At 67.4% G+C, this 50,445-nt stretch carries 67 protein-coding genes and 6 pseudogenes (1 of these 73 only partly in view); 28 read left to right on the top strand and 45 right to left on the bottom strand.

Annotated elements, in window-relative coordinates; translation table 11 throughout:
* Positions 1–395, bottom strand: partial view of a tetratricopeptide repeat protein gene (locus ACFY2X_RS24355; RefSeq protein ID WP_389941343.1) — the beginning only. 2,749 nt of this gene lie to the left of the window's left edge; 395 of the gene's 3,144 nt are visible here — the first part of the coding sequence; its start codon is at positions 393–395; its stop codon lies off the left edge, out of view.
* Between the two features lie 56 nt (positions 396–451).
* On the opposite strand from ACFY2X_RS24355, the gene ACFY2X_RS24350 reads away from it, so the two are divergent.
* Positions 452–1,267 carry a hypothetical protein gene (locus ACFY2X_RS24350; RefSeq protein WP_389941341.1) on the top strand — a complete coding sequence of 272 codons (816 nt, stop codon included), beginning with the start codon at positions 452–454 and terminating at the stop codon, positions 1,265–1,267.
* A gap of 234 nt (positions 1,268–1,501) precedes the next feature.
* Here ACFY2X_RS24350 and ACFY2X_RS24345 read toward each other — a convergent pair whose 3' ends face one another.
* The 3 genes from ACFY2X_RS24345 to ACFY2X_RS24335 form a co-directional block, all read right to left on the bottom strand.
* The gene (locus ACFY2X_RS24345) at positions 1,502–2,410 is read right to left on the bottom strand and encodes a hypothetical protein (RefSeq protein ID WP_389941339.1); all 909 of its coding nucleotides are present in this window, start codon (positions 2,408–2,410) and stop codon (positions 1,502–1,504) included.
* A 513-nt stretch (positions 2,411–2,923) separates the two neighbouring features.
* Positions 2,924–3,115: a hypothetical protein gene (locus ACFY2X_RS24340; RefSeq protein ID WP_389941337.1), complete on the bottom strand. Its 192-nt coding sequence runs from the start codon at positions 3,113–3,115 to the stop codon at positions 2,924–2,926.
* 782 nt (positions 3,116–3,897) lie between these two features.
* Positions 3,898–4,536 carry a hypothetical protein gene (locus ACFY2X_RS24335; RefSeq protein ID WP_389941336.1) on the bottom strand — a complete coding sequence of 213 codons (639 nt, stop codon included), beginning with the start codon at positions 4,534–4,536 and terminating at the stop codon, positions 3,898–3,900.
* 139 nt (positions 4,537–4,675) lie between these two features.
* Between ACFY2X_RS24335 and ACFY2X_RS24330 the strand changes: the two genes are divergently transcribed.
* The 5 genes from ACFY2X_RS24330 (at position 4,676) to ACFY2X_RS24310 (ending at position 8,298) form a co-directional block, all read left to right on the top strand.
* Positions 4,676–5,185: a sigma-70 family RNA polymerase sigma factor gene (locus ACFY2X_RS24330; protein WP_389941334.1), complete on the top strand. Its 510-nt coding sequence runs from the start codon at positions 4,676–4,678 to the stop codon at positions 5,183–5,185.
* Entirely contained in the window at positions 5,178–5,819 is a 642-nt protein-coding gene (locus tag ACFY2X_RS24325) for an anti-sigma factor family protein (protein WP_389941332.1), read from the top strand. Before ACFY2X_RS24330 ends, ACFY2X_RS24325 begins: the two co-directional genes overlap by 8 nt.
* A 371-nt stretch (positions 5,820–6,190) precedes the next feature.
* The gene (locus tag ACFY2X_RS24320) at positions 6,191–6,754 is read left to right on the top strand and encodes a hypothetical protein (RefSeq protein WP_389941330.1); all 564 of its coding nucleotides are present in this window, start codon (positions 6,191–6,193) and stop codon (positions 6,752–6,754) included.
* Positions 6,755–7,534: 780 nt separating this feature from the next.
* Positions 7,535–7,867: an integrase core domain-containing protein gene (locus ACFY2X_RS24315; RefSeq protein WP_389941328.1), complete on the top strand. Its 333-nt coding sequence runs from the start codon at positions 7,535–7,537 to the stop codon at positions 7,865–7,867.
* A 5-nt stretch (positions 7,868–7,872) separates the two neighbouring features.
* Entirely contained in the window at positions 7,873–8,298 is a 426-nt protein-coding gene (locus ACFY2X_RS24310; protein WP_389941326.1) for a hypothetical protein, read from the top strand.
* Between the two features lie 306 nt (positions 8,299–8,604).
* Here the strand turns inward: ACFY2X_RS24310 and ACFY2X_RS24305 are convergent, their stop codons facing one another.
* Both ACFY2X_RS24305 and ACFY2X_RS24300 read right to left on the bottom strand, forming a co-directional pair.
* On the bottom strand, positions 8,605–9,057 hold the full coding sequence (locus ACFY2X_RS24305; RefSeq protein WP_389941324.1) for an FAD-dependent monooxygenase: 453 nt from the start codon (positions 9,055–9,057) through the stop codon (positions 8,605–8,607).
* 256 nt (positions 9,058–9,313) lie between these two features.
* Positions 9,314–9,769: pseudogene (locus ACFY2X_RS24300) on the bottom strand (FAD-dependent oxidoreductase); the annotation flags it as partial.
* A gap of 73 nt (positions 9,770–9,842) precedes the next feature.
* On the opposite strand from ACFY2X_RS24300, the gene ACFY2X_RS24295 reads away from it, so the two are divergent.
* Positions 9,843–10,265 carry a DUF3995 domain-containing protein gene (locus ACFY2X_RS24295; protein ID WP_389941820.1) on the top strand — a complete coding sequence of 141 codons (423 nt, stop codon included), beginning with the start codon at positions 9,843–9,845 and terminating at the stop codon, positions 10,263–10,265.
* Here the strand turns inward: ACFY2X_RS24295 and ACFY2X_RS24290 are convergent.
* Positions 10,258–10,404: a hypothetical protein gene (locus tag ACFY2X_RS24290; protein ID WP_389941322.1), complete on the bottom strand. Its 147-nt coding sequence runs from the start codon at positions 10,402–10,404 to the stop codon at positions 10,258–10,260. The two genes, ACFY2X_RS24295 and ACFY2X_RS24290, sit on opposite strands and share 8 nt — an antisense overlap.
* A 62-nt stretch (positions 10,405–10,466) precedes the next feature.
* On the opposite strand from ACFY2X_RS24290, the gene ACFY2X_RS24285 reads away from it, so the two are divergent.
* On the top strand, positions 10,467–11,438 hold the full coding sequence (locus ACFY2X_RS24285; protein WP_389941320.1) for a GlxA family transcriptional regulator: 972 nt from the start codon (positions 10,467–10,469) through the stop codon (positions 11,436–11,438).
* Entirely contained in the window at positions 11,435–12,187 is a 753-nt protein-coding gene (locus tag ACFY2X_RS24280) for an HD domain-containing protein (RefSeq protein ID WP_389941318.1), read from the top strand. Before ACFY2X_RS24285 ends, ACFY2X_RS24280 begins: the two co-directional genes overlap by 4 nt.
* Positions 12,188–12,224: 37 nt before the next feature.
* Here ACFY2X_RS24280 and ACFY2X_RS24275 read toward each other — a convergent pair whose 3' ends face one another.
* On the bottom strand, positions 12,225–12,827 hold the full coding sequence (locus tag ACFY2X_RS24275; RefSeq protein WP_389941316.1) for a TetR/AcrR family transcriptional regulator: 603 nt from the start codon (positions 12,825–12,827) through the stop codon (positions 12,225–12,227).
* An 81-nt stretch (positions 12,828–12,908) separates the two neighbouring features.
* On the opposite strand from ACFY2X_RS24275, the gene ACFY2X_RS24270 reads away from it, so the two are divergent.
* Positions 12,909–13,355: an MFS transporter gene (locus ACFY2X_RS24270; protein ID WP_389941314.1), complete on the top strand. Its 447-nt coding sequence runs from the start codon at positions 12,909–12,911 to the stop codon at positions 13,353–13,355.
* Positions 13,356–13,494: 139 nt separating this feature from the next.
* Here ACFY2X_RS24270 and ACFY2X_RS24265 read toward each other — a convergent pair whose 3' ends face one another.
* Together ACFY2X_RS24265 and ACFY2X_RS24260 are read right to left on the bottom strand one after the other, a co-directional pair.
* The gene (locus ACFY2X_RS24265) at positions 13,495–14,007 is read right to left on the bottom strand and encodes a YbaK/EbsC family protein (RefSeq protein WP_389941312.1); all 513 of its coding nucleotides are present in this window, start codon (positions 14,005–14,007) and stop codon (positions 13,495–13,497) included.
* A gap of 61 nt (positions 14,008–14,068) precedes the next feature.
* Positions 14,069–14,860 (bottom strand): MBL fold metallo-hydrolase, encoded by a 792-nt coding sequence (locus tag ACFY2X_RS24260; RefSeq protein ID WP_389941310.1) that lies wholly within the window; start codon positions 14,858–14,860, stop codon positions 14,069–14,071.
* Positions 14,861–14,948: 88 nt separating this feature from the next.
* Between ACFY2X_RS24260 and ACFY2X_RS24255 the strand changes: the two genes are divergently transcribed.
* The 4 genes from ACFY2X_RS24255 (at position 14,949) to ACFY2X_RS24240 (ending at position 16,678) form a co-directional block, all read left to right on the top strand.
* The gene (locus ACFY2X_RS24255; protein ID WP_389941308.1) at positions 14,949–15,341 is read left to right on the top strand and encodes a winged helix-turn-helix transcriptional regulator; all 393 of its coding nucleotides are present in this window, start codon (positions 14,949–14,951) and stop codon (positions 15,339–15,341) included.
* A gap of 51 nt (positions 15,342–15,392) precedes the next feature.
* The gene (locus ACFY2X_RS24250) at positions 15,393–15,914 is read left to right on the top strand and encodes a DinB family protein (protein ID WP_389941306.1); all 522 of its coding nucleotides are present in this window, start codon (positions 15,393–15,395) and stop codon (positions 15,912–15,914) included.
* A complete protein-coding gene (locus ACFY2X_RS24245; RefSeq protein WP_389941304.1) occupies positions 15,908–16,147 on the top strand; it encodes a P1 family peptidase in 240 nt (79 codons plus the stop codon). The genes ACFY2X_RS24250 and ACFY2X_RS24245 overlap by 7 nt, the downstream gene beginning before the upstream one ends.
* 309 nt (positions 16,148–16,456) lie before the next feature.
* A complete protein-coding gene (locus ACFY2X_RS24240) occupies positions 16,457–16,678 on the top strand; it encodes a RidA family protein (RefSeq protein ID WP_389941302.1) in 222 nt (73 codons plus the stop codon).
* Between the two features lie 135 nt (positions 16,679–16,813).
* Here the strand turns inward: ACFY2X_RS24240 and ACFY2X_RS24235 are convergent, their stop codons facing one another.
* Genes ACFY2X_RS24235 through ACFY2X_RS24220 form a run of 4 tightly spaced genes read right to left on the bottom strand, consistent with a single transcriptional unit; the run spans position 16,814 to position 20,452 of the window.
* A complete protein-coding gene (locus ACFY2X_RS24235) occupies positions 16,814–17,530 on the bottom strand; it encodes a HisA/HisF-related TIM barrel protein (RefSeq protein ID WP_389941300.1) in 717 nt (238 codons plus the stop codon).
* An 8-nt stretch (positions 17,531–17,538) separates the two neighbouring features.
* The gene (locus ACFY2X_RS24230; protein ID WP_389941298.1) at positions 17,539–18,291 is read right to left on the bottom strand and encodes a cyclase family protein; all 753 of its coding nucleotides are present in this window, start codon (positions 18,289–18,291) and stop codon (positions 17,539–17,541) included.
* A complete protein-coding gene (gene pdxA / locus ACFY2X_RS24225) occupies positions 18,288–19,268 on the bottom strand; it encodes a 4-hydroxythreonine-4-phosphate dehydrogenase PdxA (protein ID WP_389941296.1) in 981 nt (326 codons plus the stop codon). The genes ACFY2X_RS24230 and pdxA overlap by 4 nt, the downstream gene beginning before the upstream one ends.
* Complete coding sequence (locus ACFY2X_RS24220) at positions 19,256–20,452, bottom strand: four-carbon acid sugar kinase family protein (protein ID WP_389941294.1); 1,197 nt, start codon at positions 20,450–20,452, stop codon at positions 19,256–19,258. Before ACFY2X_RS24220 ends, pdxA begins: the two co-directional genes overlap by 13 nt.
* A 103-nt stretch (positions 20,453–20,555) precedes the next feature.
* On the opposite strand from ACFY2X_RS24220, the gene ACFY2X_RS24215 reads away from it, so the two are divergent.
* Positions 20,556–21,446: a LysR family transcriptional regulator gene (locus ACFY2X_RS24215; RefSeq protein WP_389941292.1), complete on the top strand. Its 891-nt coding sequence runs from the start codon at positions 20,556–20,558 to the stop codon at positions 21,444–21,446.
* Positions 21,447–21,482: 36 nt separating this feature from the next.
* Here the strand turns inward: ACFY2X_RS24215 and ACFY2X_RS24210 are convergent, their stop codons facing one another.
* The 3 genes from ACFY2X_RS24210 to ACFY2X_RS24200 all read right to left on the bottom strand — a co-directional run bounded on the left by ACFY2X_RS24210 (position 21,483) and on the right by ACFY2X_RS24200 (position 23,840).
* Positions 21,483–21,866: a cupin domain-containing protein gene (locus ACFY2X_RS24210; RefSeq protein ID WP_389941290.1), complete on the bottom strand. Its 384-nt coding sequence runs from the start codon at positions 21,864–21,866 to the stop codon at positions 21,483–21,485.
* 162 nt (positions 21,867–22,028) lie between these two features.
* Positions 22,029–22,331: an ArsR/SmtB family transcription factor gene (locus ACFY2X_RS24205; protein ID WP_389941288.1), complete on the bottom strand. Its 303-nt coding sequence runs from the start codon at positions 22,329–22,331 to the stop codon at positions 22,029–22,031.
* 129 nt (positions 22,332–22,460) lie between these two features.
* On the bottom strand, positions 22,461–23,840 hold the full coding sequence (locus ACFY2X_RS24200) for an aldehyde dehydrogenase family protein (RefSeq protein ID WP_389941286.1): 1,380 nt from the start codon (positions 23,838–23,840) through the stop codon (positions 22,461–22,463).
* 51 nt (positions 23,841–23,891) lie between these two features.
* Between ACFY2X_RS24200 and ACFY2X_RS24195 the strand changes: the two genes are divergently transcribed.
* Complete coding sequence (locus tag ACFY2X_RS24195) at positions 23,892–24,521, top strand: TetR/AcrR family transcriptional regulator (protein WP_389941284.1); 630 nt, start codon at positions 23,892–23,894, stop codon at positions 24,519–24,521.
* Here ACFY2X_RS24195 and ACFY2X_RS24190 read toward each other — a convergent pair.
* On the bottom strand, positions 24,502–25,050 hold the full coding sequence (locus tag ACFY2X_RS24190) for a hypothetical protein (protein WP_389941283.1): 549 nt from the start codon (positions 25,048–25,050) through the stop codon (positions 24,502–24,504). The two genes, ACFY2X_RS24195 and ACFY2X_RS24190, sit on opposite strands and share 20 nt — an antisense overlap.
* Positions 25,051–25,084: 34 nt before the next feature.
* On the opposite strand from ACFY2X_RS24190, the gene ACFY2X_RS24185 reads away from it, so the two are divergent.
* The gene (locus ACFY2X_RS24185; RefSeq protein WP_389941282.1) at positions 25,085–25,231 is read left to right on the top strand and encodes a TetR family transcriptional regulator; all 147 of its coding nucleotides are present in this window, start codon (positions 25,085–25,087) and stop codon (positions 25,229–25,231) included.
* A 111-nt stretch (positions 25,232–25,342) separates the two neighbouring features.
* Here the strand turns inward: ACFY2X_RS24185 and ACFY2X_RS24180 are convergent, their stop codons facing one another.
* Positions 25,343–25,534, bottom strand: a complete 192-nt coding sequence (locus ACFY2X_RS24180; protein WP_389941281.1) for a hypothetical protein — start codon at positions 25,532–25,534, stop codon at positions 25,343–25,345.
* Between the two features lie 222 nt (positions 25,535–25,756).
* On the opposite strand from ACFY2X_RS24180, the gene ACFY2X_RS24175 reads away from it, so the two are divergent.
* Positions 25,757–26,275, top strand: coding sequence for an SRPBCC family protein (locus ACFY2X_RS24175; RefSeq protein ID WP_389941280.1), 519 nt, complete (start codon positions 25,757–25,759; stop codon positions 26,273–26,275).
* A gap of 40 nt (positions 26,276–26,315) precedes the next feature.
* Here the strand turns inward: ACFY2X_RS24175 and ACFY2X_RS24170 are convergent, their stop codons facing one another.
* The 5 genes from ACFY2X_RS24170 to ACFY2X_RS24150 form a co-directional block, all read right to left on the bottom strand.
* The gene (locus ACFY2X_RS24170; protein ID WP_389941279.1) at positions 26,316–26,957 is read right to left on the bottom strand and encodes an HD domain-containing protein; all 642 of its coding nucleotides are present in this window, start codon (positions 26,955–26,957) and stop codon (positions 26,316–26,318) included.
* Between the two features lie 4 nt (positions 26,958–26,961).
* Positions 26,962–27,213: a hypothetical protein gene (locus ACFY2X_RS24165; RefSeq protein ID WP_389941277.1), complete on the bottom strand. Its 252-nt coding sequence runs from the start codon at positions 27,211–27,213 to the stop codon at positions 26,962–26,964.
* Between the two features lie 5 nt (positions 27,214–27,218).
* Entirely contained in the window at positions 27,219–27,665 is a 447-nt protein-coding gene (locus ACFY2X_RS24160) for a hypothetical protein (protein ID WP_389941817.1), read from the bottom strand.
* An 82-nt stretch (positions 27,666–27,747) separates the two neighbouring features.
* Positions 27,748–28,134, bottom strand: a complete 387-nt coding sequence (locus ACFY2X_RS24155; protein WP_389941814.1) for a MarR family winged helix-turn-helix transcriptional regulator — start codon at positions 28,132–28,134, stop codon at positions 27,748–27,750.
* Between the two features lie 194 nt (positions 28,135–28,328).
* Positions 28,329–29,762 (bottom strand): pyridoxal phosphate-dependent decarboxylase family protein, encoded by a 1,434-nt coding sequence (locus ACFY2X_RS24150; RefSeq protein WP_389941275.1) that lies wholly within the window; start codon positions 29,760–29,762, stop codon positions 28,329–28,331.
* 70 nt (positions 29,763–29,832) lie between these two features.
* Here ACFY2X_RS24150 and ACFY2X_RS24145 point away from each other — a divergent pair, with 70 nt between their 5' ends.
* Positions 29,833–30,795, top strand: a complete 963-nt coding sequence (locus tag ACFY2X_RS24145; protein ID WP_389941273.1) for a GlxA family transcriptional regulator — start codon at positions 29,833–29,835, stop codon at positions 30,793–30,795.
* A 7-nt stretch (positions 30,796–30,802) separates the two neighbouring features.
* Here the strand turns inward: ACFY2X_RS24145 and ACFY2X_RS24140 are convergent, their stop codons facing one another.
* Both ACFY2X_RS24140 and ACFY2X_RS24135 read right to left on the bottom strand, forming a co-directional pair.
* Complete coding sequence (locus ACFY2X_RS24140) at positions 30,803–31,498, bottom strand: DJ-1/PfpI family protein (RefSeq protein WP_389941271.1); 696 nt, start codon at positions 31,496–31,498, stop codon at positions 30,803–30,805.
* Between the two features lies 1 nt (position 31,499).
* The gene (locus ACFY2X_RS24135) at positions 31,500–32,489 is read right to left on the bottom strand and encodes a carbon-nitrogen hydrolase family protein (RefSeq protein WP_389941269.1); all 990 of its coding nucleotides are present in this window, start codon (positions 32,487–32,489) and stop codon (positions 31,500–31,502) included.
* A 102-nt stretch (positions 32,490–32,591) separates the two neighbouring features.
* Between ACFY2X_RS24135 and ACFY2X_RS24130 the strand changes: the two genes are divergently transcribed.
* On the top strand, positions 32,592–33,347 hold the full coding sequence (locus tag ACFY2X_RS24130) for a LuxR C-terminal-related transcriptional regulator (RefSeq protein WP_389941267.1): 756 nt from the start codon (positions 32,592–32,594) through the stop codon (positions 33,345–33,347).
* Between the two features lie 180 nt (positions 33,348–33,527).
* Here the strand turns inward: ACFY2X_RS24130 and ACFY2X_RS24125 are convergent, their stop codons facing one another.
* The 5 genes and pseudogenes from ACFY2X_RS24125 to ACFY2X_RS24105 form a co-directional block, all read right to left on the bottom strand.
* A complete protein-coding gene (locus tag ACFY2X_RS24125) occupies positions 33,528–34,457 on the bottom strand; it encodes an NAD-dependent epimerase/dehydratase family protein (RefSeq protein ID WP_389941266.1) in 930 nt (309 codons plus the stop codon).
* Complete coding sequence (locus ACFY2X_RS24120) at positions 34,454–34,870, bottom strand: hypothetical protein (RefSeq protein ID WP_389941264.1); 417 nt, start codon at positions 34,868–34,870, stop codon at positions 34,454–34,456. The genes ACFY2X_RS24125 and ACFY2X_RS24120 overlap by 4 nt, the downstream gene beginning before the upstream one ends.
* A 42-nt stretch (positions 34,871–34,912) precedes the next feature.
* Positions 34,913–35,131: pseudogene (locus ACFY2X_RS24115) on the bottom strand (DUF6463 family protein); the annotation flags it as partial.
* 36 nt (positions 35,132–35,167) lie between these two features.
* Positions 35,168–35,719: a TetR/AcrR family transcriptional regulator gene (locus ACFY2X_RS24110; protein ID WP_389941262.1), complete on the bottom strand. Its 552-nt coding sequence runs from the start codon at positions 35,717–35,719 to the stop codon at positions 35,168–35,170.
* Between the two features lie 6 nt (positions 35,720–35,725).
* Positions 35,726–37,174: a carboxylesterase/lipase family protein gene (locus ACFY2X_RS24105; RefSeq protein ID WP_389941260.1), complete on the bottom strand. Its 1,449-nt coding sequence runs from the start codon at positions 37,172–37,174 to the stop codon at positions 35,726–35,728.
* Between ACFY2X_RS24105 and ACFY2X_RS24100 the strand changes: the two genes are divergently transcribed.
* Positions 37,119–37,799, top strand: coding sequence for a TetR/AcrR family transcriptional regulator (locus ACFY2X_RS24100; protein WP_389941258.1), 681 nt, complete (start codon positions 37,119–37,121; stop codon positions 37,797–37,799). The two genes, ACFY2X_RS24105 and ACFY2X_RS24100, sit on opposite strands and share 56 nt — an antisense overlap.
* Here ACFY2X_RS24100 and ACFY2X_RS24095 read toward each other — a convergent pair.
* From ACFY2X_RS24095 to ACFY2X_RS24080, 4 genes are all read right to left on the bottom strand, one after another.
* On the bottom strand, positions 37,771–39,174 hold the full coding sequence (locus ACFY2X_RS24095) for a tyrosine-type recombinase/integrase (RefSeq protein WP_389941256.1): 1,404 nt from the start codon (positions 39,172–39,174) through the stop codon (positions 37,771–37,773). The two genes, ACFY2X_RS24100 and ACFY2X_RS24095, sit on opposite strands and share 29 nt — an antisense overlap.
* A 654-nt stretch (positions 39,175–39,828) precedes the next feature.
* Positions 39,829–40,146: a helix-turn-helix domain-containing protein gene (locus ACFY2X_RS24090; RefSeq protein ID WP_389941254.1), complete on the bottom strand. Its 318-nt coding sequence runs from the start codon at positions 40,144–40,146 to the stop codon at positions 39,829–39,831.
* Positions 40,143–40,505 (bottom strand): type II toxin-antitoxin system RelE/ParE family toxin, encoded by a 363-nt coding sequence (locus ACFY2X_RS24085; protein WP_389941252.1) that lies wholly within the window; start codon positions 40,503–40,505, stop codon positions 40,143–40,145. The genes ACFY2X_RS24090 and ACFY2X_RS24085 overlap by 4 nt, the downstream gene beginning before the upstream one ends.
* Before the next feature lie 293 nt (positions 40,506–40,798).
* Positions 40,799–41,110 carry a UBP-type zinc finger domain-containing protein gene (locus ACFY2X_RS24080; RefSeq protein WP_389941250.1) on the bottom strand — a complete coding sequence of 104 codons (312 nt, stop codon included), beginning with the start codon at positions 41,108–41,110 and terminating at the stop codon, positions 40,799–40,801.
* Between the two features lie 497 nt (positions 41,111–41,607).
* Between ACFY2X_RS24080 and ACFY2X_RS24075 the strand changes: the two genes are divergently transcribed.
* A complete protein-coding gene (locus ACFY2X_RS24075; protein WP_389941248.1) occupies positions 41,608–41,868 on the top strand; it encodes a hypothetical protein in 261 nt (86 codons plus the stop codon).
* A 351-nt stretch (positions 41,869–42,219) separates the two neighbouring features.
* Positions 42,220–42,357, top strand: a pseudogene (locus ACFY2X_RS24070) (universal stress protein); the annotation flags it as partial.
* 16 nt (positions 42,358–42,373) lie between these two features.
* Here ACFY2X_RS24070 and ACFY2X_RS24065 read toward each other — a convergent pair.
* Positions 42,374–42,781, bottom strand: coding sequence for a hypothetical protein (locus tag ACFY2X_RS24065; RefSeq protein ID WP_389941246.1), 408 nt, complete (start codon positions 42,779–42,781; stop codon positions 42,374–42,376).
* A gap of 91 nt (positions 42,782–42,872) precedes the next feature.
* Here ACFY2X_RS24065 and ACFY2X_RS24060 point away from each other — a divergent pair, with 91 nt between their 5' ends.
* Entirely contained in the window at positions 42,873–43,025 is a 153-nt protein-coding gene (locus tag ACFY2X_RS24060; protein WP_389941244.1) for a VOC family protein, read from the top strand.
* Here the strand turns inward: ACFY2X_RS24060 and ACFY2X_RS24055 are convergent.
* The 4 genes and pseudogenes from ACFY2X_RS24055 to ACFY2X_RS24040 form a co-directional block, all read right to left on the bottom strand.
* Positions 42,962–43,108 (bottom strand): annotated as a pseudogene (locus tag ACFY2X_RS24055) (fructose 1,6-bisphosphatase); the annotation flags it as partial. The gene ACFY2X_RS24060 and the pseudogene ACFY2X_RS24055 sit on opposite strands and share 64 nt — an antisense overlap.
* Positions 43,089–43,298 carry a fructose 1,6-bisphosphatase gene (locus ACFY2X_RS24050; RefSeq protein WP_389941810.1) on the bottom strand — a complete coding sequence of 70 codons (210 nt, stop codon included), beginning with the start codon at positions 43,296–43,298 and terminating at the stop codon, positions 43,089–43,091. The pseudogene ACFY2X_RS24055 and the gene ACFY2X_RS24050, both read right to left, overlap by 20 nt.
* Positions 43,299–43,323: 25 nt before the next feature.
* A pseudogene (locus ACFY2X_RS24045) lies at positions 43,324–43,566 on the bottom strand (fructose 1,6-bisphosphatase); the annotation flags it as partial.
* Between the two features lie 124 nt (positions 43,567–43,690).
* Positions 43,691–43,963, bottom strand: a complete 273-nt coding sequence (locus tag ACFY2X_RS24040) for a hypothetical protein (protein WP_389941835.1) — start codon at positions 43,961–43,963, stop codon at positions 43,691–43,693.
* Positions 43,964–44,366: 403 nt separating this feature from the next.
* Here ACFY2X_RS24040 and ACFY2X_RS24035 point away from each other — a divergent pair, with 403 nt between their 5' ends.
* Together ACFY2X_RS24035 and ACFY2X_RS24030 are read left to right on the top strand one after the other, a co-directional pair.
* A complete protein-coding gene (locus ACFY2X_RS24035) occupies positions 44,367–45,662 on the top strand; it encodes a phosphoribosyltransferase family protein (protein ID WP_389941242.1) in 1,296 nt (431 codons plus the stop codon).
* Between the two features lie 306 nt (positions 45,663–45,968).
* Positions 45,969–46,832: a universal stress protein gene (locus tag ACFY2X_RS24030; RefSeq protein ID WP_389941240.1), complete on the top strand. Its 864-nt coding sequence runs from the start codon at positions 45,969–45,971 to the stop codon at positions 46,830–46,832.
* Here the strand turns inward: ACFY2X_RS24030 and ACFY2X_RS24025 are convergent.
* The 4 genes and pseudogenes from ACFY2X_RS24025 to ACFY2X_RS24010 form a co-directional block, all read right to left on the bottom strand.
* A pseudogene (locus ACFY2X_RS24025) lies at positions 46,758–47,326 on the bottom strand (hypothetical protein). The gene ACFY2X_RS24030 and the pseudogene ACFY2X_RS24025 overlap by 75 nt on opposite strands.
* A 15-nt stretch (positions 47,327–47,341) precedes the next feature.
* The gene (locus tag ACFY2X_RS24020; protein WP_389941238.1) at positions 47,342–47,539 is read right to left on the bottom strand and encodes a hypothetical protein; all 198 of its coding nucleotides are present in this window, start codon (positions 47,537–47,539) and stop codon (positions 47,342–47,344) included.
* A 35-nt stretch (positions 47,540–47,574) separates the two neighbouring features.
* Entirely contained in the window at positions 47,575–48,084 is a 510-nt protein-coding gene (locus ACFY2X_RS24015; RefSeq protein ID WP_389941236.1) for a DUF6448 family protein, read from the bottom strand.
* A gap of 111 nt (positions 48,085–48,195) precedes the next feature.
* Positions 48,196–48,501 (bottom strand): histidine kinase, encoded by a 306-nt coding sequence (locus tag ACFY2X_RS24010; RefSeq protein WP_389941234.1) that lies wholly within the window; start codon positions 48,499–48,501, stop codon positions 48,196–48,198.
* A 231-nt stretch (positions 48,502–48,732) separates the two neighbouring features.
* Here ACFY2X_RS24010 and ACFY2X_RS24005 point away from each other — a divergent pair, with 231 nt between their 5' ends.
* On the top strand, positions 48,733–48,948 hold the full coding sequence (locus tag ACFY2X_RS24005; protein ID WP_389941232.1) for a hypothetical protein: 216 nt from the start codon (positions 48,733–48,735) through the stop codon (positions 48,946–48,948).
* A 191-nt stretch (positions 48,949–49,139) separates the two neighbouring features.
* Here the strand turns inward: ACFY2X_RS24005 and ACFY2X_RS24000 are convergent, their stop codons facing one another.
* A complete protein-coding gene (locus ACFY2X_RS24000) occupies positions 49,140–49,670 on the bottom strand; it encodes a hypothetical protein (protein WP_389941230.1) in 531 nt (176 codons plus the stop codon).
* A gap of 89 nt (positions 49,671–49,759) precedes the next feature.
* Here ACFY2X_RS24000 and ACFY2X_RS23995 point away from each other — a divergent pair, with 89 nt between their 5' ends.
* Positions 49,760–50,428, top strand: a complete 669-nt coding sequence (locus tag ACFY2X_RS23995; protein WP_389941229.1) for a helix-turn-helix domain-containing protein — start codon at positions 49,760–49,762, stop codon at positions 50,426–50,428.
* The last annotated feature ends 17 nt before the right edge of the window (positions 50,429–50,445 follow it).

Raw genomic sequence — 50,445 nt, 5'->3', positions numbered from 1 at the left:
TGCCGGCACAACCCCTCCAGCAGACGGCTTCCGACCGTGTGCGGGGCGAGCCGCTCCACCTCGTCGATCACGAGAACCGTGGAGTACGGCAGTGCGGCACCGAGTTCAGCGGCGAGCGCAGCCGTACGGGCCGGGTCGTCCGCGGCGGGCCCAAGTGATCGGGCCCATGCCGCGGGTGCCGCCAAGCCCTGGCAGATCTCTTCGATCAGGGTCGCGTCGTCGGCCCGGGCCACCCATGTCACAGGAACATCCGGCCGCATCCGCGCCCATGCGCGGACGGCCGACGTCTTTCCGCCGCCCGGTCCGGCCGTCACCACCGTGAGGCGGTGCCGCACGATCTGGTCCAGGAAACGCATGAGCTGGGGTCGTGGCAGCAGCTGCTCGGTCGCCGTCACAGGCGCAGTATCCGCCGAGCCCACCTTTAAGGCAACTGAAAGATCGGCTCTTACCGTTGTCTCTGGTCCCGCCCTCCAATACGCAAGGAGAAATCATGCGATTCACCTCAGCTCTGATGGCAGGAATTTCGGGCGTCCTGATTCTCGCCCCTTCCGCGGCCATGGCCAGCGATGAAGAGGCCGACGTGGATGTACGGCTGGCTCAGCTCGAATACTCCAACGGCATGACGGTGACCTTCACCGACAGCCGTCCGTCGAACGACATCGGAATGGTTCAGACCGGAATGATCGGCCGCACCCTGCTCATCGCCCGTGATGAGGGCGACACCTTTCTGGAGACCTACCTGGAGATCACCCCAAGAGACGTCGCGGTTCCGCAACGCCTTGTTGATGATCATGGCACCAACACGCCGCCGGAGCTGCAGTTTCGCAGGATCACCACATCGCCGGTCGTCACCGGCGGTCTGACCCCGCCGCGGAGCGCGGTCATCTCGGGCGCGGCCGCATGTAATTTCTCCCACTTCGACTGGGTCGACTGGCACGACTCGGGGTTCCCGGGAATGGCTCCCAAGGCTTACGAAACTTCCCAGTTCGGCGGCAATAAGCGCTATTCCGATAGCTTTGTCGTCAACTGCACTCCGGAAGGCTCGCCGAGCTATCTCTACGCCAGGCACCGGATCTACTACAAGAACATCTTGGGGAACTACGTCAAGCACTTCGACTCCACGGTGCCGCCGTGGCACCAGCAGATGGTCGAGAAAGGATCCATCAAGCGCGGGCGCAAGGTCTATTACAACGACGGCTGGAACTCCAGCCCGAACTGTCTCGGGGGCGACTGCGTCTACACGCGAGAGGGGCGTTTCCACGACTGATGGTGTGGGCGCCGAAAATCGGTCCACCCAGGTTGAGCCGGAGTTACCCGGGTGCGGGTCGCCGTCGCCGTCGCGGATGCGCTGATGACGGCCTGCGACGGCCTGCGACGGGCTACGACGGGCTCAAGAGGCCGCCGCAGGCCGTCGAGCGGGTCTGGCCGCAAGCCGTCGTCCAGACCCGCATGGTTCACGAAGAGCAGCGCGTAGCGCTGCGGGCGTCACATGTTAAGAGACTCAGCCCGTGTAGTCGGTGGCGTAGGTCTTAGATCCGGTCGGCCACAGATATTTGCCGTGATCGGCGGTCGAATAGGCGCGGTTGTCATCTCCTGGACGAGCTTGGATGAGATTGCGGCGCCAGGTGGAGCCGCGGGCCTTCCCACCCCAGAAGTTGCCGTACAGGAAGCCGTACAGCTGCTCGAGTTCCGCCGAGAAGATGTTGTCGGTCACGGTGATGTTTCTGGCGTTGTTGGTGACGCCGATGCTCACGGCATAGCCCCAGCCGGAGACATAGTTGTTCGTGAACTTGATGTTGTTGTACACGCCGTTGCCCTGCAGCGCCAGGGCATTGGTGTTGCCCAACGAGGCCAGGGTGTTGTGGTGGACGGTCATCGGACCGCCATTGCCCTCGCTCTGCGGGCCGATGCCGTCGTGATGGTAGACGTCGCGAGCCGTGTCGGCCATGTCATGGATGTAGTTGTTCGTCCAGGTCGACGGGCGTCCGGGGAAACCCGTCACGATCTGCATGCCCGCGTTGCCCCAGATGTCATTGTGGTCCATGACGGCCACGGCTTCCTTCATCGTCGTGGCGTACTGCCAGGACTTGTTGAAGGGCGTACCGGGCTTGGACCGAGCTGACGAGACGGTGCCGTCATTGCCGGGAGGCCTCGAGTAGGAACTCGGCTTGAACGTCGAGTAGAGGAACTTGATGTTGGTGTCCGAGTAGATCTGGACGAGGTTGTCGTCGGGGTTGGTGCCCTCGAACAAGCAGCCGACGAATGTGAGGTTGTCGCCGTAGATGTAGATCTTCAGGCCCCGGAAGCGCTTGAAGGAGATGACGCTGTTGTCGGGGAACTCGAGCCTCAGCGGCTTGGCCGCGCTCATGTTCTTCGCGTAGTCGGTGAGCTTGCCCGGGTACGCGCCCAAGCCCAGGCCTCCGGCGTTGGCCGGCGTTCTGGTGTAACCGGTGTTCGAGAAGTCCGGCCAGTATCCGGAACCGTCGTTAGGCCTGGCCTTGAGAGCCGCACTGGGCTTCGCCGGGTCAGGCGTAGGGGACGGGCTGCTGGTCTTCGTCGGAGTAGGCGTAGGAGATGCGCTGCCGGTCTTCGCCGGGTCAGGCGTAGGGGATGCGCTGCTGGTCTTCGTCGGAGTAGGCGTAGGGGCTGCGCTCTCGGCGGCGGCGCTCGATGGCAGAGCGGATGCCAAGAATGCGAACGTGACGACGGCGGCGACGCCACTCCGGAAGAGGGGACGGACGAGCGGAAAGCGGAGGCGGTCGTGCATGCCTCGGCGATGTAACGTCTTGATTTTCGTGCTCCGGTGCAGTGGGTTATGAGCTCATGCTGTCCAGCCGACAGAATGAGCCGTTAACTATTGAGGTCGAGGCCCTGCGTGATCCGGGAGGACCACGTGCGGGATGTGCGTGCCAGACCTCAGTCGTCACCTGTACCCCTCAGATGACCAGCTGCGGGCGGTGATGCGGTAGGCGTGGATCACCGTCTGTTCCACGGTGTTGCCCGCGATGTCCGCGGACTCCGTCCTGCCACTCGGTGCGGTGTTGCGCGCGTCCAGCGGGGGAACCGGGTGACCGGGATTCGTCACCGGGGGTGCCGGCCATGTGAGGTTCTCCACCGTCTCTTCCCGCCGCATGCGGGCCCGGCGCGACCATGCACAAGGCGCAGCGCGAGGACAACCGATGACCCGCGCGGCCTCCCACGGCGAGAGCCCGCGCCGCGCGATGACGATGAGGAATCTCCCTCAAGTCGTCCCGTCGACGCCAGGCGGTGGCGAACGTCTTGCTCACCACCTCATCGGCCACCTGCCGGCCGGAGCGGTGGACCGCATAGGTAATAAAGGTCGTAGACATTCGCCTATATGGGTGAGCCATTGCGCATCATCCGACACCACCACACTCCTGCACCTTCACCCCAGAGGCTCCTTTGACACCAGGTAGTGGTCTGAGGCGCCCAAGTGTTACAGGCAATTTGATCTGTGGGCCGTGAATCAGCCGCAGTGCTCCCAAGGGGACTGCCATGAGCTCCCGCCGTACGGCTCACCCCACGAGATGCACTTGCCTGGGGGCCTCACGCTTCGCCGGGCCGGCGTAGTTCTTGTCTCAGGTATCCCGGCTGTCGCCCCATGTGATGATCTTGGCGTCGACAATTGCGAGAGCCGCTCCTCAGCGAAGGCGCGCACTGATTCCTCCTCATTGGGGATGGGGGATGCGCGATGCATGCCTGTTATACATATCGGCTATCTAAGCGTCAAGATCGTTTCGCCGACCCGCCCGGAACGGGCTCTCCGCAGGGAAATGAGACTGGAAGGACGATTGCCTCCCGAGATGGAAAGCCGGCTCCCGTGCGGCGTGTCCTGAGAAGACGCACGGGAGCCGGCGGAGTGTGCCTCTGACCCTCTCAGGCCGCCGAGTCGGCGATGCGGAACGGCACCTCGGCGATGTTCGACGTCACGCCGAGCTTGCGCAGGTCCTTGGCGTCGATGAGGCCGTCGCCGGTGAGATCCTTCACCGTGTCAGGTGCGTCGTCGAGCACGCCGTTGTGGTTCAGGTCGTCCACGACCGCGACGGTGAGCATGCTGCGGACGTCCTTTCCGAACAGCGGCTTGCCGACCAGCCAGGAGTCCCACAGTTTCACCGCATCGCCGGCCTCGTCCCGCTTGGCCACGCCCGTGACGTTGAACAGGTTGGCCAAGTTCGTGCTCGGTCCCGAAAAGCCGGTCGTCGTGGAGAGCAGCACCACCAGGCCGGGCAGCTTGTCGTCCTTACCGGGGCCGAACGACCCTGTCCCGCCCTGGGGGCCGGTGACCTGAGGCCCGCTCCACCCAGCCGCCTTGAGCCCGTCGCGGTAGTCCACGGAGAGCTCCACCATCCAGGCGGCTCCTTCCACGCCGGTCGCCGTGTCGGCCTTCGGCGAGTGAACCTGCACGTGGGCACGCCGCTCGTATCCGTTACCCTGCTGGGCCAGCGCCGGCACCGCGATGGTGGCGGCGGCGGTCACGGCGACTCCGAGCACCGCTGTCCAAACAACTGCTCGCATGACTGATCCCTTCTCTGTTGCTGATGACGAGGAGGTGTACGGAGGCGAGGCGGGCGATGTTCAGTCGGATGTTCAGTCGACAATGGATGAACGCCGCAGAGATTTGTTCCGTATGTCCATCGGAACAGCAGGAGGAGACGTGCGGCTGGATGACGAGACCACCTTGCGGGCGGTCTATGACGACTACGGAGGCGAGTTGTTCGCCTTCGCCAGAAGGTCCCTGGGCGACACGGGTCTGGCCGAGGACGCGGTTCAGGAGACCTTCGTGCGGGCGTGGCGTACCGCGGGGCGGTACGACCACAGGCAGTCGTCTCCCCGGACGTGGTTGTTCGCGATCTGCAGGAACGTGGTGATCGACCTCATGCGGGCGCGGTCCGTGCGGCCGCAGCTCTCGGCCGAGCAGGGGGAGGACCTGCCGGCCGGCAACGATCTGGAGGGACTGCTGCTCGGCATGCAGGTCGAGGAGGCGTTGCGGCGGCTGTCTCCCGAACAGCGGCACATCCTGGTGGAGGTGCACCTGCGAGATCGCGCTCCCGCCGAGGTCGCCGCCGAGTTGCGCATTCCCTCGGGTACGGTGCGCAGCAGGGTGTTCTACGCGCTCAAGGCACTGCGCCTGGTACTGGAGGAGATGGGGTGGGACGGTGACTAGTTGCCGCGACTATCATTCTCTGCTGGGTATGCACGCACTGGGGCGCCTCCCGGAGGCCGAGACGGCAACCCTGCTCGCCCACACCGACGGCTGTCCCGCTTGCAGGGCCGAACTCGAATCCCTCGACCAGGTGGCCGGCGCCCTCGGTCACGCCAACCCCGACCGAGTCGCCTCTCCTCCCGTGCCACCGCCATGGCTGCGTGACAGCGTGGTGAGCGCGGTCGGTGTCCGGCACCTGCGCCAGCGCAGGCGCAGGCGCTTGCTGGCGTGGACCGGCGGGCTCGCGACCGCGGCGGCCTCGGCCGCCATCGTCATGACGGTGCTGCTGTCCGGTGCCGAAGGGCACATGGTGACCTACGGGGCGCAGGGCATGCAGATTTCGGCCGAGTTGGACGCCCGCCAGTGGGGTACGGCCGTGAACCTGAAGGTCAGTGGCCTCGACAACGGTCAACGCTACTTGGTCTGGCTCGAACGAGGTGACGGCAGCCGGGTCCCCGCGGGCAGCTTCACCGCCAGAGGCATGGGATTGACCATGGAGCTTTCTGCGGCCGTTCAGGGTGACGACGCCGTCGCCCTGGGTTTGAGCACCGTGCCCGGCGGCCCGGCCGTCTTGCGCGCCCCGATCAGCCGCTGACGGGCCGGCCGAGCGGCCCGCAGCTCGGGTACGGCGGAGCCGATCGGTCCCGCAGCTTGAGTACGGCGGAGCCGATCGGCCAGAACCCGGGACGGATGAACGGGTCCTTGCTCAGTGGCAGAGGCTTCCGGCTCTGAGCAGGTCCCACAGGGCCATCTGGGCTCCGAGCCGCGCACCGGCCTCGAGTCGCCGTTTTCCCACCGACCCCTTCTGGCCGCCGAAGCCGCTTCACCGCCCCCGTCTTTATAGGCGAGTTCTGTTCAAGAAGATCAGCAGGAGGCGTTCTGGACCGAGCTGGAGGGCTCGGCCACGATGGGGGCATGACGGGGAACGGATCAGCGCAGCCGCCGACGGCGGGCGGAGGAGCAGGCTTGCACCTGAACTGGGCGGCAGTGAGCGCTCTGGCGGGTGCGATTGCCGCCGTGGTCGCGCTGGTCGCCTACCTGATGCCGCCGGCCCCGCCTCCGCAGTCCCGGTCCGACGCGGTAGTCCCCACCCCGGCCCCGCAGTCATCGTCACCAGATCCGGTCACCACCCGGCCCGCACCGCCGACCCCGAGTCCGTCGCCTGAGTCCAGCACGCCCCAGCCACCAATGCCAAGCCCCACGCGAGCGGTCCCGGTTTCCTCCGCACTGCTGTCAGCGGCCCGGCCCGGCGGCTGCGACGAGGCAACGGCGGCGCTGACCGCATACCACCGGAACGCCGGGACCGTCCGCAGCAGCCAGGCAGCCGCGGCTCAGCAGACGTACCTCGACCTGATGGGCGCAGTCCTCGACGCGCAAGGAGTGGTGGGGGCGAAAATCAGTCGGCTGGCCGCCGAATTCCAGGAACTGAACTTCCGCTTGACCGGCATGACCGGCGGCGATCCCAACCAGGTGATCGCGGATATCAATACAGACGTCGCGGAGCTCAATAGGCTGTGCGGATCCATCTGACCTGACGATACGTCGGTAGCTCAGAAGCGTCGCCGCACGGTGATCGACCACATTGCCCGGATGGGGCGGGCGCTGTTCGACGGCTGACGGCGACCGTTGCAACCCCAGATGCAACCCTGGGCAGACTTCCCGATCATGAAATAGGAAGTCTGCCCAGTTCATTGGGGTAGGGCGCCTGGGACTCGAACCCAGAACCTACGGATTAAAAGTCGCCAGCTTTTGTGCCAGCCAATATCTTAATGTATTTCATTGTATCGCTCCGCCCGTAAATGTCTACCTTCAAAATGTCCAAGAATGCCGCCCGATGTTAGGTCGTATCGCGGGCCGAAGAGCACGTTTCGCGCATGCGACCATGGCATTGGCGGGGGCTCGGCCTCGATTGCGTTGCCTTGACCATTCAATTTGTCCCATAGATGCGTCTTTGGGCTCGACCTCAAGTCACCAAGTGGCTCTCCCGGCACTCGAGCTGGTGAAGCGCCGACGTGTGAGGCGAACACTCTTTGCCATGTGCATTCTTTACCTGGGCGGCTCACTGGAGGGCTCGCCTGGCATTGGCATGTACCATGGCGCCTGCCCAGGTCACCCTTTCGCGTGGGTTGGCGAAGGCCACAAACGACATTCGGGATCGTTCAGGGCCGTTCGCCGAGCTGGTTGCCATGGATTCTGTCGTTACCGTCCGTGATCGTCCGGCCAGATGACTCCCAGAGTGCGGCTGGCACTGAGCATGACATGCAAGTATCGCCGCATGACAGAGACCGGGGCGGGAATTTCCCTGCCCTTATGGAGGAGATCCTCGCCGACAGCGGCATCCAGACGGTGCTCACCGGCGTCCGCATGCCGCGCATGAACGCGGTCATGGAGCGGTGGGTGCAGTCCTGTCGCCGCGAGCTCCTGGACCGCTGCCTGCTTTGGAACGAACGCCACCTGCGGCATGCCTTGCGCGAGTACGAACACTTCTACAACGAGCACCGAGCCCATCAAGCCCTGGACCAGGCGGCTCCACTACGCGCCGTCCCGAATCCACTCACCGATCCAGCGAAGATCGTCAACCTCAACGTACGCCGTCGAAGCCGGCTCGGCGGAGTCCTCCACGAATACCAACATGCCGCTTGAACTGCATGGACAGAGTTTTCGGCAGGGGCAAGGCCGCCGACGCGATCGCGGCGCGCCTGGCCGGCGGGAAGCTCCCGAACGCGCCGATCCGCTACTTCAGCCACTGCATCTCACTGGCTGGCAAGGAGGGTTTGATCCAGTACGTCACCGCCGACGACCGCGCCGTGCAGGCGGTCCTGATCGGACGGCTCGCCGCCGTCTACAAGGAGCTGGTCTGCAAGGGCGCCGTCGGGGGCGTCGCCAATCCGATGCTCGGGCTGCCGACGCGGCGCCGCCGCCTCAGCGGGCCGCGGCGGGCTCGCACGTCAAGGCGCTGGCGTAGAGCACGAAGCGAAGCGGGCGCCCTCGATGCGAGGGCGCCCGAGTCGCGTCCGGGATCGTGCGGAAGTACGAGCACGCCGTCTCCTGATGAGCGACGATGGCGTCCTTGATGTTGGGGTCATGGATGCCCGGATAGTCCTCGGTGTGCTGCAGGATGGCGTCGAAGATGTCGGGAATCTGGGCGGCGAAGTCGTCGATGTAGGCGTCCCAGTCGCCGTCGAAGTTCGTGGCGGCTTCTTGACCATGATCGGCTCAGTTGTACCGGGCCCTCGACGTGCAGGACCTCGACCTGGAGGTGCGGCAGGATGCCGGGAACCCCGCCTGGAAAGGTTGAAGGCGGACGGTCGAGGTGGATGGCCGCCCGCAGCCGCCCGCCGGCGGGGCCGAGATACGAGCAGGCCGCCGTGACGGCTTGATCACGCCGCTTTGGGCGGCTGCCAGTCGAAGGTTCTTGTGCTCGCGGTCAGGTAGGTGCTGGAGGGCAGGAGCGAGGCCAGCGTGTCGCGTACGGCGGCGGCCACCGGGTTGCGCAGCTGGATGATGCGCCCAGCCTGGGCGGAGGCCCGCGCCACCTGCTGTGACCGCGGTCGCCGTACTCGGTCGTAGCGAAGGAGCGCCGCGTCGACGTCGCTCGTGGACGTCAGAAACGCGGTCAGGGTGGCGGCGTCCTCCAGCGCTTGGGCCGCGCCCTGGCCGAGGTCGGGCGTGAGCGCATGGGCAGCGTCGCCGAGCAGGGCCACCCGGCCCGAGACGTAGGTGTCGAGCGGTGTGGCCAGGGAGTGGATGTCGTGCCTGATGAGCGCGTCGGGCGAGGTGGCCGCGAGGAGCTCGGGGATGGGCCGGTGCCAATTCGCGTGCCTGGCCGCCACCTGGGACAGTGTCGTCCACGCCGGTGCCTTCCGGGCAGGACTGGGTGGAGTACCAGTAGACGCGGCCGTCGGCGAGCGGGATGACGCCGAAGCGCCGGCCGCGACCCCAGCTCTCGGCAATGGTCATGGGCATCCCGGCGGGTGCGCGATCGGCGGCGACGATAGCTCGCCAGGTGACGTACCCAGCGTAGATCGGCCCTGGGTGAGCGGGGAACAGGGCACTGCGTACGTTGCTGCGTATACCGTCGGCGGCCACGATCACGTCGGCGGTCAGCTCTCCTGGCCCGTCAGGCCCGTCGAAGGCGAGCGTGCCAGGCCCCAGCAGGCCGGTCGCGGTGTGCCCGAGCCGGATATCGGCGCCCTCCAACGCGCCGATCAGCAGGTCGTGCAGCTCGGCGCGGTGCAGCGCGAAGGTCGGCACACCCATACGCCGTTCCAGCTCTTCCACCTTGGCCCGCATCAGCCACCGTCCTGAGGGCACGCGCAGTCCCGCCGCGCCCTGGGCCATGCCTCGGGCCCGGAGCTGCGCACCCAGGCCCAGCGCGTCGAGCGCGCGGACCGCGTTGGGCGCGAGCGTGATGCCGGAGCCCAGCGGCTGGAAGGCGGGCGCCCGTTCCAGCAGAGTGACCCGCCAGCCGGTGCGGCGCAATCCGATCGCGGTGGCCAGGCCGCCAATGCCGCCGCCGACGATGAGCGCATGGGAGGAGTTCATGATGGTCATCCCCTTTCAAGGGCTTCCATACAGCGCTGTATGGTACGCAAAGTCATATCAAAGGGGGTACGTGATGGAGATCGTGGGGTTACTGGCGGCCGTCGGATTGGCCGCCGCGGGCGCTCTGCACGCCGTATGGGCCTTCTCGCCGTGGCCCGCCGTCGACCGCACGACCCTGGCCAAGGTCGTGCTGGGCGATGAGGGCGAAGGATTTCCGTGGGCGCCCGCGTGCGTGGGCATGGCGGCCGTCCTCGCCGCTGCGGGCTATGTGGTCGCGGCCCGGTCGGGGCTGCTTCCCGTGATAGGGCCGCGCCAGCTCTACACGGTAGGGGCGTGGACGATCGCCGCCGGGCTGCTCGCGCGGGGAAGCGTCTTCCCCGCTGTCATTACCTTGCGGGGCCGGAGTGGCCCGGAGTTCAAGACCTGGGACCTGCGGGTCTACACGCCGGTCTGCCTGGTGCTGGGCGGCCTGTCGCTCGCCGTCGCGCTCAGCTGAGCAGCATGTCCACCAGGCCGACGACGTGGCGGGCATTGCCGTACCCCGCGCTTTCCTCCGCGGGCGGGTTCCGCTCGGCGGAGGGTCTGCCGCCGGTCGGCCCCGGTTGGCTGCGCAGCATCCTCGGATAGGCCCGCATGTCCGGATTTGTGGGTTAGTGGTCCTTGTGGACTTCTCGTCCGGGGCGCGAGGCTTGGCGACGTGAAAGATCTTGTGGTGGCCGTCTATGACGGGGTGGTGCTGCTGGACGTGGCGGGGCCGGTGCAGATCCTGCACGGGTCCTGTGGCTACCGCATCCGGCACGCCTCGGTTGATGGGCGGCCCGCGCGCACGGAGGTCGGTGTGCCTTTAGGGGTGGACCTGGCTCTGGGGGAGATCGAGGGCCCGATCGACACGCTGCTGGTGCCGGGGTACGCGCCGCCGGACGGCGACCGCCCCGGTGAGGCGTTCCTGAAGGCGTTGCGTGACCTCGGTGCTCGCGCGCGCAGGGTGGCGTCGGTGTGCACAGGCGCGCTCCTGCTGGCCGAGGCCGGCCTGCTCGACGAGCGGCGGGCCACCACGCACTGGGCCGCCTGCGCCGAACTGGCGTCCCGGTTCCCGCGCATCACCGTGGAACCCGACGCCATCTTCGTACGTGACGGGCCGGTCGTGACCTCGGCCGGGGTCACCGCCGGAATCGATCTGGCGCTGGCCCTCGTGGAGGAGGACCACGGACCGGACATCGCGCGGGCGGTGGCCAAATACATGGTCGTGTTCCTGCAACGCCCAGGCGGCCAGTCGCAGTTCAGCGTTCGCGAGGCCGTCCCCGCGACGCGTCACCCGGCGTTGCGCCGACTCCTGGACGCGGTCGCGGCCGACCCGGCGGGAGACCACACCCTCGCCGCGATGGCGGCCCAGGTCACGCTCAGCGAACGCCATCTGACCCGGCTGTTCCGCCGCGAGGTGGGACTCACCCCCGGCCAGTACGTCGAGAGGATCCGGGTGGAGGCCGCGCAGGCCCTCCTGGAGACCGGTGCCGACCCCGTGGCGTCGATCGCCCGCCGGTGCGGTCTCGGGTCCGACGAGACGATGCGCCGCACGTTCCTGAAGGTTCTGGGCACCACTCCGACCGCCTACCGCCAGCGCTTCCGCACCACCTTCCGTTCGCCGATGATCCCGAAGGAGAACATATGAGCTCATCCCTGAACCGCCGCACACTGCTGGGAGCCAGCCTCGCCGGCGCGGCGAGCCTGGCCGTCGGCACACCTCCCGCCAACGCCAAGACCCTGTACGCCGACCTGTCCTTTCCCGCCACCCGCGTCGCCAAGGCGGCCCGGCGACTGGTGACCGACGCGCAAAAGCCGTACCTACGGAACCACAGCCTGCGCAGCTTCCTGTTCGCCCGGGCGGCCGCCGCCAAGGCCGGACGCCGACCGGGCCGCGACTACGACGCCGAGGTCGTGTTCCTCATCTGTGTACTCCACGACATGGGCCTGACCGAACGCGCCAACACCGGCCAGCGGTTCGAACTCGACGGCGCCGACTTCGCCGCGGGGTTCTTGGAGAGGCACGGCATCACCGACCGCCGCCTCGACACCATCTGGGACGGTATCGCCTTGCACACCTCCTACGGGATCCACGAGTCGCCGGTGTTCGCCCGCCGCCGCCCGCCGGAGATCATGATCGCCCAGAACGGCATGGGCATAGACCTGACCGGTGGCCCCAGCGACCTCCCCGCCGGATATGCCGAACGCGTGCACGCCGCTTATCCCCGCTACCGCTGCGCCCGAGTCTTCACCGACGACCTCATCGCGCTGGGCCTGGCCGACTCGCGCAAGGCGCCGCCCATGACGCTGCCAGGTGAGATCATGCACCAGCAGCGCCCCGATGTTCCCTACACCAAATGGGAGGACTTCCTCGCCGCCAGCGGCTGGAAGGACTGACGGCGCGTCTCAGCCGCGGGCCTGCCGATCCTCTTTCTCACGCAGCTGAGCGGATTCCACGCTCGATGAACGAGATCAGCTCCTCGGTGAGGACCTGGGGCTCGACATTGCCCCGCATGACCTGCTCACGGGCACCGGTGAGCAGGTGCACGACAAGCGCGGCCGTACGGCCGGGGTCGAGATCCTTACGGAACATCCCGGCGGCACGGCCGTCGGCCAGGATGCCCGTCACGATCTCCTCCAGCCGGACGGTGTGCGCGTGCACGCGTTCCCGCACCACCGGACTGAGCCCGGCGGAGCGGAAGTGCAGCGCGCAGAGCCGGCGCTCCGGCTCGGCGAAGTACGACATCTGGGCGCCAAGGTAGGCACGCAGCCGCGCGGCGGGATCGGCCACGCTGTTGAGCACCGTGTCGACGAAGCGCGTGACCTCCGCCTCGACAGCGTGCAGCAGCGCGTGCTCGACGTCTGGGAAGTAGTTGTACGCCGTGGCTCGGGAGACCTCGGCGTGTTCGGCGAGTGCGCCCATGGTGACGCTGGGCAAGCCGTGCTCGACGGCCAGTACCAGCGCGCTGCGCGCGATGCGCTCACGCACCTGCTGTTTGTGCAGGGCTACCGACTCCTGCCATTCGGACCTGGCCACCGGCGACTCCTTGACAATATGTCGAACTAATGACACTGCTACAGCGCCCTGCGGGCCGCGGCCGCGCCGGTCGTGGTGGCGGTGTTCATAGGGGCCGCCGGGCCGGTGGCGGGCCGGCTCACCGACGCTCGCGGCGAGCGCATGCCCGCCACCGTGGGGTTCGCCGTGGCCGGCGTGGCACTCGGCGGCTACGGCCTGACCGGCGCGCCACTGCACGGCCCGGCCGCCCTGCCGCTCGGCGTCCTGCTCGGGCTCGGCCTGGGCCTGCTGTTCGCACCGGTATCCCGGTCCGCCCTCAACGCTGTGCCCCAGCAATTGCACGGCCAGGCGTCGGCGCTGATCTCGTCAGGCAGCCTCGCGGGCGCCGCGCTCGGCGCAGTCCTCGCTGGCGCGGCCGCGCGCGCGGGCACCGGCGCTGACCAGGTGCACACGGCGCTGGTCTGGGCGGCCGGGCTGTGCCTGGTGCTCGGCGTGCCGCTCGCGACCAAACTCCGCGAACCAGCTACCACACCGTCCACAACGGACTGACGAGGGCAGCGACGAGCGCGTCCTTGAGGTCCACGCCGAGCTCGCCGTCGTGCGGCGTGGCCAGTCGCCCAGCTCGGCGTGCACGCGGCCGCCGTCTCCGCCGCGGGGACGCTGGTGCGTGGCGTGCTGGGAACAAGGCCTACGCCGTGGTGGTGATGCGTTCGATCCGAGGGGTGGCCAGGCGCAGGTAGTCGTCTGTGGCCAGGGCGACCGAGCGGTCCAGGCGGGCGGCGTTGAAGAACAGCTCGGGGAAGGCCAGAAGTGACTGGTCGGCGATGAGTTCCAGCCGGGGGTGGTAACTGATCGGTAACACTGTCCCGCTCACGCTGCCGGCCAGCTCCTCGGCCTTGTCCTTGGCGGCGAAGGAGACATAGCTGCCGCCCAGCAACCTTTTGACCGCCTCCAGGTCCAACCGGGCGTCGCCGGGCACCACGGCCAGGACATAGCGGGTCTGCTTCTTGCCGATCTTCACCATGACGACCAGACATTTGGCGGCGTGGGCGACCTCGTGCCCTCGCAGGGCGCTGACCAGCTCGGTGCGTCCTTCCGGCGCGTGGTCGATCAGCCGGTAGCGCGCCCCTGCGGTATCCAGGTCCACGATCAGACGCTCGTAGGCGTCCGGCGCCGGCTCGCTGCTCAGGTCACCAATCACTGCTCAAAGCCTCCTTGGCGGTCGCGATGCGTTCCTCATCGCGCTGATAGAACACCACGGCTCACCTCCGCGGTCCGCGCTGTGGCGCGGTGTGGTCGTGGCCGTGGTAGTGGGGCGAGACGTCGCGCCAGTCGATGCCGGCCCGGCGGGCTCGGTTCAGCGCGTCCGGGAGGCCTTCTGGCCATGGCCGGCCGTGGCCGGGCAGTACGATCCGCGCGTTCAGTCCCTCGAGGTTGCGCAGGCTGGCCAGAGCCTGATCGGGGTCGTCGTTGAGTTTGCCGGGCATGATGCCGGCCCCGCTTCGCCCGGTGACCACGTCGAGGGTGACGAGCGCGTCGCCGGTGAGTGCGACGGTGTCGTTCTGGGCGACGAGCGTGCTGCTTCCAGGGCTGTGCCCGGGCGTGTGGATGACCCGCAGCTTGCCCGGTACGTCGAGCACCTCCCCGTCGCTGAAGGTCGAGGCTTGGAGAATGGGCGGCACTCGCATGATGCCGTCACGCATCCATGCCACGTTTACCGCCAGATTGTGTGGACGCCAGAGGTTGTGGATGATCCGCCGGGGCGGTCGCCGCAACCCGAGGCCCCGGCTGAGCGGCCGGTCCGCTTCGTGTACGTGGACGCGGGCGTCCGCTTCCCTGCGTACCCGTTCGACGATGCCCAGGTGGTCCGCGTGGCCGTGAGTCAGCACCACGGCCTTGATAGCGTCGATCGACAGGGTGCGCCGGGCCAGCCAGTCCAGTAACTGTGCCCAGTGTGTCGGCATGCCGCCGTCGATCACGGTGAGCGCGCCCTTGTCCTCCAGGACGTACCAGTTGACGTGGGAGTCGCCGAAGCGGTACAGCCCAGGCGCCACCTCACGACTGCTTACTTCTCTTTTGGAAGTCACACGGCGAGACGATACACGGGGAACTTCACTTATGGAAGCTGGTACCGTCTGGGCCATGGCAGCACGCCGGAACCTGGCTTATGACAACTGCCCCGCGGCCCGGGCGCTGGACGTGATCGGCGATCGCTGGGCGCTGATCGTCGTACGCGAGATCCTCAAGGGCGCTCGTAGGTTCGACGACCTGCGAGAACGCCTACCCGTGAGCGAGAACACGCTCGCCCGCAGGCTGCGTGAACTGACTGACGCGGGCATCCTCCGCAAGCAGGTCTACGCCGAGCGCCCCCATCGCTTCGAATACGTACCCACCGAGGCCGGCTCCGCGCTCACGGACGTGCTCCTCGCGCTCGGCACCTGGGGAGCGACCTGGACTGTCCCGGACCCGGCGGGTCCCCCACCACCCGAGTTCCCACTGAACCCGTCGGGGTCTGGTACGGGGCCGCATAGCTGAGCTCGGCGTTCCGGCACGACGTCCACGATTTGATCACACAAGGAAGAACACATGGCACATCACGTACCGGTCGCGCCCCGGACCGAGGAACGCCGGATCCCCGGACATCGTCTGGGTGAGAAGGAGATGTTGTGGGCCTGGCTGCGGTTCGCTCGGGCGACCGTGGTGGCCAAGGCATCCGATCTGCCGGAATCGAAACTACGCGCGAAGCTGGTCCCGTCCGAGACGACCTTGGGCGGGATCCTGACGCACCTGGTGACGGTGGAGCAGCACTGGTTCGGCAACGTACTCGGCGGTCTGGAGACCGCGATGCCTTTCCACGCAGGTGATCCGGATGGCGACTGGAAGGTCGCCGAAGACATCCCGTGTGACGCCTTGATCGACGCCTATCGCACCGCCTGCGCCGTGAGTGACCAGGTCATCGCCGCCCTCGACCTCGACGACACGGGCGCGCAGACCGACGACGATTACACGCTGCGATGGGCCCTGGTCCACGTGACGATGGACACCAGTCGACATGCCGGCCATGCCGACCTGCTCAGAGAGCTTCTCGACGGGGAACGCGGATGGTAGCCGCGCGAGCCCGTGACTTCGGCATCGTGATCGGCTCGGGCCGCCCCGGGCCCCACAACGCGATCATCGATGTGCCTGGGGTGTCGGTCGGTCACGTCACCCTCATCTCCGGAGAGGGGAGTCTGCGGGTGGGCCACGGCCCCGTGCGCACCGGGGTGACCGTCATCAGGCTGTTCATGGACACCCAACATGGTGATGAACGCGTCATTCAGGGTGAGCATGGGCTGGCGTGAGGAAACCCCAGCAGTGTGATGCTGTCGGGGTCTTGATGTGCATCCTGCCGCTTGTCATCGGATCGGAGGGTGCCCGACGGGTAGAGGCGTAACCGGTCGGGTATCTGGATTGCCATGGGATCACGAGACTGTGATCATTTCCGCATGGTTACTCCTGGTCCGGTGGTGCCGGATGGTGGCGGGTACGTCCATTCCTACGAGATCATGGCTCCTGCACGCGTGGTGCACATTAGCGGGCAGATTCCGGTGGCTGCGGACGGTACTGTTCCGGACGGGTTCACAGTGCAGTGCCGTCAGGTGTGAGCCAACGTGGAAGCTGTCTTGGCGCATCACGACATGGTGCTGTCTGATTTGGTGAAGGTCACCACCTTCCTGTCCGATCGGGCCTACCGTGCGGAGAACTCCGCTGTCCGACGGGAGATCCTTGGTGATCATGCTCCGGCACTCACGGTCATCATCACGGGTATCTACGACGAGGCATGGCTGTTGGAGATCGAGGCGATCGCCGCACGGGTGGGAACGGGTACTTGAATCGGCGACGGCGTAGTCCGGGGCTGGCGTCGTAATCGCGCAACTGTCGAGAGAGATTTCTCCCTCGCCTGGCCCGGGAGTGCGTCCCGCCGTTGCCGTCCGGTCGGCGGGCCCAGGCCTTGTCGGCCGGTCTATTCAGTGGCGATTCTTCGCGTGTGGGCTGGATGTTCCGCGCCCACCATCGTCACCGTTGGCAGCTGCGATGATCGCCGCAAGCTGACCGTGCAGCGTCCCCCGATGCGGGGCGAAAGTTCCGGTCATGGCGGCCGAACCTACGGTGAACGCATCGACGCCGGCGGAGGCGAGCCGCCGGATCTGGTCCGTGCTGGCGATGCTGCCCGCGACGACAAGGTGGCCGGAGGTTGCCTGGCGGGCGCTGCGCACCAGTTCGATGGGGGATGACTCGCTGGCCCGGTAGGCCAGCAGGTCGACCCCGGCGCAGCCGGCTTCTTCGAAGCGCCGGCACTGCTCGGCGACGAGGACGGGGGTTCCTCCGAGTCGAGTGGGATGGCCGGTCGGGATTCCGGGGAAGGGGAGATAGCGGATTCCGGTACCGCTCAGCAGTGCCAGCGTCTCGTCTACCCAGGTGCCGCCCATGAGCCAGTCCACGCCGAGGTCCATTGCCAGGCGAGCGGAATCCAGCGCTCGCTCCCGGCTGGTGCTGACCACCTCTAGGTAGCTCGTGGCGCCGGCGGCCTTGATAGCGCGGTGCAGTCGCAGGAGAGTCGCGCGGTCGACCCCGACATCCTTGAAACCCAGGTGCGAGAGTTGCAGGTCCGCCACGCTGTCGAGAAGGCGCAGGCAGTCCTGCACGGTCTGGTCGTCGCGGGTGAGCATGAAGATGAAGTCCATGGAATTCCTCAGGGACAGATGGCGAATACACGGGCGGGAAACCCCGAGCCGTTCTTTGCTTTGGGCCAACTGGCCACGATCACAGCGCCGAACCCCGGCACGTGGTCGAGCGCGGTCAGCAGTTCGATCTGATACCGGTTCCGCTCCAGCACATACCGTTCAAGCGGTGCTTGCCCCTTGCTGACCACGATTCCGGGGTCGGTGTCGAGAGTCTCGTGTCCGCAGGCGGTCACCTCTCGCTGTTCGATCAGCGTCGTCAGCACCTCGAGACTCCAGCCCGGGTAGTGGTAGACGCCCTCGTCGCCGGCGTTGAGCATGTGGTCCTGGCTGGGCCAGCGGTGAGACCAGTCGGTGCGCAGGGCGACGAACGATCCTTTCGGCACCGGGCCGTTGCGGTCTTCCCACGCCGCGAGGTCGGCGGCGGTGACGCAGTAGTCCGCATCGGCTTCGACCTGTTCGTGCACGTCCAGCACTACCAGTGGGAGGATCATCTCCGTTACCGGGATCTCGTCTTGGAAGCGCAGGCCAGGGGCGAAATGGGCGGGCGGGTCGACATGTGTTCCCCACTGGCCCACATGCCGATATTCGTGGGCCAGGAAGCCGGATCCCAGGATGCCGGGGCGCGGCTCGTGGTCGTACAGGACCGTGCGCTGCTCCGGGGAGAAACTCGGACAATGCGGGATGCCGGGGTGGAAGGAGTGGGTGAGGTCCACCCAGCGCCCGCGACGCAAAACGTCGAGACACTTCAGCGGCTCGCTCATCGCGCGTCCGCCAGGGCGACAGCGTGACGCAGTGCGGCAAGCAGGCTGGAGTGGTCGGCGATCCCCTTGCCGGCGATGTCGAACGCCGTGCCGTGGTCCACGCTGGTCCGCACGAACGGCAGGCCGATCGTGACATTCACCCCGTGTTCCAGGCCCAGGTACTTGATCGGAATGAGTCCCTGATCGTGATACTGGGCCACGACGAGGTCGAACTCTCCGGCCCGGGTGCGCATGAACACGGTGTCGGGTGGCCAGGGCCCGCTGACGTCGATCCCTTCGGCTCGTGCCGCCTGTACTGCTGGCGCGATGATGTCGAGCTCCTCCCGCCCCATGAGGCCGTTCTCTCCCGCATGCGGGTTGAGGCCGGCAACGGCGATACGGGGGCGGGGGATGCCCGCCCTGCGCAGTGCGTCATGGGCCAGCCGGATGGTCGTGTGCTCCGCGTCCACGGTGATGCGGGTCAGTGCGCTGCTCAGTGATTCGTGGAGGGTGACCAGGGCGACTCGCAGCTCGTCGTTCACCAGCATCATGGCGTATTCGCCGGTACCGGTGAGCTCGGCGAGGATCTCGGTGTGGCCCGGGTAGGGCAGCCCGGCGAGCCGCAGCGCCTCCTTGTTGATGGGCGCGGTGACCAGTGCGCTGATCTGTCCGGCCCGCGCCAGTTCGATCCCTTTGGCCACGTACTGAAAAGCGGCTCGGCCCGCGCGGCTGTCGACGTGGCCCCACTCCAGGTCCACGGGCAGTTCGGTCTCGGACAGTACTTCCAGTACGCCCGGGGTCGCGGTGGCGGAGTCGATCGAGGGGATCGTCGTGATCGGCAACGTGCCGAGGCCGATGGTCGCGGCGGCCTGGCGCAGCCGCCCGGCGTCACCGATCACGACGACGGGCGCATCCCGCCGGGGGTCAGCGATGAGCTTGAGAGCGATTTCCGGACCGATACCGGTCGGGTCTCCCATGCTGACGGCTACAGGTCGCACGGATACCTCACAAAGGTGGTGGTTGTCAGTAGGTCCCGCAGCCGGACGAGGGTTTCGGAATTGCCGAAACCGCCGGCCTTGAGGACGATCGGAAGCCGGTACGGACGCTCGATCAGTCCGACCGGGACACCCGGTTCAGGCTCGGCGATCAGTTCGACGTCCCTGGCACCGAGCGCGTGCAGGACGGCCCTTGCCGTCTCCCCGCCGGTCAGGAGCATCGCGTCGAAGGCGCGGTTCACGGCGAGCCGGGCTGTGGTCTCAGCGAGCCGCTCCGGGACCAGCGCCTCGGGGCCGCGTATCCGCGAGCCGTACAGAACGACAGCGCCCGTCGTGCTCAGCGCCTGTGCGGCCTGCTCCACCGCGCGGTCGGCGGTGACACACACCGCCGCGCCACCACCAGAGCGGAAGCGGGCCACCTGCTCCTGGCTGGCGGGGTTCAGGCTCCCCACGACGAGGAGCACACGAGGTCTCCGTGGCGGGGCCGGAGCCGTGACCGCTGGTCTCTCGCCGGGGGACATCCGCCGGGCCAGCGCCGCGGCCAGGCCTGGAGAACCCACCCAGAGCACGTGGTCCGGCGACACCGCGGTGACCAGCTCGTCCAGATGGCGATCGGAGGCGGCGTCGACGACCACGTACGGCACCGCCCCCACCAGCGCCGCCAGCCTGTCCTGACGTCCGGCACCCACCACGACCGCGTCCGTCAACAGTCGGCCGAGGTCCGAGCAGCGGACCGGGTGCCCTGGATCGTGCGCGAACGATGTTTCGTGCACCGGACGCCCGGCCACCGATTGCACTCCGTTCCAGGTGGTGCGCCCCTCGGCAGGGAAGGCGGGTGCGATGACGGCCGTGGCTCTGCCGCTCGATGACAGGGCGGCTCCGATCTCCGCCGCGAGATGGCCCCGCAGGGTGGAGTCCACCGTCTTGATCAACACGTCCGCCTCCGCCAGTGCGGCCACCGCGTCGGCTGTCCGCGCCGCGGCGGCCGACGCCGACCCTGCCCGGGTGTCGATGTCGAGGGCGGTCACCCCATGGGGCGATGGCCCAGGGGATGGTTCCAACGTGATGCGGGCAGGCAGACCGGCGGCACGGAACGGCGCCGCGCCGTCGGCAGCGCTGGTCAGATCATCCGCGATGAGGGCGATGTACGCAGATCGGAACGACGCGGCGAGGTTGACCTTTCGCATCTCGGCAGCCTCCATCGGATTGGTTATCTGCATTCACAATGTCGGCCGCTTCGCCGCTGCTCAAGCGAATTCTGCTCACATGATCTGTGCGAAAATCTCACACATGGACTGGACGGACCTACCACCACTCGGAACGCTGGTCGCCTTCGCGGCAACCGTCCGCCACGGCAGCGTCACCAAGGCAGCCGCCGAACTCCATCTCACCCACGGCGCAGTCAGCAGGCAGATCCAGCAACTGGAGCGGGCGATCGGCGTCCCGCTGTTCGAGCGCCGCCACCGCGCGGTGGTTCCCACCCAGGCCGCCATCACGCTCGCGGCCAGCGTGAATGAGGCACTGGGCCTGCTCAGCTCCGCCGCACGGCAGGCGCGCCGTGCCACCCGATCAGCGCCGCTGGTGCTCTCATGCGAGCCCACGCTGCTGATGCGCTGGTTGATCCCGCGGCTGCCGTCACTGTCCGAAGCGGCGCCCGGGTTGGAGCTTCACCTGTCCGCTGCCGGCGGGCCGGTCCAGTTCAGCCGCGAGGGAATCGATGTCGCGATCCGCAGAAACGACTTCGAGCTACCGCCTGACGTGCACGCCATGCGCCTGTTCGCGGAACGGATCGGGCCAGTCTGCACTCCCGCACTCGCCCACGGCCTGACCGGCTCCGCTGACCTGGCCGGACTGACCAGACTGCATACTCGAACCCGGATGAGTGCTTGGCCGGAGTGGGCGCGTCTGCGCCAGTTGCCGCTCGTCGCCGCGCCGGAGCGCACCTTCGAGCACTTCTACCTCAGCCTTGAAGCCGCGACCGCCGGGCTGGGCGTGGCGATCGGGCCGGTCGCCTTGGTGCACAACGACCTGGCCGCCGGCCGGCTGGCGGCGCCGTTCGGCTTCGAAGCCGACGGCAGCGCGTACGTTCTGCTGACCAAGCACCCACCCGACGGCGACGCGCGGGTTCTCGCCCTGCACGCCTGGCTACTGGCTCAGGCCGCGGAACTGACCGGCGGCTGACAGCAAGAGCGCCCCTGGCATTCGTGGATCGCCCAGTCAGTCGCCGGTCGCGACGACTCCCGCTTTCTCGATCATCAATACCGCGCTGCGAACGGGCACGACGGGCCGGTGGAGCATCCCGGCCGGGACCGTGAAGGCCTGCCGGGGGCACAGTTCGACGGTCTCGGCGTCCTCGAGTTCGATGCGGAAGAGACCGTCCAGCACGAAGAAGAACTCATCCTGCTCATCGTGCTTGTGCCAGTGGTATTCGCCTTGCATGACCCCCAGTCGCACCAGGACATCGCCGACCTGGATCAAGGTCTGGTTGTACCAGGGATCGTCGACTTGGTCGATCAACGCCTGAACGTTCATTGTCTGGAGGGCTGTGAACAGCGGTTCGTAATGGATGGCGTAGTTCTGCCGGTGGTCCTCTTGCGACATGGTTCCTCCTGTTCGCGCGGCGGTGGCGCCGCCGGCTCGTATACGGGGTGTTGCGACGTGCTGGTGATGCGTTCGATTCCGGGGCGGCCAGAGTGTGGCAGATCGTCGTTCACCTGAGGGATCGGACGGCCCGGCCGAGCGGCTCAGGAAAGGCCGCTCGGGTCACCAGTCACTGCTCAAAGTCTTCTTGGCGGTCGTGATGCGTTCCTCATCGCGCTGATAGAACACCCACTGCTTGATCTTCTTGCTCCGGATCAGCCCGGCCTGGCTGAGTACTTTCAGGTGCTCGCCACACGTCGGCTGGCTCACCCCGAGCTTGTCGGCGATGAACAACGAGCAGACCCCGTCGTTGACCAGGTCACCGTCGCGCTGCGGCGGGAAGTGCCGTACGGGGTCCTGCAGCCACTCCAAGATCAGCAGCCGCTTGTCATTGGCCAGCGCTTTGACCAGATCGACATCGATCATAAAGGAATTATGGCAATTAGCTAAGTCTCTGTCTATGGCTGTACCGCCAGGTGATCTAGAAGCATGGAGTTGCCCTCCGGGTGGCGGTCGGGCTCGCGGGCTGGGCTCATGTCAACCCGCGCACGCCATTCACAGGAGGCTCCGTACCAGGCGCTTCTTGAACCTGGTGTACGGCGGATAGATCACTCGCATGGCATCGGGAGTGAGGAGACCGTCGAAGACGGGTTTCACATGACTGAAAGTGTCGATGGAGTGCTCACCGTGATACCGGCCGAGGCCGCTTTCTCCCACCCCGCCGAAGGGCAGGCTGGGCGCTGTCGTGGGGGCGACGGGCAGGCCGAAGGAGAGCGAGCCTGAGGAGGTCTCGGTGGTGAGCCTGCGTTTGGTGTGCGCAGAGACGGTGAACGCGTACACGGCCAGCGCCTTGTCGCGCTCGTTGATGAAGGCGATGGCGGCGTCGAGGTCGCGGACCCCGATGATCGGCAGAACGGGGCCGAAGATCTCCTCACGCATGATGGGTGCGTCGGGGGCGACGTCGGCGAGCACGGTCGGCGCGATGTAACGAGCGGCCCGGTCATGATCGCCGCCCACCACGATACGGCCGTTGTCCAGCAGGGCGGTGAGCCTGGTGAAGTGGCGATCGTTGATGACGCGTCCGTAGTCGGCGCTGCGGGCCGGGTCCTGGCCGTACATCGTGTGCACGGCGGCGGCCAGATGCCCTTCGATGGCGTCGGCGGCGTCGCCGACGGCCAGCACGTAGTCGGGGGCGACGCAGGTCTGCCCGGCGTTGAGGAACTTGCCCCAGGCGATACGGCGGGCCGCGGCGGCCAGGTCGGCACCGGGTTCGACCAGAGCAGGGCTCTTGCCGCCGAGTTCGAGGGTGACGGGCGTGAGGTGCTTGGCGGCGGCCGTCATGATGATCCGCCCGACCGTGCCGTTGCCGGTGTAGAAGATGTGGTCCAGGCGTTGCTCCAGCAGGGCGGTGGTCTCGGGGACTCCGCCCTCCACGACCGTGACGGCCCGCCCGTCGAGATAGCGGGGTAGCAGGTGGGCGAGCGCGGCGGAGGTCGCGGGCGCGAGCTCGCTGGGCTTGACGATCACGCAGTTGCCGGCCGCCAGCGCTCCCACGAGAGGCCCGAGTGCGAGCTGCATCGGATAGTTCCATGGGGCGATGATCAGTACGACGCCGAGTGGCTCGCGTACCTGTCGCGCCCTGGCGGGCTGCAGGTGCGCGGGCAGTGGTGTCCGCTTGGGGCGTAGCCACTGCTTGAGGTGGTTGAGTGTGTGGTCGATCTCGTTCAGTACAAGGCTGAACTCGGTGATGTACGCCTCGGTGGGGTTCTTGCCGAGGTCGGCGTGGAGTGCCTGCTGCAGTGGGCCGGCCTGCTCGGTCAGCATTCTGCGCAACGCCTGCAGCTGGCCGCGGCGCCAGGCGAGCGGCTTGGTGAGGTTGGCGTCAAAGGCGGCGCGCAGTCGTGCCACGGTCGTCACTTCGATGATGTTCGTCATGCTGCCACGCTATATGAAACGAAAACATTTCGTTTCATATAGTCTTGAGGTGTGAGCAAGGAGACTTTCGACAGGTCGCCGACGAACGAGGGCGCCCGGGGGCGGGCCCGTGACGCCTCGCGTGACCTGGCCCTTCACCAGGCCACGCTCGCCGTGCTGGAGGAGCGCGGGTACGGTGGGCTCACCACGGCCGCGGTCGCCAAGCGGGCAGGGGTATCCAGCGCCACCCTTTACCGCCGCTGGCAGTCCAAACAGGACCTCGTCATCGGTACGGCCATGGCCTGGGCGCGCGGTCTGGCCCCGGACCGCGACACCGGGACGCTGGAAAGCGACCTTCGGGCACTATTGAACGACAAGGCCGAGATCTGCGAAGGCCTAGGCGGGCGCCTCCTCATCGCACTGATCGGCGAGGCGCTCCACAACGACGCCCTCGCTGACGCCCTCACCGCCGCGTTCATCGTGCCGGTCCGGGCGCGGATGGAGGCACTTGTCCGGCGGGCTGTCGATCGGGGCGAGATACCACAGGTGGAGAACCTCGGCATCGTCAGTGACCTGGTGATCGGCCCCATGTTCAGCCGTGCCTTTCTCGCCCGTGGCGCACTGGACCCGGGAGCGCTCACCGAAATGGCCGATCAGCTAATACCCTTCCTGCTCCGCGCACTCAACGCTCGCGCGGGATGAGTCCCTGCTCGCGTTCGGCCAGTCGCTTCAGGTTGTGGAACTGACGGCGCATCATGAGGAGGTCTCCCCAGGCTAGGAACGGCTTGAGGAACCTCTGGAAACCGTTGACCGGCTCGTGGATGGTCTTGACCACCAGCCTGCTTCTTCCATCGCCCAGGTCGCGGGCCACGTAGCTGACCGCCAGCCTGCCGTACACGGCTTCGCCTCCCTTGCCGGACACCGCCAGTGTCAGGTGATGACCGTCTTCGAAGTCGACGAGGTCGAACAGGTCCATGAAACGCTGTCCCCGCTCCAGGTGGTCCGTGCCGGGGGTGAGCTGCCGGGGAGTCGGCATGCCGAACAGGAAGGCGAAGCTGTAGCTGGAGACCTTGAGCTGGCACATCCATCTGAACAGCACCGCCCGGTCGGCTTCCACGGTGACAGCCCGAAACAGAGGCGCGGAGGTGGCGGGCAGGTACTGGTCGCAGGCGTACTCGGCACGAAGCTCCTCATCGGTGGCTCCCCAGACCAGCGGGATACGCGCGTTCATCGGGACCTCTCTTTCTGTGCACTACTGTTTGGAGGTGGCAACTCGTAACGGAGAGTGGCTTCTCACCCGTGATGGCTGGTCACGCGCCGCGCTGAACGCGATGGCCGAGGGTGGAATCGCCGCTGTGGCGGTCGACCGGCTGGCCTCGCGGCTGGGCACGACGCGGGGCAGCTTCTACTGAGACTTCAAGAACCGGCAGGACCTGCTGGTCGCCGCGCTGGACATGTGAGAGAAGGACGGCATCACCGATGTCGAGTCCGCCCTGCGGCCTCTTGAGGACCCCGAGGAGCGGCTACGCGCGATCTTCGAGACGGCCTTCAAGCATCCGGCCACGGCCGAGGTCGAGGCCGCGCTGGCCGCCAAGGCCGCTGACCCGCTGGTGGCGCCGGTTCTTCAGCGGATCACGACTGCGCGCCTGCGACTGCTGCGCGAGATCTTCGCCGACCTCGGATTCGATGAGCGGGAGTGCGACGTGCGCCCGCATCTTCCACGTGGCCTACCTCGGCCACTTCCAGGCGCGCAGGGTCACTCCGGAGGTGTACGGCGACACCGCCTACCTCGCACGACTGCTGGAAATGCTCCTGTCGACCCGGCTTCCTGACGCCGGCTGACCATCAGCCCCGCCCGCCCAGCGTCGCCGCGAGCGATCTTCATGACGCCGCCCCTCGCTCTCGGATGTTCCACAACTCGTACCATACAGTCATGCATGGAAGCCGCTGCGGCGGGGGGCGACGCGCTCACGCTCTGCAGTAGTTTCACCCTTGTGTTGCAGCAGAACGCCACAGCCCATGGGCAAGCGACCGTGCTCATCGGCTGCACTGGAGGCCAGGTCTTGGACTTCGTCATGGACCCGCGCGCCTACGCCACCATCGACGGCAAGATCGGCGCCATCCGATGGGTCCGCCGCGCCGGTGACACGGTGGTCTTCCGGTTCCGGGCCCGCCTGCTCGGCGTGCCCGGGCCACTGGTCACTCACCGGATGATACGTACCGGCCACGAACGCGTCGACATCGCTCCCGTGCCGGGCCCGCATGACCGGCTGGCCCGCTTCAGGGCGTCCTTCACCTGCGCTCCCCATCCGCGGGGAACCGTCGTCACCCGGCGGCTGCAGTTCGACCTCGCGCGGCCGCTGGCCTGGCTGGCACCGATGCTCTCCTGTTGGCTGAGCCGCGAGGTGCCAGCCGAACTGAAGGCCGCCAAAGCCCGGCTGGAGCAGACCGGCTGACCCATAGACCGAAGGTCAGCGTCAGCCGGGTGAGAGGGATTCAGGCATCGTAGTCACCCCATCCGGCGAACTCGCGCCACGTGGGCCAGGCCTGTCCGGTCGCCTGCCGCAGCATCTCGCCGGGAATGCTGAACGGCGGCGCCTTGTGCGGCTTGTCCACGGCCTGGGCGACGACCGCGTCGTGCAGCACCACGGCGGCGCGTAGCCTCGGCAGCACCTCGTGGATGCGCTCGGCGTAGCCGTCGGGCAGCGCGGGCCCGTCCGCGCGGAGATCGTAGCCGGCGCCGGCGGTCACCAGCGCGATCTCGGGCCGCTTGCGCTTCGCGACCTCGGGGATGAGGTGCAGCGCGATCGCGTCCCAGACGATCATCGCTTCCTCGGACGGCATGCCGCGCTCCGCGAGCCAGCTGGCGGCCAGGTCGGCGCCGTCGATGTCGAAGCGCTGGTCCCCGTTGCCGGGTTCGCTGAGGCCGGCGTCGTGCAGGACGCAGGCGATGAACAGCAGTTCGTCGTCGTAGTCGCGGCCGGGTTGCAGGCCCTGGCTCTCGCCGATGAAGCGGCCGTAGAGGTAGGTGCGCATGCTGTGGTTGAAGATCGCCGGTTCCTCGATGGAGCGGGCATAGCGCATGGCGTCGAGCGTCAGGCCGCTCCAGGGGAACGGCAGGCCGTCGTAGGCGTCCATCGTGTCATCCTTTCTGTGTGCGGAGGGCTCGCAGGGCGAGCAGCCCGCCGATTGCGGGAATGAAGGCCCGCCACCTGGCACCGTTCGGCGAGGCGGATGGGGCGAGGGAAGTGGCCGCGATGACGGCCACGTAGGAGATGCCGTGCAGGGGGCCACCGAAGGTGGTGACGGCCTTGGCGTGCACGGTGAGCAGGTTGGCGATCAGGACTGCCAGTGAGGTCAGCTCCACGGCGGCGGCGATTCGCAGGAGGCGCATCGGGTTCATCCCCCTTGACCGGAGCCGGGCCGGACGATCATCAGGACCACCACGACCGCCCAGGCCAGGTTGTAGACGCCCGCGAACATGGACAGCAGCCGCAGCCGCCCAGGGTCGCCGTCGCCGGGGTCGGCGAGCACCTGGCGCTGGCGCGGATAGATCTGCGTGGCCAGCAGCAGGGCCGCGACGGCGGTGAGGATCATCGAGATGATGATCCAGATCTCGCCCATCCGGCCCTGGACGCCGGCCAGGATCATCCCGGCCAGCGGCACGATGAGGCCGAGAACGGCGTACCCGCGAGTGATGCGGTGCAGGGCGACGGCGACGGACCGGCTGCGCCCCTCTCCGGCCGCCGCGGGCGCGTAGCGGGGGAACAGACTCGTTGCCGCGGCTGAGCCCCCGACGAAGACGATGCCGCCGAGCACATGCACGGACAGCAGGACATGTTCCAGCAAGTCTCTCTCTCCAACCTTCAGGATAGCTGAAGCTTAGGCTATGCTTCAGCCACCCTGAAGGTTGGGGTACGCGGACCCGTCAGCCCGCAGATTCGCCCAGGAACGCGGCGAGGACCGCCTGGCCGATCCGGCGCTGGACAGGGTCGGCCTCCGGGCCGAACAGCCGCTCGTCCACCCCCGCCACCGCCTTCTTGGCGGCCTGGAGGAGGCGGGAGCCGTCCGGCGTCACCTCGATCGCGGAGGCCGAGCCCGCGCGGGTGGTGTGGTCGCGCACCAGCCCCGCCGCCGCCAGCGCCTTCACCGCCGTGTGCACGCTCTGCACCGTGATGCCCGACATTCGGGCCAGATCGCTGAATGACACCCCGGGCACGCTGACGATGTGACCCAGCAGCCCCAACCGGCTGACCGTCAGCTCCAGCGGCGCGAGAGCCGCGCCGAGCTCGGCCTCAATGCGCCGGGCCAGCATCAGCACCACGATGGAGACACTGGTCACCGGCGGGGTCGGGCGACCGTCGTCATTCACCTCACCAGTTTGGCATCACCGCACGAGGTTCCCGATCACCTGCCTGGCGACTTTGACCGAGACCCAGTGGTGCGGCTCCGGACGTTGAGTGAGACCTTGATGTCGAGGGTGCGCCGTCAGAGAGGTCGTCCGCGACGTCAGGCGATCTCGCCCTTCCTGGCCCGGCCGAGAGCGTTCACCACGGCCTCGATGTCGTCGGCGCCGGTGCGATGGCTGGTCAGGCACAGGCGGATGGCGGGGCGGCCCGCGAGCCGTACCGTGCTGATCCAGGCCGCGCCGCTGGTGACCACGCGACCGGCGACGGCCGCGTGCCAGGCTGCGCTGGCCTCGGGGCCGCCTGCCTCGGCCTCGGGGTCCACCACGCAGATCACGGGGAGAGGGGTGTCGTTGACCCGCTGCCAGCCCTCATCCCGCAGACGACGTGCCAAGAGCTGTCCGAGGCTCACGTCGCGTTCGAGCTGCTTGGCGTAGGCGGGCAGCCCGGCGATGGCCAGCGCGAGGAAGACCTTCAGGCCCGCGAAGCGGCGTGACCACTGCACGCTAGTGGTGTACGGATCGGGGGCGCCTTCGGTTTCTGCGGGCATGTAGGAGGTCGCCGCGTGGAAGCTTTGTCCGAGCGCGGCCGCGTGCCGGGTGAGGAACATGCCCGCGCCCATCGGCGCCGAGAGCCACTTGTGCGCGTCCACGGTGACGCTGTCGGCGAGTTCCACCCCGGCCAGCAGCGGGCGCAACCGGTCGGACAGGGCGATCGCGCCCGCCCACGCGGCGTCGACGTGGAAATGCAGACCCCATTCTGCGGCCAGGGTCGCCAGTTCTGGCAGCGGGTCGATCGCGCCGCCCGCCGTCGTGCCCGCCGTTGCAACCAACAGGAACGGCTCCAGCCCCGCCGCAAGATCGGCCGCCCGCATCTCGCGCAACGCGCCCGGGTCGAGGCGGTGCGCCGCGTCCACGGGTACCAGCTGTACGGCGTCGCGGCCGAGCCCCGTCATGTGCGCGATCTTCAGCCAGGCCAGGTGGCTCTCGGCCGAGGTGTACAGCACCGGCCGCCCCTGCACGCCGGACTGCGCGTACGACGGGAACCTCCGGGTCAGCGCGACGATGACGGCGGTCAGGTTGGCCTCGGCGCCACCCACCGTGAAGCTGCCCTCCGTGCCGTCGGGCAGGCTGAGGCGCCGGGCCAGGAAGCCCAGCACGTGCCGTTCGATCTCGACGGCGGCGGGGGCGTGGCTATAGGCGGCCAATTGCGGATTGACCGCGGCCGCGACCAGCTCGCCCGCGACGCCCCACCACGTGGGGGTGGGATTGAACAGCCCGAAATAGCGCGGGTGCGTGGTGTGCACGCCCCACGTCGAAAGCGCTCGCATGACCTCTTGAAGGACCTGCTCGGCCTGCACGCCCTTGGCGAAGTCCCGGCTGGCCAGCCAGCCGCGGATGGCCTCGGTGCCTGGCTCTGGCGGGGCCACCGGCCCGTCCGCCACCTGCTGCGCGTGCCGTACGACGAGGTCGACGGCCGCCGCCAGCAGCCGCGCGCCCTCGCTCTCACCGATGTCCAGCGGTCCTGATAGTTCCATGACGCCACTTTCTCGGCGACCGCCCCCGGTCACCAGTGGCGTAAATGCCGTGTTGCATTAGATTTAAGCCATGGCTCGCATTCGTGTCGTCGTGCCGGTGTTGGACGAGTGCCCGCTGTTCGAGCTGGCCGTACCGTGCGAGGTATTCGGCCGCGACCGCGGCGACCTCAGCCCCGAATGGTACGAGCTGACCCTCTGCCAGAGCGCCGCCGGCGAGCAGAAGTCGCTCGCCGGCGGGCTATGGCTGCGCGCGAGCCGTGGGCTCGACGCGATCGCCCGGGCGGACCTGGTCGTCGTGCCCGCCTGCATCGACGGCGGCTACGAGCCACCCGAGGCTCTGCTCACCGCCTTGGTGGAGGCACACGCGCGGGGAGCGCGCATCGCCTCGCTGTGCTCCGGCGCTTTCGTGCTGGCCGCGGCGGGCCTGCTCGACGGTCGTGAGGTCGCCACGCACTGGATGCACGCCGACGAGCTGCGGCAGCGCTACCCGAAGGTGACCGTCAACCCGCGCGCGCTCTACATCGACGACGGCGACATCCTCACCAGCGCGGGCACGGCGGCGGGCATCGACTTGTGCTTGCACATCGTCCGCAACGACTTCGGAGCGGCCGTGGCGGCGGAGGTCGGGCGGCGGATGGTCATCGCGCCGCAGCGGGAGGGAGACCAGACCCAGTACGCCTCGCCCGCGCCGCTGGCCAGTGGTGGGGGCCAGGGGCTGGCGCAGGTGCTGGACTGGGCGCTGGAACGGCTGCACGAGCCGCTCACCGTGCCGCGGCTCGCCGCGCGGGCCGGGATGAGCACGCGGCACTTTGTGCGCCGCTTCCACCAGGAGATGGGACTGCCGCCCATCCGGTGGCTCACCCAGCAGCGCATCGCCCGGGCGCGCGAGCTGCTGGAGACCACCAGACTGCCTGTCGACGCCGTCGCCGAGCGGTCCGGGTTCGGCACGGGAGGTGGGATGCGGCAGCACTTCACCAGGGCCGTCGGCACCACCCCGTCCGCATACAGGCGCACTTATCAGGGCTCTCACTGACCCACTGTCAGACGGCAAGGCGGGAGAGCAGCTCTGGGTGGTCGGCCAAGGCGGTACGGGCTGCGGCGTCGACCGCTTCGATGGCGGGGGCGCGGTCGATGGTGTCCCATTGCAGCGGCTGCCGGGAGGGTGCCGGGTCGTATTCGATTGCCTGTCGGATCAGCTCGGCCAGGTTCTGGCCGGCCAGCTTGCCGACGATGTGGAGGGACATGTCGAGGCTGGCCGACACGCCGGACGCGCTGATCAGCGGGCCGTCTTGCACCCAGCTGTCAGCGGCGGGTGTGGCGCCCAGGCGGGGCAGCAGGTGGCGGGCGGCCCAGTGGGTGGTGGCCTTGCGGCCTTCCAGCAGCCCGGCGGTGCCGAGGATGAGCGAGCCGGTGCACACCGAGGTCAGCAGCTCGGCGTGCTCTGCGGCGTTGTGCAGCCAGGCGATCAGGGTGCGGCTGGCCATGGCGGCGAAGGCGGGCTCGCCGCCGCCTGGCACCATGACGGCGTCGGGGTGCGGGATCTGCTCGAAGGTGTGGGTGGCGGTCACCGTCAGTGGGGTGTCGGTGGGCAGGGCCTGCGGGCGCTCGGCGACGACGCATACTCGCCAGCCGGAGGAGAGGGTGGCCATCAGGGACATGACCTGAAGCGGGACCACCAGGTCCAGCGGGGTCAGGCCGGGGAACAGGACGAAGGCGAAGGTCTTCGGCTCGGACACTTCAGGCCCCCGTCTCCGGTGCCGGTTCCGGCTCGTCCGCGGGCGACGGATCCGCCCCAGGTTCGAGCAGCACCACCGGTGTTCGGCGGGTCCGGTCGAGCAGCAGGCGGGTGGCGTCGGGGCGGGCGTAGTGGCCGACCGGGTCGGCGGTCATCTTCGCGAGCCGGATGGCGGACAGGTCGCAGTCGGTCACCACGATCTCGTCGTGCACGTCCGTCGATGACTCGGCGAGCACCGTGGTGTTGGGTGCGAACACGGCCGCCGCGCCGCCGCCCGGCGGTAGCGCGCCCGGCGCTGGAGCCAGCTCCTCGGCAAGCTCCGCAGGCAGGACGTTCGTGGCGGAGAGCACGAAGCATTGACCTTCCAAGGCGTAGGAGGCGCAGACGTGCCGGGCGCTCTGGGCGCCCTGTTCAACGCGGGAGACCGCGAGCGCGGGCCAGGAGGCGATGTGGATCTGCTCGTCCATGCTGTAGAGCGCGTAGCGGCTGAGCGGTTGGATGTGCTCCCAGCAGTTGAGCATTCCGATGCGGCCCAGCCGGGTCTGGGTGACGAGCAGGTCGCTCCCGTCGCCCTCGCCCCACAGGCTGCGCTCGACGTGGGTCGGCTTGAGTTTGCGCCGTACCGCGAGCAGTTCGCCTTGGTCGCCGATCAGTGCTTGGCTGCAGTAAAGGCTCCCCGCCGCGCGTTCGGCGAAGCCGAGCGCGACGTGGATCTGGTGCCGCCGGGCGGCGGAGCGGATCGCGGCCAGCTCAGGTCCGTCGGTGGTGACGGCGTTGCGGTCATAGCGCAGGAAGTACGGCACACCGGCCGACGGGGTGCGGGTCCAGATCCAGAACGGGTATCCGGGCAGCCAACTCTCGCCGAACGCGACCAGCTCGGCCCCCTGCCCGGCCGCCTTGTCGATGATATCGATGGCCTTGTCGGTGCTGGCCTGCGCGTCCAGCCAGACAGGCGCGGCCTGCACCGCAGCCACACGCACGGATTGCGTCATTGGGGCTCTTTCCTCTATGTCGGAGATTCAGACAACCCCGATCCTGGGCCTAATTCGGGCCCGTGATCGCTACCCTTTCGGGTAGTCAGCAAAATCCCCGGTATGGCGGACGCTTTCCGCGTGAACTGGTGGAAGGGGCTCATGCGACGTGACATCGCCCAATGGTTGAAGCAGATTGACCTCGCCTCCTCGTGGCACATGCTCGAGGCGCTCTACCTCCGGCGGGCGCGCGCACTCCTCGACGCCGAGGCCCTGGGCTTCTACCTCTACCCGCATGAGCGATACCCAGGCGACGACCGCCTGCTGGCGAGCGTGGTCGGCCTGCCACCGGACTTCGCACAGAGCTATGAAGCGCACGGCCGCGCCATCGACCCGGTGCTGGCCACCGTGCTGGACAGCCACCAACCGGCCAGCAGCGACGACGTGCTCGGCCGCGTGGGCTGGCGGGAGCATCCGCTTTATCGGCGGGTGAGCGGGCGCTTCAACCTCGAACACATCGCCACCGCGCCGATCCTCGGCGTCGAAGGCGTCATCGGCACGATCAACCTCGGCCGCACCGGAGTCGAGGGCACCTTCACCACGAGGGACCGGTTCCAGATGGGCGTGGTCGCCACCCACATCTCCGTCGCGCTGGCCCGGCTGCGCCCGGCCACGACCGGCGGCCTCAGCCGGTTCGGCCTGACCCCCCGTCAGGCGGAGACCGCACGGCTCGTTGCCACCGGGCTGACCAACCGCGCCGTCGCGGCCCGGCTCGGCGTGACGGAGGCCGCCGTCAAACAGTCGCTCAAGGCCGTTTTCCAGCGCATGGCCGTCACCAACCGCGTCGAGCTCGCCGCGCTCCTGGCGTCCTCAGGGTGAGGATCGGGGTCCTTCGGCTTCCTCTGGTGGCATGCGGGCGTCGGGGAGTCTTCACGCGGCGTCGTGCATCAGGCGGGTGAGACACAATGAACGCTGGTTCATCACCGTACCAAACCCCTGGAAACCCGATCCCTCCCTTCCAGAGGTATGAGTCACACGGCGCCGCTTATGAAACACGTCCTAGCCACCAGACACTACGTTGGCGAGCCCTTCGTGGTAGGAGGGGTACACGGGCGCCCAGCCCAGCTCACGCTTCGCCCGTTCGGTGCTCAGCCGGATGCGGGTTCCCACCATGAGAGCGAACATGTATGGCGTGGCGCGCAGCAGCCAACCGGGCATACTCGGCGGAACGGGTCCGCCGGCCGCCGCCGCGAGCGCCTTGACGTATTTGTCGAAGCGGACGGGGTGGGCGTCGGCGATGTTGTAGGGCCGGCCTGGCGTGCCGCGTTCCAGCGCCGCCACCGTGGCCGAGGCGGCGTCCTCGATGTGGATCAGCGAGATGGTCCCCGCGGGGTTCGGCACGGGAAGTATCCGCTTTCTGGTCATGTCCATCAGCTTCCTGGTGGTCGCTTCCGGACCGTAGAACATGCCGTAGCGAAGGGAGATCCCGTCGATTCCGGGTGTCCCGAAGACCTGCTCCTCGTTGGCGCGCATTGAGCGCATGTGAGGGTCGAAGGCACCCTGCCCAGGTTCGGCGAACGGACGGTCCTCGGTAACGGGCTCCTCGCCGTGGTCGCGGTAGCCGTACCCGAGGAAGAACGACTGGGTGACGAATCTGCGGGCGCCAACCATCCCGGCGGCCTCGATGAGGTGGGCGGTGCCGCGGTCGCGGAGCGCATCGGTCGCGTAGAGAGCGCGGTGGAACAGCGGAAGGCCGCTGATCGCCGTGGCCTGGTGCACGACGGCGTCCACCCGCAGGCCGTCGAGCGCGGTCAGCAGGGCCTCGCGGTCCATCACGTCCGCGACCACCGGAACGGCGCCCGCCTCGGCGAGCCGTCTGACACCCTTGTCGGATCTCGTCATGCCGTGCACCGCGTGACCGGCGGCGAGCAGGTGGCGGATCAAGACCGTGCCCAGTGTGCCGGTAGCACCGGCAAGCAGGACGTTCATGCTTGTGGTTCCTTCTTCATCAGGTGGGCACGCGCCTTCCTGCGCTGGCCGAGGACGCGCAGCCTGGCCGCGAGTCCGACCGCGGCGACCAGGGAAACCGCCGACAGCGCCCATGGATCGGAAGCCCGGCCGCCAAGATCAAGATCGGCCGCATGGTTGAACGCGTGGAAGGTGTTGGTGAACACGAAGCCCGCCAGCATCACCGCCATGACGTCGCGGCACCGCAGCGCGCACAGCAGCATCAGTCCGATGCCGATCTGGAAAACACCGGCGTCGTGGAGGAAGTGCACGTGGTTCGGCCAGTTGGCCCAGTCGGCGAAGCCCGCCGGATCCACCCGTGCCCATATGCCGGTGACCAGCATCGACATCGCGGCCAGCACGATGATGCCTCTGGTCATGTGACGTGTAGCCATAGTCAGTCCTCCGTCGGGAAGGGCCGCCTCACGGTCGGCTGCTCAGCCGGTACGCCGCGCCGCCACGAGGCCGAGCACCCCGATGGCGAGAACCGGCCGGCCACCGGTGACAGGGAAGTAGATGACGCACAGCGCGAAGCCGATGGCCACCAGATACCATCCGAACTGCGCGGGCAGCCGGCCGGTCGTACGAATGATGTGCTGGGCGAGCGTGCCCAAAGCCACGAGAGCGACGCCGGAGACCATGAACCAGATGCTGGCTTCGCGGGCGAAGTGGAATCCAGCGGGTCAGCGCGTTCATGGGGTGTCCGCCTCCTCATGTGGGACCAAGCGCAGCGCACGCTTGTAGATGTCGCGCAGCTCGGGCGCGGAGACAGGTGGGATGACCTGCTGGGCGCCGATGAGGATCAGATAGAGCAGCTGGGACATGGGCGCGACATCGGACTCCGGGCCGCCGAGGTCACGCCACAGCACCCGCAGGTAGTCGATGCGTGTGCGGTCGACCCGCTCCTGGACGGCACGCACATCGGTGTCCTGCAGGGCCCAGGAGCGGACGGCGATCTCGACGCTGTCGTTCTTGTCGTCCAGAACCAGGTCGAGCAGGCGGCGTAGCTTGGTCCTGGCGTGCCCACCCGAGCTCTCCACGGCGGTGATGAAGCGAGCGGTGTGCTCGGCCTCGAAATGCGCGAGCAGGTCCTTCTTGAAGCCCATCATGCCCTTGAAGTGGTGATAGAAGGAGCCCTTGGTGAGATCGAGCTCCCCGCACAGCCGCTCGATGGTCAGCGCCCGCGCGCCGTCCCGGGCCAGGACGTCGAACCCGGTTTCCAGCCAGTCACGTTTGGTCGCCATGATCGTTCAGCCGATGACGGTGATGCCGGTGGTGGACCAGAGCGCCCGGGAGCTCGCCTCTGGGTCATGCACGTCCGAAGGTTCGACGTCGAAGACGTGGGTGGTGGCCGTCCCGGGCTCGTAACCGGGCCAGCCGGGATCGCCCGTGGTCGCGAACCGGGTCCAGGCGGTGCGGAACTGCCGTGAGAGCGTCTCCGCCTCGGGTGCGCCGCCGGACATCGTCGAGGCCAACGGTGTGTCCAGGGTGCCGAAGGTCAGCGGCACGTCCAGGCCGTGGCAGGCGCCCAGGAGGGTGGGGGCCCAGGCCAGCTCGTACGCGTGGGTCCGCCCGGAGTGCGCGTCGGCCAGCAGCGCGCTCGGCATCCTGAACAGCCAGTCGGACATGAGCCTGCCGTACAGCTCCCGGGAGGACGCTTCTGGGAGCGCGGCCCGGTAGACCGCACCGGCGCCGGGTGGGGCGAGAGCCGCAAGGGCCGCATCGAGCCGTCCGTCCATCTCGCTGCCCGTCGTGTCATACGACGCGAGGAACAGGTTGAACTCGTCCTTGTTGAAGCCCACGATCAGGTCGATGTCGCCGGCGGCGCCGCGCACCACGGCCAGCCATGGCCTGGAGGGCAGGACCTCGCCGTCCACCACCAGTGCGAACGGGATCGAGGCGAACGCCAGGCGGCCCCATCGCTCGGGCGCACCGGTGAACTCCTCGGCCGCGACCGCGCTCGCCGCCGTGATCAAATCCTCGGGCGCGCTCTCGTACGGCGACGCGCCGCCCAGCCGCTTCCTGACGGCTTCGGTGATGCGGGCGGCCAGCCCAGGGGTGAGGAACAGGCCTGGCACGCTCTGCGCGATCGCCCGCCGGAACAGCCCGGCCGCCGAGGGCATCGTCATCAGACAGGCGATCGAGCCCGCCCCGGCCGACTCACCGAAGAGCGTGACGTTGCCGGGATCGCCGCCGAACGCGGCGATGTTCTCCTGAACCCAGCGCAGCGCCGCGACCTGGTCGAACAGCCCTCGGTTCGGCGGGGCGCCATCGACCTGGCCGAAGCCCTCCATACCGATCCGGTAGTTGAACGAGACCACGACCACGCCCTCGCCCGCCAGCAGCCGCGCGTCGAACTCCGGGAGGTCGGCCGAACCCGTCATGTAGGCGCCGTCGTAGATCCAGACCATCACCGGCAGCCCCGATCCGCCGGAGTCGGGCGACCACACGTTGACGGTGAGGCAGTCGAGCCCGTCCGCGGAGCTCCACGTGGGCATCCCGGCAAACACGGACGCCTGCGGTGGCCGGGGGCCGAAGCCGGTGGCATCACGGGTGCCCTCCCATGCCTCGGCGGGGACGGGCGCGGCCATCCGGAACGGCCCGAAAGGACTCCTGGCGAACGGGATTCCCTTGAAGACTCCGATGCCGCCCGCGTCGGCGCCGCGAACCTTTCCTGTCGTCGTCATAGTGATCGTCATCGCTCACCACTCCTTGCGTCTCACCAGACCGTACCGTACCGAATGGTATGGCACTCGCTCGAGGGTGGACAGCGGGCCTCCATTGATCCAGATCGGCCGCCTTCCGGGGGACATGACCGCTCAGGCTCGGATCCGCAACGCCGCCATCGCCCATTTCGCCCGCGACGGTTTTCAGAAGACGAACCTGCGTGCCGTCGCGGCGGACGTGGGGGTCAGCATCGACTTGATCTTTCATCACTTCGGCAGCAAAGACGGGTTGCGGACCGCCTGCGACGAACACGTCCTGCACGTCCTGCCCGGACGGGCACGTTGCGGGTGCCGAATTTGCATCCGCGCGGGTCGTAGGCATGATGGGCGATCTCGGCCCGGCGGTGTCTCGAGCGCTCCGGTGAGCGGCATGATGATCGGTTGTGGTGCTGCGCTTGGCCTACCTCACGGTGACGAATATCGTCTCGCTCCTGCGCTTGGTGCCTCCCGCGACCCAACCTCATCTCGGGTTCGGTCTCTATGCTACGAAGGGAAGCGCAGTGGGAGCCTGCCCCACGTGAAAATCCATGTCGGGGTGCTCTCGACTTGGGGTGCGAAACGGAGTCTCGTTACTCGTGACGGGGTTCTGGATTGTTGAACAACAATCCTGCTGCCTTGATGATGGGGTGGACGGCGTTGAGGATGAGTGTTCGCTGGGCGGGGGTGTGTTGGCTGGAGTAGCGGGCGGTCGTCTGGTAGGACTCGTGGCCGGCGATCAGTTGCATGACTCCTGGGGCGACGCCGCCGTCGCGGAGCATGGTGATCATGGTGTGTCGAAGCGCGTGTGGGGTGATGTGTTTGGCCAGGCCGCGTTGGTGGGCGAGTTCGAGGGCGGGCTGGAGTACGTTGTTGCGCTGGTTGGCGTAGTCGATATGGCGTCCCCCGGGTCCCTGGAAGAGGGGCTGGCCGGGACTCTTGCCTTTCGCGTGGCGCGCCAGGAGCGCGGCCAGCTCGTGGCAGATGGGTACGTCGCGCTGCTTCTTACCTTTCGGGTAGGGCCTGAGCTGCCATTGCCTGCGGCCGGTCGTTTCGTTGAGCAGGTAGGCGTAGGTCTGGGTGACGTGGATGAGGCATCCGGCCGGGTCCAGGCTGGACACGTGGAGTCCGGCGATTTCGCCCCAGCGCAGGCCGGTGGCCATTTCGGTCACGATGAATAGGGCGGTGTCGGGGTCGATGTCGTGGACCGCCTGGAGGTAGATGTTCACCTCGGGGCCGTACAGGATGGCCCGCGCGGTCACGGGGCCGGGTGGCAGGCGGAAGCCGTCGCAAGGCGATGAGGTCAGCAGTGGCGGTTCGCCGTCCTCGCCCTGCTGCATCGCCGCCCTGAAGACGGGCTTGATCGTTCCTCGGTAGACCCGTCCCACCGAGGCCGGGGACAGCGGCTTCGGGCTTGATCGTGCGGGTCTGGGTGAGCCTGCATCCCGCCATTGCCGCAGCACGTCGGGTGGCACGCGTCCGGTCCTCTTGACGGCGATGTCGTTGGTCTGTGCCCATCGGCGTGCGGCCTGCTCATCCGATAGGGGAGGGCTGGGCTGGTGCTCGTTGCGTGCGGATGGTTTGGTGAGCATCCATTCGACCCATTCGCGCAGCACGCGGCGGGTGACCCGGTCCAGGGGCAGATGGCCGAAGCAGGGGAAGACGTGCCGTTCGGCCTCGGTCAGGTAGACGAGGCGCTGGGTGGGGGCGGCGCCGAGGCGGGTGGCGTAGTTGTGGCGGGCGTAGTGTTCGAAGGTCGGCATGTCAGCGTCGAGGGTGCCGTCGAAGTGCGGGTCCTCGATGTCGTGGCAGCCCTTGGGGTAGCCGTGTGGCCGGTTCTCTCCGCTGAGTTCGACCAGGGTCGCGAAGTCTTCGGCGACCTGCCGCTCGTAGCAGGTCTCGAAGTCTTCTTTGCCGCCTCTGCCGCCGCCGATGCGCCACTTCACCAGCCACGATTTCGCGCCGTTCTTGGCCGTGCGTTCGATGATCCGCGCCATGTGCTCCTCCGGAGTTTCCTGGGGGCGCATGGTGGCGGAGGGCGCAGGCGAGGAGCGGCTACGACTCGCATCAACGAGCGAACTTTCACCACCGCATGGTGAGATGCGGGAACATCGGGGGAACATGATCTTCGAGCCGGTCTGGCCGGGCTGTGGCGCGATGCCAAGAAAGCGCCGTTGGCCTGCAGTGATACGTGGTAGGGCGCCTGGGACTCGAACCCAGAACCTACGGATTAAAAGCGCCCTGGTTAAATGCCGCGCACTGCCACGCCGTGTCGTTTCCTGTCATTCCGTCCGCCATTGTTCCCATCGTGATGCCGGGTTATGGCGGTGCGTGCCATGCCGTACCGCATACACGCGAGCAACCACTGAGCAACCACTGAGCAACCATTGGGTCGTTACTGCGCCGATCACGTCGTGATCGACGAGCAGCGGCGCGCCCTTGACCAAGGCCAATGAGTAGGTGCTGCTCGGAAAATCCCAGCTCGCCGGTCATCACGAGAATATCGGCGTGGCACACGCTTCTCTATGAGCTTTCCCGACCCGGCGAGGCGATACCAAGGTAAACGGGGTATGGCGTATCGTTTGATCTGGTCGGGTGGTTAATCGGCATCCCAGTCTTATTTCGCATTCACGGGCATCGCGTCAGGTTCGTCAAGCGATCGCGGCGATATCGCCATCATCGAAGTAGATGGACTGGTGAAGTCGACCTCCGAGGGCGGCTGCGTAGCGGGCCAGGATGTCCTGACCGGAGATCTTGCCCTGCTCGATCTGAGAGACGCGCCCCTTGGTGACTCCCATACGATCGGCGACCTGCTGCTGGGTCAGGCCGCGCCCCCGGCGGATCTCCGCCAGCCGGTGCCCTTGGACCTGGGCCAGGAGTTCCCGCTTACCGGCCTGGACGGCTTCCTCACCGCCGGCTCGCTGGACGTGTTCGGCCCGGATGTCCTTCCAGCGCACGTACCCGCTCATCTGCTGTCCTCCTGCTGGGCGCGTTCCTTCAGATAGACCTCGTATCGGTGCTCGGCCAGTGGGATGGCTTCCTCATACCAGCTTTTCCATCGTCCGGCCTTGTCGCCTGCGACCAGCAGGATGCTGGAGCGCCACGGGTCGAAGGCGAACAGGATGCGCACCGTGCCGGGCCGGAGTTCCTTGAGGTTTTGGATCGCCGATCCGGTGATCGTGTCGACCAGGGGCCGTCCCAGTCCAGGGCCGCCTTCGGCGAGCGCGTCGATGGCCTGCACTACCCGGGCATGCGTGGCGTCGTCGAGTTGCTCGATCCATTCGCGGACCTCGGTCACGACGTAGACGTCCCATTCTTCTCCGGCCACTTATGGAGTATAGCTATAGATATACCTCGGTGTCTTACGCCGAGCGCTGGATCCGCGGTGCGAGCCGAGTGCACCGAACGCATGCTGATCTACGGCGAACGTCATCTCCGTGCCAGGGAAATCGCGATTCCCAGCGCGACGAACGGCAGAACGACGATCGTCGTCGTCAGTCCTACCTGCGCTCTGCCGGCCGGAGCGTGCTCTGCGGCCCCGGGGAAAGGTGATACGCCGTCGTAGTTCTCCCGGCGTTTCACCGGTTCTTCAGAAATAGTCATGAGCCTCTTCCGTCTCGCTCACACGGCTCGCCCGTGCACGTAACACCATCGCCAGGCCGTCTCCGGTTCCAGCGCTGCAACCACCGGGTGATCGGTCTCCCGGTAGTGCTCCCTCGCGTGACCGCCCGGCGAATCGTCGGAACAGGCCACCCACCCGCACGTCAGGCACACCAACAGGCGCGCCCAAGTCAAGCCGAGCGCCAGACACTCCGTACATTCCGGCAACCCGCGCTCGGTGCCCAGGAGCATGTCGAGGTGGCCGCAGCGCGGTGCCTGACCGTTCAGACCGCCGTGTGCCGTCAGATTCACGCCTTCTACGTCCAGGATCATCACGACCCCCTCACGGCGACAGCGGCGCGAGGTGCGCCGACTGATCCCCTTTCATTCCACGTGATCGGCGGGCCAGCGGAAACGTCCAATCCCAGCAAGCCTCATCACCGGCTGTGATGGCGAATCCGACGTCGCTTTGTTCTCGGCGCCTATCCGCCCGGAGAGGAGGACGCGGGTCGTCATCCGGCGTGATAAGTCGCGCTCGGGTTGGCCGGTTTCCCGCACCCTGCACGTCAGTTCGCCGGTCATACGTCGAAGGCGTCACCCAGGACCGTCCTCCAAATCATCCCTGCTACCCGTCGGGCCGCTCCATCGAGGAGACTGCAGCCACCCGCCCTGATCGACAGAGGAGTCCGTCGAGCGGTAGTGGGAGGGCGCCGCCGAGGTGCTTGAGAACGTCCGAATCCGCGATGCGGCAGGTGATGTGGAGGGCACCTGCCTAAAACGGTCGACGCCGGGCAGGTGCTCCTTGCAGGCTCTGGCGAAAGGAGCCGACCATGCCTGACAACGCCGTACTGATGATTCGATTTCACCCGGTGGGCGGTGAAGACGTCTCCGTGATAAGCGGGGATTTCGACGGAGAGCCCGAAGCGTTGGAGGCGATCGCTCGTGCTCTGGACGAGCGGCGCAGCCTGGTGTTGACCCGGACGAGATACGACCGTGAATCCGACGTGAATGGCATGGTCATCAACCTGGCCAACGTGGTGTCGGTGCGGGTGTCGAAGACAAACAGCGCCGAGGCGGGCCAGTACCTGTAACGGCGGGCTGCGGGGAAGCACGCGGAGCCGCCAGGGCCGGGAAGATCCTCAACGGGTCCTCCTTGGATCGATCATGGAAGTCCCCGCGTGCCTGTTCCCCGTGCCCGCCAGATCGTGCTCACCGCTGCCGAGCGCAGGTGGCTCAAGCAGCTGTCCCACTCTCGTACCGCGCCGTTCCAGCAGGTCGTCCGCGTGAGGATCGTGCTAGACGTCGCGCATGGCTACTCCAACAACAAGATCGCCCGGCGGCCGGCGGTGGTGGTCTGGACGCCCCAGCAGCTGGCGGCGTTCCTGGACTCTGCTCGCGACGACCCGCTGTTCGCCCTGTGGTGGCTGGCCGCGTTCTGCGACGCGTGCGCGCAGGCTGACCTCGTGGTCGTCGGTTCGCGCGGCAAGGGAGTGATCGGCTCGGCGCTGCTCGGCTCGGTCAGTCACGGCGTCCTGCACCACGCGCACTGCCCGGTGGCCGTGGTCCGTCCTCGTCATTGACCGCCGACCGTCCCGATCAACTCTCCTTGGTCTCCGGCCGTGGGAAGCGCGGCTCGCGGAATTCCGGAGCGTCCTCTTGCGGGGCGGCTGGCGTCGGGTTCAGCGCCTCCAGCGGCGTGTCATCCCATACGGCTCGCTCTGCCTCGACTGTGTTCTCCACCGCCTCGATCTGCACAGGGCTTTCCAGCAGGCCGAGCGTTTCCTGTTCGCCACGGTGCCGGACAACCCTGTTGATCGCCTCTGCCATCTCTCGCCGGGTGTAGGCGCCCTCCGGTAGATCGTTGAGGTGCGCCAGCATGTCAGCGGACAGGTGGATGTGTGTGGACGCGCGCGAATAGACGTCCCGGACCGCGGCTTGGTCGCGATCGCGGTAGGCCTCGTCCAGCACCTGCCGCATCTCCTCCAGCCAGACCCGATCAACCATATCGATCCCCCCGGTAGACATTCCAGCCATACCCATATTTGTGGTGAGGACACGCGTTGGCAGCTCTGTGTTCTCCCATCTCGGCGAGGGTATGGATCAGTGGCTAAATGCCGACGGCTGTGCCGGCTGGACCGCCTCGGGGCAGAAGAACGGGATCAGCATGCCGGAGATCACAGGGCTTCACCACATCGCGCTGCCGGCGACGGATGTGCTGGCAAGCGGCGAATGGTACGAGCGCGTCTGACGTACGGCCTGCTCAGGACGCGTTCGCCCGGACTGGCAGCGGACGATCATCACTGGATCGTCCTTACCGACGTACTTGCTTGCCCACGATGAGCGGCAACAGGACCGGCTCTGAGGGTCGCTCCTCGAGCTCCAGTTCGGCGTAGCCGGGGCCCGTGCCCCGCAGGTTGTCGGAGAAGGCGTCCGAGAGCAGGTCCTGACCCGCTCCGTACAGGCCGAGTTCCTTCGCGATGCGCGTCGTCGCCTGGAAGGTGTCCCAGACGAAGGAGTGGATGAGCCCCGCGTCGGGGGCCGTAGGCGTGGGTCATGATGAGCGAGATGTCATCGCCATAGCTGGCCACGTGCCCGTCGATGAGCAGCCCGGACTCGATCGCTCGCGCAACCTCGCGGCGAGCCTCGGAGATCATGTCCGGATGGACCGCTGAGTGGTCGGCGACCCCCGGTGTCGGCCTTGATGATACTGAGAGTGAGCATTTTTCAGCGCCTCCCGTTGGCTTGCCCCCGCTGGTGACATCGGTGCGACCACGTCTCCTCTTCTCGATCCAGTCGGCTTGCGCAGGGGATGTGACCGCTAGTGGCCAACGTCCTGTGCTGGCCAGGGGCGGAAGTCCTCTTCCCCGAGTTGAGCGGCGAAGGACAAGATGGAAACGCCCGACAGGCGCCGCGTCAGGGCCCTTCTGCGGGAATGCGGAGCAGACCGAAGTCCAAAGACACCTGGAGCTCTGAACGTGCCGGATCGCGCCGCAGCCTGACCTCCACGCTGGGAATCCGCTTGCCGAGCTGATCCAGGGCGTCCACCAGCGGAGTGATGTCCCAGCGGTGGTACGGCGGCAGCGACCGCAGGAACAAGGCGAACTGGTGGTCGAACTCACGTCGCAGGTGGTCGTCATTGTGTACGTAGCGGATCGCGATCTCCTGAATCCGATCATCATCTGTCATGTCGTGGCCTGCCTTCGCAAAGGTGCCGGAGTGTAGGAGGCTTGGGCAGGCATCGAAAGATCACCTGCTAGGCCAGGATCGTCGACAGCATCGGGCGCAGCACTTCGCTGCGGAAGTCCTCGGGCAGCCTGCCAACGGCTATGGAAGATGTATCTCTGCTCCATCTAGTCAAGCCCGTCGCCAGCGAGATTGGCGAGCCGTAGTCACCGTCTGAGCAGAGTACGGCGTGACCCCAAGGTGGGCTCACGAAGTGGGCCCTTCGGCGCCGCGCATGAGACTCCTTGCCGTCTGATGGTGATGAGAGGGGTGTCCTTTGTCGTCGGCGTGGGGATTCGTGTTAGGTGCGGCGAAGTGCCGGGGGAGGCAGGTACGCCGAGTGTTCGTTGATCGTCATGATGCGGGTGTGCGTCTGGCCGAACGGCTGGCCGGACGTATGACCGACGAGAATGTGGTCGTGCTGGGATTGCCCAGAGGCGGCGTACCCGTGGCCTTCGAAGTCGCCCAGGCCTTGGGTGCTCCGCTGGATGTGATCGTGGTCCGCAAGCTGGGGGTGCCGTTCCAGCCCGAGCTGGGATTCGGTGCTGTCGGAGAGGGCGGCATACGCGTGATCAATCCTAATGTCGTCCGGATGGCGAACGTGACGCAAGCCGAGATGGCGACGGTAGAGGAACGTGAGCAGGTCGAGGTGCTGCGCCGGGCGCGCCGTTTTCGCGGTGACCGCGCACCGATCGACCTCGCCGGTCGTACGGTCATCGTGGTAGACGACGGGATCGCCACGGGCGGCACGGCTCGCGCCGCCTGCCAGGTGGCTCATGCGCGCGGCGCCGCGCGAGTGATCTTGGCGGTCCCGGTCGGCGCGCCGGACACGATCGCGAGTCTGCGGGAGGACGCCGACGAGGTGATCTGTCTGGAGACACCTGCCGATCTCTTCGCCATTGGCGTCTGGTATGCCGATTTCACTCAGACCACCGACGAGCAAGTGGTCGAACTGTTGCGGCGGAACGCGGCTCCTGCCGCCGAGGGCATGGTGCGCGGGAAGGAAGCTGATCCGCGGGAGGCTGTCGGTGAGGTGATGGTGGAAGCCGGTCCTGTCCGGTTGCCTGGGCGATTCGTCATTCCGGAGGAGGCCGAGGGCGTGGTGGTCTTCGTGCACGGCAGCGGCAGCAGCCGGCACAGTCCACGCAACCGGTACGTGGCCTCGGTACTCCACCGTGCGGGCCTGGGAACTTTGCTGTTCGACCTGCTCACGGCCGAGGAGGAGTACGACCGAGGCAACGTGTTCGACATCGAGTTGCTGGCCGGAAGGCTCGTGCAGGTGACGAACTGGCTTGCTGATCAACCTCAGGCCGCGGGACTGCCGGTCGGCTATTTCGGAGCCAGCACCGGAGCGGCGGCCGCGCTGTGGGCGGCGGCGGAGCCAGGCAGCCGAGTGACCGCCGTCGTCTCACGAGGCGGACGACCGGATCTGGCCGGACCGCGGCTGTCCGCGGTGCGGGCGGCGACGCTGCTGATCGTGGGCGGCCGCGACGAACTGGTGCTCGACCTCAATCTGGCGGCGCAAGAGCGGTTGCGCTGCGAGAACAGCCTCGAGGTCGTCTCTGATGCCACTCACCTGTTCGAGGAGCCCGGAGCGCTGGAGACCGTCGCCGACCTGGCACGCGACTGGTTCACCGAGCACTTCAGGACATGCGTGAGCTGAGAGTAATGCCGTCACGGGGACGGTGCCGGTCACTAGGCGGGGCTTTGGCTCAGCGCTGTCGCTCTCTTCGCTCCTGAGGACCCTCGGCCCTTGACCGTCAGGCCTGGTAGGGGGTGAAGGGAGGGGGTATGTGACCTGCGCGATTGAGGCCGTGGCGAAGGTCGTTCGCCGACCACGGCGCGGCGCCGGAGATTGTCGCGGTTGCGACTCATGGGTTGTTCGTTGAGGCGGAGGCGGAGCGTCTCGGCCGTGCCAGGATCGCGCTCTGCTGAGGCCCGCAGGGTCGACCAGAAAGGACTGACGGGTATGTCCGAACAGATCATCGTAGGCGTGGACGGCTCCCGGGGAGCGCTGGCGGCGGCACTGTGGGCGGCCGACGACGCGGCTCGCCGCGGCTGCGACCTGCAGATCGTCTATGTCGAAGAGCCGCTCGTCTACGGCGGGCGAGCATACGAGCGCTCAGCCGACGACCCAGCCCGCAAGCAAGGTGAGCGGCTGCTGCAGGAGGCCGCCGCGCGGGCGGCCGAGTCCCGAAGCGATGTCCATGTGAGCACCGAACTGCTCTACGGCGACACTACCGAGATCTTGCGCGCGCAGGCCGGCGAGGCCGCGGCCATCGTGGTAGGGAGCCGCGGCCTGGGCGGCTTCGCCGGGCTCCTGCTGGGCTCGGTGGGATTGGGCCTCGCCGGGCATGTGATGGGGCCCGTGGTCGTGGTCCGTGGCGCACCCACCATGGTGCAGGGCGAGATCGTGGCCGGGCTGAACCCCGACGACGCCGTACACCCGGCCATCGACTACGCCTTTGAGGAGGCGCAGGCACGCGGCGCCCGGCTGCGGGTCGTGCACGCCTGGGACCTGCCGTCGAGCAGGCTGGGTGCCGGATTCGGGCTGGATCCCGACATCATCGCCCAAGCGCAGCAAGCCCATGTCCATGGCGTGCTGGAGCCGTGGTTGAAACGGCACCCCGGCGTGGCGGTGAGCGAGTCGGTCTACCGCGGGAACCCCATCGCGGCGCTGTGCGAGGCGTCCGCTCGTGCCGACCTGGTCGTCGTTGGCTCGCGGGGCCGGGGAGTGATCCGCTCGGCCGTGCTCGGCTCAGTCAGCCACGGTGTCCTTCACTACGCGACCTGCCCAGTGGCTGTCGTACGGCCACGTGTCCGAGCCGACTGAAGGCACCAGCACATGCGACCAAGATCCGCCGATCACCGCGCCGATGAGTACGACACGTTTCCGAACGGTCCGATTCTGGTGCTGGGGGCCTTGGGCCGCGTTGCGCAGGTAGGCCCAGAGTACGGTGAACATGCCTAGCCGGTGCGCTGTCTGGAACGCTCGCCGTACTTCCTGCAGTCGCCACATGCTTTCCGGCGCGCCGAAGTAGACCGTGGCCCCGACCGCTACCGCGCCCAGGTCGAAGGCTTGTTTGACTGTGCGAACATCACCTGGCCATAGCGGTTGGGGTAGGTCATCAGCTCGTTGTGGTTGAGCTCGACGATGAACGGGACTCGGTGCACGTACCGGCGGAAGACGGCGCCCAGCACACCGAGGGTGGAGGCGATGGCGTTGCAGCCACCCTCGATGGTCAGCTCGCGCAGCTGTCCAGGGTCGAAGTAGCCGGGATTGGGGGCGGACGACGACGCCGCCGAATGCTCGTTTCCCCGGTCCACGGGAAGGATCGACAGTTACCCGGTGCCGGCCAGGCGGCCGGTGTCGAAGACGTGCTGCAGGTTGCGCAGCACCGCGGGCGGCCTGTCACTGTCTGCCACGACCCGGCCCACGAAGTCAGGGCCGGGCAGATGCGGTTGCTCGCGCGGGATCCCGGTCGCGTGGTGTTCGAGCAGGGTCGATGCCTCGTCGCTGAGTATTCCCTTGAGATCCATGGCCATCTCTCAGCGATCGTGCCGCCATGGTGTCGTCACTCGTCCTCGTGACGCTCGTTGTGCGGGTCTGAGCTCACCAGCTGGTGCACGTGGTGGCAGTACACCTCGAAACCGAGCATCGCGGCGACATGGGCGCGGGCCCTGCCGACGGTGCCGTCCCTCTGCTCGGCCAGCCGGCCTACCTCGTTGATCCGGCGTTGGAGACCCGTTCGTAGTTCGGCGGTGAGAAACGAGTGAACCTCGTCTATGGAGCCGGTTTCCACGGCCTTCTCGGCGAGAGGAAGCACCGAGCCCTCGTCCACACCTGCCGGTTTGAGGCCTGTGTAGGGAGCGTTCTCACCGGCACGGTGCATGCGTACGACGGTCTCGAAGAACCACTGGTCCGCCAGGTCGGCGACCTCCGGGCCCAGGGCACGCAGCGGCAGGACACGGGAGAATGCCCGGCGGACCTCATCCTCGCCTTCGGTGTGGACGTACGGCAGCACAAGATCGACGTCACGGGCGCGCAGCGCGTTCTTCGCCGCCGTCACGACCGGGCCGCTCATCGAGTCACAATGTGGAGGCATTACCGCCACCCCCTTGATGTCGCGAGTCCATCCCAGCACGATGTCGCGACGGCATGGAAGAGGCGAAGGTCCCGAGTCCGCCGGCTCTGATCACGTGGGCTCTGCCTCACTCCCGCGGTCGGGTCCGCTCGGCCCCTGGCGGATGTCGAGGACGGCGTTGTGTAGATGCCGGATGGCTTGGTCTAGCTCGTCGATGGCATGGCCGACCTTGGTGGCGGCGTGTTCGTCGTTGATGTGGGGCAGCGCCCCATGCAAGTGAAGGCTGACCGCGTGCAGCCGGTGGATCAACGAGTCAAAGAGGGCGTATGCCATACGCTCGCGATCCGCTGCCGACCGCTGGGCGTGTCCGTGTTGATCGGCCGGGTCCGGGCCGGGGACAGCTTGTTCATCTGTCATGACCGATGTCCCCTTCCCTGCATAGCGGTGCTCTGGCCCACCCCTAACTCATTTCCTTGTGAGTACCGGTGAGTGCACACAGTTTCGGCAAAGGCTTTTGTGGTGCGTTTTACCCTCTTGGAGGCGGCGGGCCGAAAGGCCCTATGGGGTGGGACCTCCGCTCCAGCACCAGACGCCGCCGCGAGTTGGGATGAAGAGACGGGAAATCCTGGGAAATACGCGGAGGCGGACATGAACGCGGTGTCGTGCTGGGAGCCGAGAGGCTTCTTGGCGGAGCTGTTCGATCGGCCGCACTGGCCCGCTCCTCGGTCGCGGGAGTGGAACCCCATCAGGTTCGAGGATTACGCCAAGGACGACCGCTACGTGCTGCGGGCCGAGCTGCCGGGACTCGATCCTGGCAAGGACGTCGAGATCAACCTCGCCAGCGGCGTCCCGGGAGAGGCGTGACGACCGATCGGGCGCTCGTCCTCCAGCGGCTTGTGGAGGAGCAAGCAGCCGAGCCAGAGATCATCTCCGTGTACTTCACCGTTCCTGCCGAGCCCACCGAGTTCCCCGAGCTGCTCACGCACGTGACCACACTGGTACGGCAGGCGGCGCCAGCCGGCATGAACACCGAAACGCTCGCCGATGTACGGGATTCAGTCGTTGAGGTGGAGTTTGTAGAGAGTCTTGGGTCTGCCTCGTCTGGTGGGTTGGGAAACACAGACGGGGGTGGCGAGCTGGTATTCGCGGAGCGTGCGAATGATGCGGCGTCCGCTCGGTGGGCTGAGCTGCAGGTGCTGGCTGATCTCTTCGGCAGAGACAGGGGAACCGGCGACGAGGCGCTCGAGGCTGGACAGGCGCGACAGGGTGGCGGTTCCGAGGCCGGTGCGTTTGGCCAGGGCTTGCAGGTCGGTGGCAATGGTCTTGTAGGCGGAGCGCAGGGGTGTGTGGCCGGTGCCGATCGGTCCGATGACGAGGCCGTCCCCGGTCTGGAGGTATCCGCATGACGGGCCGTGCTCGCGGGCACGTCGCAGCGCGAGTTCGGCGCTTCGTACCGACAGGCGGGCGGAGTCATCGAGGCCGAATCCCACGGCCAGCTCAATGCCGAGCTGTGTGCGGGTCTGCTCGAGCAGCGGAAGCGTGGTCCAGTTCTCGGTGAGAGCTTCGAACAGTGCGCCTGCCGACAATTACATCCGCCCAGGTCATGCCCCTGAGGGTCTCGTGTGGCATGCACGAGTGCTGACCATCAGGAGAGGGGGCGGCATGATGACCGGCTGTGCTCTTTCGCCTGGCCTACCTGACTGTCACGAACGCTTTCGCCGCGCTGCGGTTGCTACCGATGAGCGATCGGGACAAGGACGTCGAGATACTGGCCCTGCGTCATCAGATCACGGTTCTTGAACGGCAACTCGGCGCCGACACCAAGGTGAGATTCACCCTGGAGGACAGGGCCTTCCTCGCCTCCCTCCTGGCATCGTTGCCCCGTGAGGTCCTGGGCTGGCTGCGGCTCCTCGTCAGGCCGGACACCGTTCTGCGCTGGCATCGCGAGTTTATGAAACGGCGTCATGCCGGTACCTGTCGGCCGAAGCGGCGTGGGCGACCGCCCACGGTCCGCTCCATCCGTGTCCTTATCGTGCGTCTGGTCCGGGAGAACCCCGGCTGGGGCTATCGGCGGGTCCATGGTGAGCTCACCACGCTCGGCATCAAGGTCGCACCGTCCACGGTGTGGGAGATCCTCAAGCAGGAAGGTCTTGATCCGGCGCCCGAGCGGGCGTCCACCACGTGGGCTGATTTCCTGCGCTCGCAAGCCGACGCCCTGCTGGCCTGCGATTTCATCGAGACCGTCACCTTGAACGGGCAGCGCCAATACCGGTGGTCTGTTGGATCAAGGAATGTGCCGGGTATCACCTGTTTAATAGTTGTTCGGGTGATTCGGGGTGTGTGATGACTGCCCGTCTGCCG

It is taken from the genome of Streptosporangium sp. NPDC000396 (assembly GCF_042898655.1).
Classification (GTDB): Bacteria; Actinomycetota; Actinomycetes; order Streptosporangiales; family Streptosporangiaceae; genus Streptosporangium.
Note: the sequence above shows the minus strand (reverse complement) of the source record. Positions and strands in the feature narration are given on the sequence as shown.

What these genes read in the sequence shown, in the direction of transcription:
- ACFY2X_RS24215 (WP_389941292.1), top strand. Translation starts at nt 20,556, where the DNA reads ATGGACTGGACGGACCTACCACCACTCGGAACGCTGGTCGCCTTCGCG.
- ACFY2X_RS24120 (WP_389941264.1), bottom strand. Translation starts at nt 34,870, where the DNA reads ATGGCTACACGTCACATGACCAGAGGCATCATCGTGCTGGCCGCGATG.
- ACFY2X_RS24335 (WP_389941336.1), bottom strand. Translation starts at nt 4,536, where the DNA reads ATGCGAGCAGTTGTTTGGACAGCGGTGCTCGGAGTCGCCGTGACCGCC.
- ACFY2X_RS24040 (WP_389941835.1), bottom strand. Translation starts at nt 43,963, where the DNA reads ATGACAGATGATGATCGGATTCAGGAGATCGCGATCCGCTACGTACAC.
- ACFY2X_RS24135 (WP_389941269.1), bottom strand. Translation starts at nt 32,489, where the DNA reads ATGACGCAATCCGTGCGTGTGGCTGCGGTGCAGGCCGCGCCTGTCTGG.
- ACFY2X_RS24170 (WP_389941279.1), bottom strand. Translation starts at nt 26,957, where the DNA reads ATGGACGCCTACGACGGCCTGCCGTTCCCCTGGAGCGGCCTGACGCTC.
- ACFY2X_RS24310 (WP_389941326.1), top strand. Translation starts at nt 7,873, where the DNA reads ATGGACAGAGTTTTCGGCAGGGGCAAGGCCGCCGACGCGATCGCGGCG.
- ACFY2X_RS24220 (WP_389941294.1), bottom strand. Translation starts at nt 20,452, where the DNA reads ATGCGAAAGGTCAACCTCGCCGCGTCGTTCCGATCTGCGTACATCGCC.
- ACFY2X_RS24105 (WP_389941260.1), bottom strand. Translation starts at nt 37,174, where the DNA reads ATGACGATCACTATGACGACGACAGGAAAGGTTCGCGGCGCCGACGCG.
- ACFY2X_RS24255 (WP_389941308.1), top strand. Translation starts at nt 14,949, where the DNA reads ATGGCAGCACGCCGGAACCTGGCTTATGACAACTGCCCCGCGGCCCGG.
- ACFY2X_RS24315 (WP_389941328.1), top strand. Translation starts at nt 7,535, where the DNA reads ATGGAGGAGATCCTCGCCGACAGCGGCATCCAGACGGTGCTCACCGGC.
- ACFY2X_RS24280 (WP_389941318.1), top strand. Translation starts at nt 11,435, where the DNA reads ATGAGCTCATCCCTGAACCGCCGCACACTGCTGGGAGCCAGCCTCGCC.
- ACFY2X_RS24075 (WP_389941248.1), top strand. Translation starts at nt 41,608, where the DNA reads ATGCCTGACAACGCCGTACTGATGATTCGATTTCACCCGGTGGGCGGT.
- ACFY2X_RS24145 (WP_389941273.1), top strand. Translation starts at nt 29,833, where the DNA reads ATGGCTCGCATTCGTGTCGTCGTGCCGGTGTTGGACGAGTGCCCGCTG.
- ACFY2X_RS24290 (WP_389941322.1), bottom strand. Translation starts at nt 10,404, where the DNA reads ATGCGGGCCTATCCGAGGATGCTGCGCAGCCAACCGGGGCCGACCGGC.
- ACFY2X_RS24180 (WP_389941281.1), bottom strand. Translation starts at nt 25,534, where the DNA reads ATGCGGGCGCACGTCGCACTCCCGCTCATCGAATCCGAGGTCGGCGAA.
- ACFY2X_RS24030 (WP_389941240.1), top strand. Translation starts at nt 45,969, where the DNA reads ATGTCCGAACAGATCATCGTAGGCGTGGACGGCTCCCGGGGAGCGCTG.
- ACFY2X_RS24080 (WP_389941250.1), bottom strand. Translation starts at nt 41,110, where the DNA reads ATGATCCTGGACGTAGAAGGCGTGAATCTGACGGCACACGGCGGTCTG.
- ACFY2X_RS24295 (WP_389941820.1), top strand. Translation starts at nt 9,843, where the DNA reads ATGGAGATCGTGGGGTTACTGGCGGCCGTCGGATTGGCCGCCGCGGGC.
- ACFY2X_RS24250 (WP_389941306.1), top strand. Translation starts at nt 15,393, where the DNA reads ATGGCACATCACGTACCGGTCGCGCCCCGGACCGAGGAACGCCGGATC.
- ACFY2X_RS24010 (WP_389941234.1), bottom strand. Translation starts at nt 48,501, where the DNA reads ATGACAGATGAACAAGCTGTCCCCGGCCCGGACCCGGCCGATCAACAC.
- ACFY2X_RS24110 (WP_389941262.1), bottom strand. Translation starts at nt 35,719, where the DNA reads ATGGCGACCAAACGTGACTGGCTGGAAACCGGGTTCGACGTCCTGGCC.
- ACFY2X_RS24065 (WP_389941246.1), bottom strand. Translation starts at nt 42,781, where the DNA reads ATGGTTGATCGGGTCTGGCTGGAGGAGATGCGGCAGGTGCTGGACGAG.
- ACFY2X_RS24060 (WP_389941244.1), top strand. Translation starts at nt 42,873, where the DNA reads ATGGATCAGTGGCTAAATGCCGACGGCTGTGCCGGCTGGACCGCCTCG.
- ACFY2X_RS24125 (WP_389941266.1), bottom strand. Translation starts at nt 34,457, where the DNA reads ATGAACGTCCTGCTTGCCGGTGCTACCGGCACACTGGGCACGGTCTTG.
- ACFY2X_RS24090 (WP_389941254.1), bottom strand. Translation starts at nt 40,146, where the DNA reads ATGAGCGGGTACGTGCGCTGGAAGGACATCCGGGCCGAACACGTCCAG.
- ACFY2X_RS24245 (WP_389941304.1), top strand. Translation starts at nt 15,908, where the DNA reads ATGGTAGCCGCGCGAGCCCGTGACTTCGGCATCGTGATCGGCTCGGGC.
- ACFY2X_RS24235 (WP_389941300.1), bottom strand. Translation starts at nt 17,530, where the DNA reads ATGGACTTCATCTTCATGCTCACCCGCGACGACCAGACCGTGCAGGAC.
- ACFY2X_RS24150 (WP_389941275.1), bottom strand. Translation starts at nt 29,762, where the DNA reads ATGGAACTATCAGGACCGCTGGACATCGGTGAGAGCGAGGGCGCGCGG.
- ACFY2X_RS24200 (WP_389941286.1), bottom strand. Translation starts at nt 23,840, where the DNA reads ATGACGAACATCATCGAAGTGACGACCGTGGCACGACTGCGCGCCGCC.
- ACFY2X_RS24100 (WP_389941258.1), top strand. Translation starts at nt 37,119, where the DNA reads ATGCCGCCCGCGTCGGCGCCGCGAACCTTTCCTGTCGTCGTCATAGTG.
- ACFY2X_RS24210 (WP_389941290.1), bottom strand. Translation starts at nt 21,866, where the DNA reads ATGTCGCAAGAGGACCACCGGCAGAACTACGCCATCCATTACGAACCG.
- ACFY2X_RS24190 (WP_389941283.1), bottom strand. Translation starts at nt 25,050, where the DNA reads ATGAACGCGCGTATCCCGCTGGTCTGGGGAGCCACCGATGAGGAGCTT.
- ACFY2X_RS24005 (WP_389941232.1), top strand. Translation starts at nt 48,733, where the DNA reads ATGAACGCGGTGTCGTGCTGGGAGCCGAGAGGCTTCTTGGCGGAGCTG.
- ACFY2X_RS24175 (WP_389941280.1), top strand. Translation starts at nt 25,757, where the DNA reads ATGGAAGCCGCTGCGGCGGGGGGCGACGCGCTCACGCTCTGCAGTAGT.
- ACFY2X_RS24230 (WP_389941298.1), bottom strand. Translation starts at nt 18,291, where the DNA reads ATGAGCGAGCCGCTGAAGTGTCTCGACGTTTTGCGTCGCGGGCGCTGG.
- ACFY2X_RS24095 (WP_389941256.1), bottom strand. Translation starts at nt 39,174, where the DNA reads ATGGCGCGGATCATCGAACGCACGGCCAAGAACGGCGCGAAATCGTGG.
- ACFY2X_RS24205 (WP_389941288.1), bottom strand. Translation starts at nt 22,331, where the DNA reads ATGATCGATGTCGATCTGGTCAAAGCGCTGGCCAATGACAAGCGGCTG.
- ACFY2X_RS24020 (WP_389941238.1), bottom strand. Translation starts at nt 47,539, where the DNA reads ATGGATCTCAAGGGAATACTCAGCGACGAGGCATCGACCCTGCTCGAA.
- ACFY2X_RS24015 (WP_389941236.1), bottom strand. Translation starts at nt 48,084, where the DNA reads ATGAGCGGCCCGGTCGTGACGGCGGCGAAGAACGCGCTGCGCGCCCGT.
- ACFY2X_RS24155 (WP_389941814.1), bottom strand. Translation starts at nt 28,134, where the DNA reads ATGCTGGCCCGGCGCATTGAGGCCGAGCTCGGCGCGGCTCTCGCGCCG.
- ACFY2X_RS24165 (WP_389941277.1), bottom strand. Translation starts at nt 27,213, where the DNA reads ATGCGCCTCCTGCGAATCGCCGCCGCCGTGGAGCTGACCTCACTGGCA.
- ACFY2X_RS24130 (WP_389941267.1), top strand. Translation starts at nt 32,592, where the DNA reads ATGGCGGACGCTTTCCGCGTGAACTGGTGGAAGGGGCTCATGCGACGT.